This is a genomic window from Nitrospinota bacterium (genome assembly GCA_029881495.1).
In the GTDB taxonomy this organism is placed as follows: Bacteria; Nitrospinota_A; UBA7883; order JACRGQ01; family JACRGQ01; genus JAOUMJ01.
The window spans coordinates 1-57671 of the sequence record JAOUMJ010000012.1 but is presented as its reverse complement, the minus strand read 5'-3'; the positions used below and the strand labels follow the sequence as shown (position 1 = coordinate 57671).

Annotated in this window: 57 protein-coding genes and 2 tRNA genes (1 of these 59 running past the window's edge); 22 read left to right on the top strand and 37 right to left on the bottom strand. The window is 51.0% G+C overall.

Going from position 1 to position 57671, the window contains the following annotated elements:
• Nucleotides 1-1271: the 3' portion of a nicotinate phosphoribosyltransferase gene (locus OEY64_07035; protein MDH5542702.1), read on the top strand. Its footprint begins 175 nt before the window's first position; the window shows 1271 of its 1446 coding nt (coding positions 176-1446); its start codon lies off the left edge, out of view; its stop codon occupies nucleotides 1269-1271.
• 182 nt (nucleotides 1272-1453) lie between these two features.
• On the top strand, nucleotides 1454-2515 hold the full coding sequence (locus tag OEY64_07030; GenBank protein MDH5542701.1) for a pentapeptide repeat-containing protein: 1062 nt from the start codon (nucleotides 1454-1456) through the stop codon (nucleotides 2513-2515).
• 74 nt (nucleotides 2516-2589) lie between these two features.
• Here OEY64_07030 and kdsA read toward each other — a convergent pair whose 3' ends face one another.
• The 11 genes from kdsA to OEY64_06975 all read right to left on the bottom strand — a co-directional run bounded on the left by kdsA (nucleotide 2590) and on the right by OEY64_06975 (nucleotide 12387).
• Nucleotides 2590-3420, bottom strand: a complete 831-nt coding sequence (gene kdsA / locus OEY64_07025; protein MDH5542700.1) for a 3-deoxy-8-phosphooctulonate synthase — start codon at nucleotides 3418-3420, stop codon at nucleotides 2590-2592.
• Between the two features lie 2 nt (nucleotides 3421-3422).
• Nucleotides 3423-5024, bottom strand: a complete 1602-nt coding sequence (locus OEY64_07020; GenBank protein ID MDH5542699.1) for a CTP synthase — start codon at nucleotides 5022-5024, stop codon at nucleotides 3423-3425.
• Nucleotides 5017-5742 (bottom strand): 3-deoxy-manno-octulosonate cytidylyltransferase, encoded by a 726-nt coding sequence (gene kdsB / locus OEY64_07015; protein MDH5542698.1) that lies wholly within the window; start codon nucleotides 5740-5742, stop codon nucleotides 5017-5019. The genes OEY64_07020 and kdsB overlap by 8 nt, the downstream gene beginning before the upstream one ends.
• A gap of 37 nt (nucleotides 5743-5779) precedes the next feature.
• Nucleotides 5780-7417: a peptide-binding protein gene (locus OEY64_07010; protein ID MDH5542697.1), complete on the bottom strand. Its 1638-nt coding sequence runs from the start codon at nucleotides 7415-7417 to the stop codon at nucleotides 5780-5782.
• Nucleotides 7418-7422: 5 nt separating this feature from the next.
• Entirely contained in the window at nucleotides 7423-7803 is a 381-nt protein-coding gene (gene secG, locus OEY64_07005) for a preprotein translocase subunit SecG (GenBank protein MDH5542696.1), read from the bottom strand.
• Nucleotides 7804-7836: 33 nt separating this feature from the next.
• Nucleotides 7837-8589 (bottom strand): triose-phosphate isomerase, encoded by a 753-nt coding sequence (gene tpiA / locus OEY64_07000; GenBank protein MDH5542695.1) that lies wholly within the window; start codon nucleotides 8587-8589, stop codon nucleotides 7837-7839.
• 237 nt (nucleotides 8590-8826) lie between these two features.
• Nucleotides 8827-9039, bottom strand: coding sequence for an Hsp20/alpha crystallin family protein (locus tag OEY64_06995; protein MDH5542694.1), 213 nt, complete (start codon nucleotides 9037-9039; stop codon nucleotides 8827-8829).
• A 139-nt stretch (nucleotides 9040-9178) separates the two neighbouring features.
• Entirely contained in the window at nucleotides 9179-9583 is a 405-nt protein-coding gene (locus tag OEY64_06990; protein ID MDH5542693.1) for a hypothetical protein, read from the bottom strand.
• Between the two features lie 137 nt (nucleotides 9584-9720).
• Nucleotides 9721-10533, bottom strand: a complete 813-nt coding sequence (locus OEY64_06985) for an ABC-2 family transporter protein (protein MDH5542692.1) — start codon at nucleotides 10531-10533, stop codon at nucleotides 9721-9723.
• Nucleotides 10526-11326 carry an ABC-2 family transporter protein gene (locus OEY64_06980; GenBank protein MDH5542691.1) on the bottom strand — a complete coding sequence of 267 codons (801 nt, stop codon included), beginning with the start codon at nucleotides 11324-11326 and terminating at the stop codon, nucleotides 10526-10528. Before OEY64_06980 ends, OEY64_06985 begins: the two co-directional genes overlap by 8 nt.
• Nucleotides 11323-12387, bottom strand: coding sequence for an ATP-binding cassette domain-containing protein (locus tag OEY64_06975; protein ID MDH5542690.1), 1065 nt, complete (start codon nucleotides 12385-12387; stop codon nucleotides 11323-11325). Before OEY64_06975 ends, OEY64_06980 begins: the two co-directional genes overlap by 4 nt.
• Before the next feature lie 181 nt (nucleotides 12388-12568).
• On the opposite strand from OEY64_06975, the gene OEY64_06970 reads away from it, so the two are divergent.
• Together OEY64_06970 and OEY64_06965 are read left to right on the top strand one after the other, a co-directional pair.
• Nucleotides 12569-12919 carry a cupin domain-containing protein gene (locus tag OEY64_06970; protein MDH5542689.1) on the top strand — a complete coding sequence of 117 codons (351 nt, stop codon included), beginning with the start codon at nucleotides 12569-12571 and terminating at the stop codon, nucleotides 12917-12919.
• A gap of 181 nt (nucleotides 12920-13100) precedes the next feature.
• Nucleotides 13101-14030: a patatin-like phospholipase family protein gene (locus tag OEY64_06965; protein ID MDH5542688.1), complete on the top strand. Its 930-nt coding sequence runs from the start codon at nucleotides 13101-13103 to the stop codon at nucleotides 14028-14030.
• A 192-nt stretch (nucleotides 14031-14222) separates the two neighbouring features.
• Here OEY64_06965 and OEY64_06960 read toward each other — a convergent pair whose 3' ends face one another.
• Complete coding sequence (locus OEY64_06960; GenBank protein ID MDH5542687.1) at nucleotides 14223-15134, bottom strand: pentapeptide repeat-containing protein; 912 nt, start codon at nucleotides 15132-15134, stop codon at nucleotides 14223-14225.
• A 642-nt stretch (nucleotides 15135-15776) separates the two neighbouring features.
• On the opposite strand from OEY64_06960, the gene OEY64_06955 reads away from it, so the two are divergent.
• Both OEY64_06955 and argB read left to right on the top strand, forming a co-directional pair.
• Entirely contained in the window at nucleotides 15777-16709 is a 933-nt protein-coding gene (locus OEY64_06955) for a tyrosine recombinase XerC (GenBank protein ID MDH5542686.1), read from the top strand.
• 57 nt (nucleotides 16710-16766) lie between these two features.
• Entirely contained in the window at nucleotides 16767-17699 is a 933-nt protein-coding gene (gene argB / locus OEY64_06950) for an acetylglutamate kinase (GenBank protein MDH5542685.1), read from the top strand.
• Nucleotides 17700-17723: 24 nt separating this feature from the next.
• On the opposite strand, the gene OEY64_06945 is transcribed toward argB, so the two are convergent.
• Both OEY64_06945 and OEY64_06940 read right to left on the bottom strand, forming a co-directional pair.
• Nucleotides 17724-18368 carry a flagellar basal body-associated FliL family protein gene (locus tag OEY64_06945; GenBank protein MDH5542684.1) on the bottom strand — a complete coding sequence of 215 codons (645 nt, stop codon included), beginning with the start codon at nucleotides 18366-18368 and terminating at the stop codon, nucleotides 17724-17726.
• Nucleotides 18369-18465: 97 nt separating this feature from the next.
• Nucleotides 18466-19440: a HEAT repeat domain-containing protein gene (locus OEY64_06940; GenBank protein ID MDH5542683.1), complete on the bottom strand. Its 975-nt coding sequence runs from the start codon at nucleotides 19438-19440 to the stop codon at nucleotides 18466-18468.
• A gap of 195 nt (nucleotides 19441-19635) precedes the next feature.
• Here OEY64_06940 and OEY64_06935 point away from each other — a divergent pair.
• The 9 genes from OEY64_06935 to OEY64_06895 all read left to right on the top strand — a co-directional run bounded on the left by OEY64_06935 (nucleotide 19636) and on the right by OEY64_06895 (nucleotide 26767).
• Nucleotides 19636-19710: transfer RNA gene (locus OEY64_06935), tRNA-Gln, on the top strand.
• A 35-nt stretch (nucleotides 19711-19745) separates the two neighbouring features.
• Nucleotides 19746-20696 (top strand): ribose-phosphate pyrophosphokinase, encoded by a 951-nt coding sequence (locus OEY64_06930; protein MDH5542682.1) that lies wholly within the window; start codon nucleotides 19746-19748, stop codon nucleotides 20694-20696.
• A 26-nt stretch (nucleotides 20697-20722) separates the two neighbouring features.
• Entirely contained in the window at nucleotides 20723-21385 is a 663-nt protein-coding gene (locus OEY64_06925; GenBank protein MDH5542681.1) for a 50S ribosomal protein L25, read from the top strand.
• Nucleotides 21386-21429: 44 nt separating this feature from the next.
• Nucleotides 21430-21942 (top strand): aminoacyl-tRNA hydrolase, encoded by a 513-nt coding sequence (gene pth / locus OEY64_06920; GenBank protein ID MDH5542680.1) that lies wholly within the window; start codon nucleotides 21430-21432, stop codon nucleotides 21940-21942.
• Nucleotides 21943-21962: 20 nt separating this feature from the next.
• Nucleotides 21963-23930 (top strand): sodium-translocating pyrophosphatase, encoded by a 1968-nt coding sequence (locus tag OEY64_06915; protein ID MDH5542679.1) that lies wholly within the window; start codon nucleotides 21963-21965, stop codon nucleotides 23928-23930.
• 17 nt (nucleotides 23931-23947) lie between these two features.
• Nucleotides 23948-24505 (top strand): DUF177 domain-containing protein, encoded by a 558-nt coding sequence (locus tag OEY64_06910; GenBank protein ID MDH5542678.1) that lies wholly within the window; start codon nucleotides 23948-23950, stop codon nucleotides 24503-24505.
• A gap of 12 nt (nucleotides 24506-24517) precedes the next feature.
• Nucleotides 24518-24700 (top strand): 50S ribosomal protein L32, encoded by a 183-nt coding sequence (gene rpmF / locus OEY64_06905; protein MDH5542677.1) that lies wholly within the window; start codon nucleotides 24518-24520, stop codon nucleotides 24698-24700.
• Nucleotides 24701-25780: a phosphate acyltransferase PlsX gene (gene plsX, locus OEY64_06900; GenBank protein ID MDH5542676.1), complete on the top strand. Its 1080-nt coding sequence runs from the start codon at nucleotides 24701-24703 to the stop codon at nucleotides 25778-25780.
• Between the two features lie 3 nt (nucleotides 25781-25783).
• Nucleotides 25784-26767 carry a ketoacyl-ACP synthase III gene (locus OEY64_06895; protein ID MDH5542675.1) on the top strand — a complete coding sequence of 328 codons (984 nt, stop codon included), beginning with the start codon at nucleotides 25784-25786 and terminating at the stop codon, nucleotides 26765-26767.
• A gap of 82 nt (nucleotides 26768-26849) precedes the next feature.
• Here OEY64_06895 and OEY64_06890 read toward each other — a convergent pair whose 3' ends face one another.
• Nucleotides 26850-27014, bottom strand: coding sequence for a hypothetical protein (locus OEY64_06890; protein MDH5542674.1), 165 nt, complete (start codon nucleotides 27012-27014; stop codon nucleotides 26850-26852).
• A gap of 166 nt (nucleotides 27015-27180) precedes the next feature.
• Between OEY64_06890 and OEY64_06885 the strand changes: the two genes are divergently transcribed.
• A complete protein-coding gene (locus tag OEY64_06885; protein MDH5542673.1) occupies nucleotides 27181-27420 on the top strand; it encodes a CDGSH iron-sulfur domain-containing protein in 240 nt (79 codons plus the stop codon).
• Between the two features lie 130 nt (nucleotides 27421-27550).
• Here OEY64_06885 and OEY64_06880 read toward each other — a convergent pair whose 3' ends face one another.
• The 16 genes from OEY64_06880 to OEY64_06805 form a co-directional block, all read right to left on the bottom strand.
• Nucleotides 27551-28273 (bottom strand): energy-coupling factor ABC transporter ATP-binding protein, encoded by a 723-nt coding sequence (locus tag OEY64_06880; protein ID MDH5542672.1) that lies wholly within the window; start codon nucleotides 28271-28273, stop codon nucleotides 27551-27553.
• Nucleotides 28270-28995: a cobalt ECF transporter T component CbiQ gene (gene cbiQ, locus OEY64_06875; GenBank protein ID MDH5542671.1), complete on the bottom strand. Its 726-nt coding sequence runs from the start codon at nucleotides 28993-28995 to the stop codon at nucleotides 28270-28272. Before cbiQ ends, OEY64_06880 begins: the two co-directional genes overlap by 4 nt.
• Nucleotides 28992-29249: a hypothetical protein gene (locus tag OEY64_06870; GenBank protein MDH5542670.1), complete on the bottom strand. Its 258-nt coding sequence runs from the start codon at nucleotides 29247-29249 to the stop codon at nucleotides 28992-28994. The genes cbiQ and OEY64_06870 overlap by 4 nt, the downstream gene beginning before the upstream one ends.
• A complete protein-coding gene (locus OEY64_06865; GenBank protein MDH5542669.1) occupies nucleotides 29246-29932 on the bottom strand; it encodes an energy-coupling factor ABC transporter permease in 687 nt (228 codons plus the stop codon). The genes OEY64_06870 and OEY64_06865 overlap by 4 nt, the downstream gene beginning before the upstream one ends.
• 13 nt (nucleotides 29933-29945) lie before the next feature.
• On the bottom strand, nucleotides 29946-30362 hold the full coding sequence (gene nikR / locus OEY64_06860) for a nickel-responsive transcriptional regulator NikR (protein ID MDH5542668.1): 417 nt from the start codon (nucleotides 30360-30362) through the stop codon (nucleotides 29946-29948).
• Between the two features lie 161 nt (nucleotides 30363-30523).
• Nucleotides 30524-31048 carry a thioredoxin family protein gene (locus OEY64_06855; GenBank protein ID MDH5542667.1) on the bottom strand — a complete coding sequence of 175 codons (525 nt, stop codon included), beginning with the start codon at nucleotides 31046-31048 and terminating at the stop codon, nucleotides 30524-30526.
• A gap of 106 nt (nucleotides 31049-31154) precedes the next feature.
• Nucleotides 31155-31409, bottom strand: a complete 255-nt coding sequence (locus OEY64_06850; protein MDH5542666.1) for a hypothetical protein — start codon at nucleotides 31407-31409, stop codon at nucleotides 31155-31157.
• The gene (locus tag OEY64_06845; protein ID MDH5542665.1) at nucleotides 31409-32263 is read right to left on the bottom strand and encodes a MinD/ParA family protein; all 855 of its coding nucleotides are present in this window, start codon (nucleotides 32261-32263) and stop codon (nucleotides 31409-31411) included. The genes OEY64_06850 and OEY64_06845 overlap by 1 nt, the downstream gene beginning before the upstream one ends.
• A gap of 36 nt (nucleotides 32264-32299) precedes the next feature.
• Complete coding sequence (gene flhF / locus OEY64_06840) at nucleotides 32300-33598, bottom strand: flagellar biosynthesis protein FlhF (protein MDH5542664.1); 1299 nt, start codon at nucleotides 33596-33598, stop codon at nucleotides 32300-32302.
• Nucleotides 33595-35667 carry a flagellar biosynthesis protein FlhA gene (flhA, locus tag OEY64_06835; protein MDH5542663.1) on the bottom strand — a complete coding sequence of 691 codons (2073 nt, stop codon included), beginning with the start codon at nucleotides 35665-35667 and terminating at the stop codon, nucleotides 33595-33597. Before flhA ends, flhF begins: the two co-directional genes overlap by 4 nt.
• 88 nt (nucleotides 35668-35755) lie before the next feature.
• The gene (flhB, locus tag OEY64_06830; GenBank protein ID MDH5542662.1) at nucleotides 35756-36829 is read right to left on the bottom strand and encodes a flagellar biosynthesis protein FlhB; all 1074 of its coding nucleotides are present in this window, start codon (nucleotides 36827-36829) and stop codon (nucleotides 35756-35758) included.
• A gap of 19 nt (nucleotides 36830-36848) precedes the next feature.
• Nucleotides 36849-37628, bottom strand: a complete 780-nt coding sequence (gene fliR, locus OEY64_06825; protein MDH5542661.1) for a flagellar biosynthetic protein FliR — start codon at nucleotides 37626-37628, stop codon at nucleotides 36849-36851.
• Nucleotides 37625-37894 (bottom strand): flagellar biosynthesis protein FliQ, encoded by a 270-nt coding sequence (gene fliQ, locus OEY64_06820; protein MDH5542660.1) that lies wholly within the window; start codon nucleotides 37892-37894, stop codon nucleotides 37625-37627. The genes fliR and fliQ overlap by 4 nt, the downstream gene beginning before the upstream one ends.
• A gap of 12 nt (nucleotides 37895-37906) precedes the next feature.
• Nucleotides 37907-38659, bottom strand: a complete 753-nt coding sequence (fliP, locus tag OEY64_06815) for a flagellar type III secretion system pore protein FliP (protein MDH5542659.1) — start codon at nucleotides 38657-38659, stop codon at nucleotides 37907-37909.
• A gap of 5 nt (nucleotides 38660-38664) precedes the next feature.
• Nucleotides 38665-39927 carry a flagellar biosynthetic protein FliO gene (gene fliO, locus OEY64_06810; protein MDH5542658.1) on the bottom strand — a complete coding sequence of 421 codons (1263 nt, stop codon included), beginning with the start codon at nucleotides 39925-39927 and terminating at the stop codon, nucleotides 38665-38667.
• Nucleotides 39928-40068: 141 nt separating this feature from the next.
• Nucleotides 40069-40572: a DUF2867 domain-containing protein gene (locus OEY64_06805; GenBank protein ID MDH5542657.1), complete on the bottom strand. Its 504-nt coding sequence runs from the start codon at nucleotides 40570-40572 to the stop codon at nucleotides 40069-40071.
• Nucleotides 40573-40799: 227 nt separating this feature from the next.
• On the opposite strand from OEY64_06805, the gene rpsU reads away from it, so the two are divergent.
• The 5 genes from rpsU to OEY64_06780 all read left to right on the top strand — a co-directional run bounded on the left by rpsU (nucleotide 40800) and on the right by OEY64_06780 (nucleotide 45236).
• Nucleotides 40800-40982, top strand: coding sequence for a 30S ribosomal protein S21 (gene rpsU / locus OEY64_06800; GenBank protein ID MDH5542656.1), 183 nt, complete (start codon nucleotides 40800-40802; stop codon nucleotides 40980-40982).
• A 12-nt stretch (nucleotides 40983-40994) separates the two neighbouring features.
• A complete protein-coding gene (locus OEY64_06795) occupies nucleotides 40995-41447 on the top strand; it encodes a GatB/YqeY domain-containing protein (GenBank protein ID MDH5542655.1) in 453 nt (150 codons plus the stop codon).
• Between the two features lie 167 nt (nucleotides 41448-41614).
• Entirely contained in the window at nucleotides 41615-43354 is a 1740-nt protein-coding gene (dnaG, locus tag OEY64_06790; GenBank protein MDH5542654.1) for a DNA primase, read from the top strand.
• 84 nt (nucleotides 43355-43438) lie between these two features.
• A complete protein-coding gene (rpoD, locus tag OEY64_06785; GenBank protein ID MDH5542653.1) occupies nucleotides 43439-45136 on the top strand; it encodes an RNA polymerase sigma factor RpoD in 1698 nt (565 codons plus the stop codon).
• A gap of 23 nt (nucleotides 45137-45159) precedes the next feature.
• A tRNA-Ile gene (locus OEY64_06780) sits at nucleotides 45160-45236 on the top strand.
• A 218-nt stretch (nucleotides 45237-45454) separates the two neighbouring features.
• Here the strand turns inward: OEY64_06780 and OEY64_06775 are convergent.
• The 6 genes from OEY64_06775 to OEY64_06750 all read right to left on the bottom strand — a co-directional run bounded on the left by OEY64_06775 (nucleotide 45455) and on the right by OEY64_06750 (nucleotide 53594).
• A complete protein-coding gene (locus OEY64_06775; protein ID MDH5542652.1) occupies nucleotides 45455-46504 on the bottom strand; it encodes a porin in 1050 nt (349 codons plus the stop codon).
• A 226-nt stretch (nucleotides 46505-46730) separates the two neighbouring features.
• Nucleotides 46731-49556, bottom strand: coding sequence for a methyl-accepting chemotaxis protein (locus tag OEY64_06770; GenBank protein ID MDH5542651.1), 2826 nt, complete (start codon nucleotides 49554-49556; stop codon nucleotides 46731-46733).
• A 438-nt stretch (nucleotides 49557-49994) separates the two neighbouring features.
• Complete coding sequence (gene nusA / locus OEY64_06765) at nucleotides 49995-51035, bottom strand: transcription termination factor NusA (GenBank protein ID MDH5542650.1); 1041 nt, start codon at nucleotides 51033-51035, stop codon at nucleotides 49995-49997.
• On the bottom strand, nucleotides 51032-51490 hold the full coding sequence (locus tag OEY64_06760; GenBank protein ID MDH5542649.1) for a ribosome maturation factor RimP: 459 nt from the start codon (nucleotides 51488-51490) through the stop codon (nucleotides 51032-51034). Before OEY64_06760 ends, nusA begins: the two co-directional genes overlap by 4 nt.
• A gap of 20 nt (nucleotides 51491-51510) precedes the next feature.
• The gene (locus OEY64_06755) at nucleotides 51511-52170 is read right to left on the bottom strand and encodes a type II secretion system protein M (GenBank protein ID MDH5542648.1); all 660 of its coding nucleotides are present in this window, start codon (nucleotides 52168-52170) and stop codon (nucleotides 51511-51513) included.
• Nucleotides 52167-53594: a PilN domain-containing protein gene (locus OEY64_06750; protein MDH5542647.1), complete on the bottom strand. Its 1428-nt coding sequence runs from the start codon at nucleotides 53592-53594 to the stop codon at nucleotides 52167-52169. The genes OEY64_06755 and OEY64_06750 overlap by 4 nt, the downstream gene beginning before the upstream one ends.
• Before the next feature lie 170 nt (nucleotides 53595-53764).
• On the opposite strand from OEY64_06750, the gene OEY64_06745 reads away from it, so the two are divergent.
• Nucleotides 53765-57671, top strand: a 3907-nt coding sequence (locus OEY64_06745) for a hypothetical protein (protein MDH5542646.1), incomplete at its 3' end; no start/stop codon positions are given.

Sequence of the window (57671 nt, the reverse complement as noted above, 5' to 3'; positions counted from 1 at the left end):
TGGAAGGGCTGAAATTCACCGATGAGGATATTGAATATATCGGGAGCATCGGTTTTTTCGAAAAAGGTTTCCTGGAGTACCTGAAAAGTTTCAAGTTCACCGGCGACATTCACGCGATACCGGAAGGGAGTGTCGTCTTTCCGCGAGAGCCTCTGCTACGCGTGGAAGCGCCCCTCCCTGAATGTCAGCTTGTCGAATCTGCGCTTTTGAATATTTTCAATTTCCAGTCGCTCATCGCCACAAAAGCGGCGCGCGTATCGCTTGAAGCGGGGAAGGATAACGTAATGGAGTTCGGCCTCCGCCGCGCGCAGGGTGTGGACGGCGCCTTGACCGCCTCCCGCTCCGCGTATATCGGAGGGTGTGCCGGGACTTCAAACGTAGAAGCCGGAAAGATGTACGGCATTCCTGTGGCCGGGACGCAGGCGCACTCTTGGATAATGGCGTTCGACAGCGAACTTGAGGCTTTCAGAAGTTTCGTAAAGATCTATCCGAAGAATTCTATCCTGCTGGTGGATACGTACGACACGCTGAAAAGCGGTGTGCCGAACGCCATCAAGGTCGCGCTTGAGATGAAGGGTGAGGGGGGACGCCTTCGCGGAGTGAGGATAGACAGCGGCGACCTGGCGTACCTCAGCGCGGAAGCGCGCAGGATGTTCGACGACGCGGGATTGAAGGATGTGATCATCGTCGGCTCCAGCGACCTGGACGAGTACATCATTCACGACCTCAAGATACAGGGGGCGAAAATCGATTCCTACGGCGTTGGGACAAAACTGGTGACCGGCGACGGCACCTCCGCGCTCTCCATCGTTTATAAACTTACAGCCTTGCAGGATGCCGATGGCAAGTGGGACATGAAGCTGAAAGTGAGCGACAATATAAACAAGTCTACGCTACCGGGGATTAAACAGGTCTGGAGGCTTTACGGTACGGAAAACGAGATGATGGCCGACATCGTGGAGCTGGAAGGTGTCGCGCACGATTTCTCGAAAGGAGTTACGGGGTATCATCCGGTGATGGAGTATCAGAACAAGTTTTACGATTCAATTGCTGAAGCGGAACCGCTTCTCAGACAGGTGATGAAAGGGGGTAGGGTGACGGTACAGTTTCCGGCGTTGAAGGATATCCGTGCCCGCGCATCGCTGCAGTTGGAGAGGTTGCATCCTACGATGCGACGACTGATGAATCCTCACGTCTACAAGGTGAGCCTCGGCCCGAAGCTGAAAGAGGAGACCGACAAACTCCTCAAGCAGAACCGTGCGGACAGCTGATTATTTTTCCTAACTATAGAGAATCAATCTTCCTCCTCTGTCATCCCCGTGAAGGCATGCGCAATCAAGCAGTATGAAAAGATGTGCGATACGCTACAAAAATGTATAATTCTTCCATGAATCCAGGAAAGTTCATTCGGGATAAATGGGGTGCTATTTGGCAGAGAATATCAGTCCCTTTCTTGTTTGTAAGAGACCATTATCGGTTTTTTCTCATTACGGCAATCGGTCTCATCGAGCTGCTTCTTATACATTTCGAGAGGGATTTTCTAGTTAAGCTTTTTGCGGAACCTTTCAACGTTGTCATCCCTTTGTTTGCCGCCGCGCCAATAGCACTTTTTATCTGGTACTGGCGCGACCAGAATAAAAAGGCCGATATACAGAACGCAAAGGAAGAACTCATCCAGAAAGATTTTCACGAGATCCAGAAATGGGCAATAGGTATAGAAGGCGATAAGGAGAGGACCTTGCAGATAGCCGCAATTCACCAGTTGAAGCCATTTGCCATAGGCAAGCATGGCGAAAGATTCAGAAGACCTGCATATGAAATATATTTCTCTCTTCTCCAGACATGGCAACCGGAAGAGGTAGACGAAGATACCGTAGTCCAAAATTACATAAAGGCTATCCACACAGTCTTCCGTGAAGAGGGGGGAGAGATAACCAAAAAAATGGTAGGCATAAGTCTGGCAAAAGCTGATCTGAGTAAAGCAAATTTAAACGGTGTCAATCTTGACTGGGCCGTACTGAAATCAGCCCACCTTTCTAAAGTAGATCTGAAATCGGCACACCTTAGAGGAACCAAGCTGAAATCGGCAAATCTTTACGAAGCAAACCTGCAATCGGCATTTCTCGAAGATGCTGCCCTGCAATCGGCATCTCTAATAAGAGCCAACCTGCAATCGGCAACCCTAGTAAGAGCCAACCTGCAATTCGCAGACCTTAGAGAAGCCAACCTGAAATCGACAAATTTTCTGGGAGCCAACCTGGAATCCACAAACCTTGAAGGAGTCAACCTGCAATCGGTATTTATTGCTTTAGCCAACCTGAAATCGGCAAAACTTATTGGAGCCAAATTTAATAATAGGCACGTAGTGGAAGCCGAAAACTGGGACAAGGCAATTTACGGTAAGGGAGCACTAGAAGAATTGCGCAAGGTTTACGAAGAAGCAAAGAGAACCGGCGAAGGCGGCTATTGGGATCCAGAAATTGGAGATTATGTATCTAAAGTTGTAATAAAGTAGTCGCTTCCTATGTGCTACCAATGCAAAAAAGAGAACCGTTGTTAATGAATGGACGGTCTTGTTAAACTTTTCTGCTATTTCTTTTTAGCGATCGTGTCGATGGCGAGGAGGTCGGCGAGGAGCCTTGGCATATCCTTGAGCTTGAGCATGTTCGGGCCGTCGCACGGGGCGTTGTCGGGATCGGGGTGAACCTCCATGAAAACTCCTGCCGCGCCGACAGCAAGCGCGGCGCGCGCGAGCGGGGCTACGAATCTTCTCTCGCCGCCGGAGCTTGTGCCCTGTCCGCCGGGCAACTGCACGGAGTGTGTCGCGTCGAATATCACCGGGTATCCTGTCTCCGCCATTATCGGAAGAGCCCTGAAGTCTGATACAAGATTGTTGTAGCCGAAGGTCGTCCCGCGTTCCGTAATGAGCACGCGGTCGTTGCCCGACTTCACAACCTTGTCGACGACGTTCCCCATATCCCCCGGCGCGAGGAACTGCCCTTTTTTCACGTTTATCACTCTGCCGGTCTTTGCGGCGGCTATGAGGATGTCGGTCTGACGGCAGAGGTAGGCGGGTATCTGAATGATGTCGAGAACTTCCGCCGCCTGAGGTATCTCCATTTCATTATGTATGTCGGAGAGGACAGGTATGCCGAATTTCTGTTTTACTTTTTGAAGTATTGTGAGGCCCCGCTTCATGCCGAGCCCTCTGAACGATTCTATGGATGAGCGGTTCCCCTTGTCGTATGACGATTTGTATATGAACCCGATCTTCAGCTCGTCGGTCATCTTTTTCAGTTTTTCGGCGGCGGAGAGCGCCCCCTTTTCGTCCTCTATCACGCACGGCCCCGCAATAAGGGTGAACGGGAGGTTGTTCGCTATGGAAAGTTCGCCTACTTTTACTGTTTTTTGCTGTGCCATGATTATAAAAGGTACTCCATCTCGCTTGCCGCCGCAATGAAGGATGTAAAGAGCGGGTGCGGTTTTAAGGGTGATGATTTGAATTCAGGGTGGAACTGCCCCGCGATGAACCAAGGGTGATCCTCTATCTCGACGATCTCCACCAGCTTGCCGTCCGGCGACATTCCGCTGAAGACAAGACCGGCCTTTTCAAGCTTCTCCTTGTACTTGTTGTTGAATTCGTATCTGTGCCTGTGCCGTTCGTTAATCTTTGTGCTGTTCCCGTAGGCGCGGTAGGAGTGGCTTCCTTTTTTAACAGCGCATGGATAGTTGCCGAGCCGCATGGTTCCCCCCATGTCCTTCCCTACCTGATCCGGCATGATATCGATAACGTTGTTTTTGCCGTTCTGGCCGAATTCACTGCTGTTGGCATCCTTAATGCCGCAGACGTTCCGGGCGTATTCGATAACGACGCAGTGCATTCCGAGGCAGATGCCGAAGAACGGTATCTTTCTCTCTCTCGCGATCTTTACAGCGGTGATTTTTCCTTCAGCTCCCCGCTCGCCGAATCCACCCGGCACAAGGATTCCGGCACAGCCGCTCAGGTTCTCCTCGATATTCTTTTCGGTAAGAGCCTCGGAATCTATCCATCTCAGGTTTACCTTTACATCGTTTGCTATCCCTCCGTGCGAAAGGGCCTCCGCAAGGCTTTTGTATGATTCCTGCAGGCCGACATATTTGCCGACGATAGCGATCGTCACTTCCTTGGAAGGCTTCAGGGCTTTTCTCACCACTTCCCGCCACACGTCAGGCTCTTTTCGTTCGATATTTATTTCGAGCGATTCGAGAATTATTTTGTCCAGTTCCTCCTCGAAGAACACAAGAGGGAGTTCGTATATAGAGTCGACATCCTTGGCGTTGATTACGTTTCTCGAATCGACATTGCAAAAGAGCGATATCTTTTCTTTCATCTCTTCCGGGAGCGGAACCTCCGTGCGGCATAGGAGGATATCGGGCTGAACGCCTATCTCGCGAAGCTCCTTCACGGAGTGCTGGGTAGGTTTGCTTTTAAGTTCCCTCGCGGTTTTTATGTAAGGTATCAGCGTGACATGTATGAAGAGTGTGTTTTTTCTCCCGACATCGAGGCGAAACTGGCGCATAGCTTCAAGGAAGGGGAGGGATTCGATGTCGCCGACCGTACCCCCTATCTCCGCGATGGTGATATCGAATCCGTTGGATGCCTCATGCACCCGTTCCTTTATCTCGTTAGTTATATGCGGTATCACCTGCACTGTTTTGCCGAGGTAGTAACCCTCGCGTTCTTTTCTGATGACCGAATCGTATATCCTGCCGGTCGTGACGTTGTTCTTCTGACTCATCGGCGTGGAGACGAAACGCTCGTAATGACCGAGGTCGAGGTCGGTTTCCGCGCCGTCATCGGTGACGAAAACCTCGCCATGCTGGTACGGGCTCATTGTGCCGGGATCCACGTTTATGTAAGGGTCGAGTTTTATGAAGGTGACCTTCTGCCCGTGCAGTTCCAGAAGCGCCCCTATCGACGCGGCGGAAAGTCCCTTCCCGAGCGAGGAGAGGACGCCGCCGGTGACGAATATGAATTTAGACATTACCGGTGTTCTCCGCCCTTATAAGGTCTTCCGGCGTATCGATGCCTATGCTGTCCTTGGAAGCAGTAATGACCTTTATCCTCGTCCCATTCTGAAGTATTCTCAGTTGTTCCAGTTTTTCCACTCTCTCCAATTCCGAAGGCTGGATATCGGCGTATTTTATCAGAAAGTCGCGCCGGTATACATAAAGACCGATATGTTTCTTCATCGGCGTTGGAAGTCCCGATTCCCTGTTGTAGGGGATGGGGGAGCGTGAAAAGTAGAGGGCGTTTCCGTCGTTGTCCATAACGACCTTCACAACGTTAGGGTTTTTGAAATCCTCTTGCGTTATCGGCACGCAGAGCGTGGAGACATTCAGGGATTTATCGTCTATTAGCGCTTTCACCGCTTTATCAACCGAGTCGGTGTCTATTAGAGGTTCGTCCCCCTGGATGTTCACGACTATGTCGTCATTTATGTATTTCGCCACCTCCGCAATTCTGTCGGTTCCCGATTGGTGTGTCTCCGATGTCATCCTGGCGATGAAACCGGATGAGGTAACGGCGTTATGGATCTCTTCGCTGTCGGTAGCGACGATAACATGGTCGATGTTTCTGCAAGCCGCCGCCTTTCGGGCGACATGGATGATGACCGGCTCCCCTTTAAGGAGCGCGAGCGGTTTTCCCGGAAACCTTTCCGACTGGTATCGCGCGGGAATTATGGCGACTACTCCACCCATATGATATTTCCAATGGAGGAGCGGTTCATCATATGCGTTACGGCTGATACCTTTGCAGTGATTTGGGTATCCACCAGAGGTTCGGCCAGCGGTATCCGATACCTGTCGGGTAGGCGGTGATCCCTTTCACCCGCGCGCTTACCACGGGGAGCGATTCGGAGTTAAAGAGGAAACAGTATGGCTGTTCTTCCGCCAGTATCTCCTGTATCCGGTAGTAGGCCTTTTTTCTCTCTTCCTGGTCGAATGAGCGCCGCCCCTTTTCGAGGAGCGCGTCAACCTCGTCGTTCTTGTACGATATGAAATTGAACTCGGCCTCTTTTGTTTTGGACGAGTGCCAGATGTCGTAATTGTCAGGGTCGGGCGAAAGTGACCATCCGAGGATAGTGGCGTCGAACTCCCTTTTGTTGATGAACTCCTTTATGAAGGATGCCCACTCAATGATCCGTATGTTCACCGCTATCCCGACCTCCTTCAGCCTTCTCTGGATTATCTCAGCGGTCTTTTTTCTCTGGTCGTTCCCCTGATTTGTGACTATGGTGAATTCGAATTTTTTTCCGTCCTTGTCGAGGATCCCGTCGCCGTCAGTATCTTTCCACCCCGCTTCGGCCAGGATGCTCTTCGCCTTTTCGGGATCGTACCCAAGTTTTTTCACGTTCGGGTTGTAGGCCCATATGCCGGGCTTGTACGGCCCTTCGGCAGGTTTGCCGAGCCCAAGGAGCGCCCCTTCAATGATCTCGTCCTTGTCTATGGCGTGGGTGATAGCCCTTCGCACGCGGACATCCTGGAAAAGTTTTCTTTTAAGGTTGTACCCCATGTAGACATATCCGTTGGCAAGATAGCTGTACTTCTGGAAGTTTTCATTGAAGAAGCTGGTGTTTGCCTGTTTCTTGTACTGGATCGGGGTGAGCCCCATCATGTCTATGCCGTTTGATTTCAGCTCAAGGAACTGCGTTGCCGTATCCGGGATGATGCGGAAGACATACCGTTTTATGAACGGCTCCCCTTCGAAATATTCGGGATTCGCTTCGAGGACTATCTTCTCCTGCGTTTTCCATTCGATGAATTTATAGGGGCCTACGCCTATCGGCTTGCGGGTCAATTCCGATTTCGTAATATCCTTCCCTTCAAGAAGGTGCTTGGGGAGAACGGTAAGGCTCCCCCATGAACCGAGGGCCGGAGCGAAAGGCTTGTCGTAATGCACTATGAAAGTGTGATCATCCGGCGCTTCAGCCTTTGATACCTGGAGATAGTCCTCGGAGTAGGCGGTAGGTGTGTTCTCATTAATTATTGTTTTATAGCCGAACATGACGTCGGCAGATGTGAACGGATGGCCGTCGTGCCATTTAACCCCCTTGCGGAGATGGAAAGTGATAGTCTTTCCGCCGTTCGATATCTCGAATGATTCGGCAAGCTCCCCTTCTATCTCCCATGATGGGGTGTAGCGTACGAGGCCCGCGTTTACCAGGCCGGAAATGGAGTGGGATGCCGCGTCCCCCGCGAGCATCGCAATGAGGTTGCTTGCGTCGCCGATGCTTGCCTCAACGAGCATTCCCCCATGTTCGGGTGTAGTAGATATCTCGGCAGGTTTTTGGGAAGAGCTTTTCCCGTTGCCAACAGGTTTAGGCTGACAGGCCGACGTCAGAAAGAGCGCCAACGCAACGGCCAAGATCCGCATGGCTGTTATTGAGGACCTTCCTGTCCCTTCTCGTCCGATTCCCCGGCGGGCAGATTTTTGTCAATTCCCTCTTTGCCGGCCTCAAATGGGTCGAAACCCCCTTCTTCCTCGATTGGCGCGACAGGTTTTTCAATCTGGTCGACAACGGATGTGCTCTTGGAGCTCGAAGCTAAAACGGATAGCGTGAGCGAAGTGATCATGAATACTGTAGCGGCGAAGGTCGTCACTTTGGCGAGAAAACTCGCGGGGCCGCGGCTTCCGAAAACCGTCTGTGAAGAGCCGCCAAAACCGGCACCCATACTGGCCCCCTTGCCGGACTGGAGAAGGACTATCAATATCATAAACAGCGCCGCGAATACATGTACTACCAACAATGCAGTGGTCATATCAAATCATATCCTCATTAAAGTGTAGAAATATTACGAAGCGCGAATGATAGCACTGAAATCGCCAGCTTTCAAGCTTGCTCCTCCTACCAGTGCCCCGTCTATGTCCGGCTGGGACATCAGCTCCGCCGCATTGTCCGGTTTTACCGATCCGCCGTAAAGTATCCTCATTTTATCGGCTGTTGCGGCCGAGTAATGGTCGGATATCCATTTCCTGATGAAGGAGTGGACCTCCTCCGCCTGGGCGGGCGAGGCTGTCTTCCCTGTGCCGATTGCCCAAACCGGCTCGTAGGCAATTACCATGTCGCCGAGGCTCTCCTCCGGTATTCCCGAAAGCCCGCCTGCAAGCTGGGTCTCTATCACACTGTCTGTTTTATCGCTTTCCCGCTCTTCCAGCGTCTCGCCTACGCATACGATAGGTTTCAACCCCGCCGAGATGGCGGTCTTGATCTTCTTGTTCACGGTCTCGTCGGTTTCGCCGAAATACTGCCTCCGCTCCGAATGGCCGATTATCACCCATTCGCACCCTGTGTCGAGAAGCATAGGGGCGGATATCTCTCCGGTGAACGCCCCTTTTTCTTCCCAGAAGATATTCTGGGCGGAGAGGCCGATATTGGCCGAGCCGATCGTCTCCCTCGCCGCTTCAAGCGCCGTGAAGGGGGGGGCGACAACAACGTCGACCCCGTCAACATCCTTTATGTTTTCAATGATCTCCTCTATGAGGTCGCCCGTTTCAACGGTCGTCATATGCATTTTCCAGTTTCCGGCTATCAGTTTTTTTCTCATCGGGGAATTATACACCTTTCCGCGCAACAGGTTCGGCTCCTTTTTGAGGATTTTTTTGATTTATTCAATAGTGTACATCTGCCGGAAAAAAGGGAGAGAGGGTTTCAGGCCCGGGGAAGGCATGTATCCCGGTATGGGGGGGCGGGATACTGGCTGAAAAAGCTCTCTCCCAATTTCAAGTATCGGTCACTCCTTCCTTATCTCGCCTCGCTTTAATCTGCTCTCGGCCTCTTTCAATCACGGGATCGCGACTTTCAGGAGACCCTTGCCGAAAGTAGCTTCCGCTTTTTCGGTTTCAGCAGTTTCCGGAAGCGGAACCACTCGGCAGAAGGATCCGCAGGCTCTTTCCATGCGGTAATAATCGCCGTTTTTATCCTCCTTTTCGATCTTCTTCTCCCCTTTTATTGTAAGCCTGTCGCCGGAAATCTGCAATTCGACATCCTTTTTAATAAATAAAATCGCCCTGAATGCGCGTCAAGTTTTCACCCTGTTCCGGGGTTGATCCTGCCCAGGATATGGATATTCAAGGCCTTTGGAGGGTAAAAAAAAGGGGAGCGGAGTTCACCGCTCCCCCGGATTAGAAAAGCTTTTATGGCGCGGCTGTGAATGTCCCGCCTTCCGTGCCTGTGCAGATGGTTTCCGCCACGGCGGCGGTGTATTCGGGAAAATAGAAAGTTATATGTTCGGTGCTGGTACCGCTATCAACCAGGCATTTCCCAACGAAACCAGAGGTAGGGCAGGTGATACCGACGGTCCCTTCGGTACAGGAGGCGGTGATATTTACAGAGTTCCAATATGTACCTGTGTACTCGGTGCAAGTGGATAGAGTCGAGGTGAGATCGCACGATTCAGTGACGTTCACAATGGTGTTTCCGCCGCCGTTGTCATCGTCATCATCATCGTCGTCCTCAAGGCCGCAACCTGCCAAGGATATGGACGCGCATAGCGCCAAGATGGCCAGCATGCTGTAATTAGGATATATTTTTTTCTTCAATGATTTATGCCTCCTGATGTGAATCCGTCGTTTCTCCTTCAAGGGAGCTAGGATAAACTTTTCGCAAAGTACGATTCAATACTTTAGTTTTACTTATTTTGCCCAGGAAAGGAGTAGCTCTGCTGCAAGGAGCCGCTTCAACTCCCCGATGACTGGTAGTGGTTTATCCCTGTTTTCCAGATAAGAAGCGAGATCGAGAAGAGAATTACCCCCACAAGCGGCGTTCCCATCTGCAGGGCGGGATGAAGCAGATCGTCGCCGGCGCGGTCGAGAAAATAGTGGGCCGGGTAGAAGTTTATGAATGCCAGCGGGAATACGAATGTCAGGAAGAACTGCACTCCAAAGTTGTAGATCGATACCGGGTAGATAACGAACTCCCTGGATGAGAAAACTATCGTATGCACCAGTGACTGGTTGCGAAGGGTCCAGAAGGCGACGGCGGTGACCGAAAGGCGTATCGCCCCGGATATCATCACCCCGCCTATCACAACCAGTGGAAAGAAGGCGGCCTTCCTTGCGGTCCAGTCGAGGTCCACCATCGTGGAACCTGCGTAAAGCGCGGCAATGCCAATGAGCAGGTGCGAAAGGGTAGAGGCCTCGAATTTCGACGCCATCACCTGGCCCAGCGGACTCAACGGGCGGACAAGGTACCTGTCGAAGTCGCCGTTTATTATCATCTGATCGAAGTTTATAAGAGAGCTGAAAAAGAAGTTTGACATTCCGAGCGCGAAGGTGAGAAGCCCGAAGAGGAAAGCCATTTCTCCGAGGCTCCATCCGTGGATAGTCTGGAATTTTGCCAGCAGGACAAGGAGGAGACCTACCTGACCAAGGTAATAGAATATTATCGCCACGAGATAAAATATAAAACTCGACTTGTATTCCATCCTCGCGCGAATTGATGTCATTACGAGGGAAAGGTATACGCGGAAATTTTCCATCGGGCTACCCACCCTGTATCACCAGCTTGTTTTGCCCCGCTCTCCACATCGTCCGGCAAACGGCGGCAAGGGTGAATATCCATACAAACTGCGTTGCGATCATCGGAAGGAGTTCACTTGCCTCCGCGTGCCCTATAAGAATTGTAGTCGGGACGTATAGCACCTGCTGAAAAGGGAGAAAGTCCGCTACCACCTTCAGCGGCTCGGGGAAAAAGTCTATAGGGACGATCCCCCCTCCGAAAAGGGTGAGCATTCCGTACTTGAAAAGGAGGAACGGGAATATCTCCACGAACCAGAAGGCAAGGAGACCGAACGCGAAGTTGACCATGAAAAGAATGAGGTAGCCGAGGATGGCGGAGAGGAGGAAGGTCAGCAGACGCAGGGCCTCAGCCGGTATCTCGATGTCGAAGATCAGCGATGAAATGAGAATGATAGGTACCGATCTCGCGCAGAGGTGGAACAGGGAGTGTCCCGACGACTCCGCGAGGTGCATGAAGAAAAAGGATACCGGACGGATGAGGTCGATGGCGACGGAGCCGTCCTGTACTTTTTTATAGATAACCGTATCGTCCTGCGTGAACGATATCCTCACCGCCATAGCCATCACGGCGAACGTGATTATTCCGGTGAGGGAAAAGCCGTTGTGCGCGGTCGCGTCCGACTGGCTGTAGAGGGCTTTCCATACGGATGTGAATATGAATACATAGAGGAATCCGTTCAGTATCCCCATGAAGTAGTCAAAGCGGTATGTGATCTCCTTTTGGAACGAGACAGAAACGAATTTCAGGAAGAGCGACGGATTCAAGAGCGCGCCCCCTTTACAGGTTCGGTTCCCGCGTCCTGCGTCTCGGTTTCGACATGTTCGGGAAGCGCCACGCGCTTTTCGTAAATGTTCCTGATTATGCTTTCAACGGACGGTTCGCGCACCGAAATGTCCCGCAGTCTGTACTGTTGCGCCAGCTTGCCTATGATCTCGCCTATATGGTCGGGCCCGTTTTCAAACTTGAGCCATTTCTTGTTCCCTTCCTCCCTGATGATGGAGAGTTCCGGTATGCGGGAGAGATCCTTTTCCGTTTCGTGAAAATCGACTTCAAGAACCTTTTCATGCGCGAACTTCTTTTTCAGTGCGTCCGTCTCTCCGTCGTAGATCACTTTCCCCTGATCGAGGATGATGATCCTTCGGCAAAGTTTTTCAATGTCGTTCATGTCGTGCGTAGTAAGGATTATGGTTGTGCCGTTCTCCCTGTTCGTTTCGGCGAGGAAGGTGCGTATGTTCTCCTTCGCTACCACGTCAAGGCCGATAGTCGGCTCGTCGAGAAAAAGTATCTCCGGTTTGTGAATTAATGCGGCGGCAATGTCGCATCTCATCCTCTGCCCGAGGCTCAGTTTCCTTACCGGCATCTGGAGTAGCGGATCGAGGTCGAGCGCGGTGTTTAGCCTTTTCATCGTTGTCTTGAAATCTTCGGGCGTAACCCGGTAGATGTTCCTGAGCATTTCAAACGATTCCCTGACCGGGAGATCCCACCAGAGCTGTGTGCGCTGTCCGAACACCACCCCGATGCGGAAGGCGTTTTGTCTCCTGTTCTCGTACGGGATAATTCCGTTCACATGGGCCGAGCCTGATGTCGGAACGAGTATCCCCGTCAGCATTTTTATGGTCGTCGATTTTCCGGCGCCGTTCTCGCCGACGTATCCGACGAACTCCCCCCGGTTTATGGAGAAGGTGACGTTTTCAACCGCGTGTATTATTTTCTTCCGTCTGTTGAAAAGGGCTTTGACGCTGCCAAGGAATCCCTGGCCCGATTCGTCTACCGAGAAATCCTTCCTCAGGTTTTGCGCCTTTATTGCTACTCGACTTTCTGACATCCAGACAGTTTACTCCAACCGGGCGGCGCATCGAAAAAATTCAGCTATAAGAGGAGGGGTTTCGCACGGCAAGAAGTTTTTGTATCCGGCCTTTTGGCGGTATAATGAAACATGAAAAAGAATTAACCGGAGAAGAGTAAAATCGTTTAACCACAAATTTTCTATTGGAGGCTTTTTAATAATGGCAATTCAGCAAAACGATATCAACGAAAAAAAGGCATTTACAGACGGAGCGGTCTCGAAGGTGAACCTTATCACCACCGACGCGCTTACACTTGATGTCTACTATTACAAGGCCGGACAGGCGCTTGGATATCACAGGCACCCGACCGGAGATCAGATATTCACCGTCATTGCGGGAACGGGAACGTTCAAGCTCGATGACGGCAAGGAAGAGACCCTTAAGGTAAAGGCAGGGAGCACCTTCCTTGCTCCGAAGAACGTATGGCACGATCTCATCGATTCCGGCGACGGCAAGCTGATAGCCCAGCAGGTCACCAAACAGCCGGCGGGAATGGAAAAACGAGCGTAACGCTTTGCAAAACGGGCCGGCGTCAGCCGGCCCGTTATTATTCACGCAGTCGGATACCTCGATTTTTACGGGATCAGTTTTACAGAGTAACTATGTTGAGTCCACGCCCGGAAGGATCATCTTCCGCCATTGAGGGCAGTTATTTTTCAGGTTCACGCGCAAATAGAATATATTGGTAGTTATGGGAGGCATATTTCGCGGCGTTAAAGTAGGCCTTGCTCTGGGAGGCGGCGCGGCAAGAGGTCTTTCGCATCTTGGGGTCCTCAGCGAACTCGAAAAGGCAAAGATCCCTATCCATCTCATCGCCGGAACAAGCATCGGCGCGGTTATCGGCGGGATGTACGCTCTCGATCCGGTCGCGGAGCAGATCGAAAAAAGATTCATAGATTTCCTCAAAAGCGACGATTACGAAGACGCAAAGATGGATTTCCTCAGCTCCACGAAGGTAGGTGAACAGGGTGTGCTGAACGGACTTCTCGGAAAGATATCGAGAAAGCTGAGAAGGTCGTACTTCTACGGCGTTTCGCTCACAAACGTATCGTATCTCCCGGCGGGGGTGCTTGAGAGGAACATCGCGGACATCGTGCCGGACCTCGAGTTCCGCCACTGCAAGATACCTTTCTCATGTTGCGCCACGGACCTTGTATCCAGGAAGAATTTTTATTTTGAAAAGGGGTCGGTGCAGAAGGCGATACTCGCATCATGTTCTATTCCGGGGATATTCCCCCCCGTAAAGATGGCGGGGATGGTGCTGATAGACGGGAGCTGGGCAGAACAGAACCCGGTAAGGCGCGCGCGCATCATGGGGGCGGATATAGTGATAGCGGTCGATATCATGCAGGACGACGAGCCGGAGCCGGAGCCGACGAACTCCCTCGAAGTGATAACTGGGGGGAGCGTGGTCACGAGGCGCGTATTGGCGAACCTTCAGCTGGAAGGGGCGGACTATATAATCACGCCGAAGACGAAAGGTATTCACTGGGCCGATTTTTCGAAAGCGGAAGAGGCGGTGCAGGCGGGGCGCGATGCGGCGTCCGAAGCTGTTAAGAAAATAAGATCCTGCATCAGAAGAGGTAGAGTAAGGAACTTCTTCACAGGCCGTTGCCGCTAGCTTTCTTCTGGCGTCACCCCCTTCCCCTTGTCATACCCAACATCGCGAGAGCGAACTCCTGCACGGTTTGTCATAAAATTTATATGAATATTTGTTTCCAGTCCTCTTGTCATCCCCGCGGAGGCGGGGATCCAGCGCGGTTTGTCATGCTTGCGGTAGGGTGGCTGTTTGTGGATGGAGTGGGGATGATCGTCAGTCCCTGCTGTCGTGGATGGGAGGAGGGAAGATGTAATTCTCGCTTTCAGGGTCCCAATAATTCTTCTCATCTTTTCCCTTTAATTCCTTGTAGAGTTTTTGCAGGTTTTCCAATTTTCCTTTACTGTACTCTGCCTTATTCCAGTTTTCACCCCTGATGATCTCTCTATCTTCGAATTCGGCTCCTTCAAGCTCTGCCGATTGCAGGTTGGCTCCAGATAGGTCTGTCGATTGCAGGTTGGTAAGTAAAAGGTATGCCGATTGCAGGTTGGCATAGCGAAGGTTTGCCGATTGCAGGTTGGCTCCAGATAGGTCTGCCGATTGCAGGTTGGCATGAGCAAGATTAACCGATTGCAGGTTGGCAAGCATAAGGTTTGCCGATTGCAGGTTGGCTCTGAATAGTTCTGCCGATTGCAGATTGGCTTCTGCGAGGTTGACACCGCTGAGATCCGCACCTGAAAGATCTGCCTTTGCCAGGTTTATTCTGTTCATCTTTTTTGTGATTTTGCTCCCCTCTTCGCGGAAGACGGTGTGGATGGCCAGTATATGGTTTGGAACCACTGTCTCGTCATTCACCTCTTCCTCCGGCCATGACTGGAGAAGGGAGAAATATATTTCATATGCTGGCCTCTGGAATCTCTCCCCATGTATGCCGACGGCAAACGGTTTCAGTTGATGAATGGCGGCAATCTGCAAGGTTTCATTTTTGTCGCCACCCAATCCAACTGCCCACTTCTGTATTTCGTGAAAATCCTTCTGGATAAGGTCCTCTCTGGCGTTCTGTATATCGGCCTTCTTGTTCTGATCCCGCCAGTACCAGATAGGGAGCGCTATCGGCGCGGCAAGGATAAGAGGCAGGATGTTCTTGAAAATGTCGGAGAAGGCAGGGTTTTTTTCTATAAATTCCAAAGGCGACGTAGCCGCCATAAAAATTGATAATAAAAAGATTTCAGATAAACCTATCACTACTAAAATGAATAGGCGAAGGTCACTCCTGGAAACTTCCTCCGGTTTCCACTGTCTGTTCAGCTTTTCTGTGTCGATTTCAGCCATTGCTGAGAATTATACAATTTTGTACCGTATTGCACATTTAATTCCTCTTCTCCCGATAGCATCGGAATTATTTTCGCAGTGTGTACGCCGCCAATGCTAGAAATCTGGATCCCCGCATACGCGGGGATGACAAGAAGGGAACCAAGAGCGACGGGATAGTGATATCTGGATCCCCGCATACGCGGGGGTGACAAGAAGGGAACCAAGAGCGACGGGATAGTGATATCTGGATCCCCGCATACGCGGGGATGACAAGAAGGGAACCAAGAGCGACGGGATAGTGATATCTGGATCCCCGCTTCCGTGGGGATGACAAGAAGGGAACCAAGAGCGACGGGATAGTGATATCTGGATCCCCGCATACGCGGGGGTGACAAGAAGGGAACCAAGAGCGGCGGGATAGTGATATCTGGATCCCCGCATACGCGGGGGTGGCAGGTATGAGCATGAAGACCGATCACTCTTGATAGTTGCCGGGTCTGGTCCTAAACTGTTCCTGTGGAACAGGTAAAAATTCCAAAAGAGATTGAAAAATTCCTGACGCATATCTCCATAGAGAAAGGGTTCTCCCCGAAAACTTCCAAGGCGTACGGAAAGGATCTCGCGCAGTTCGCCGAGTTCGCTTTCAAAAGTCCGCTGGTTGAAAAAAAGGGGACTTCCGGCGCGATAGATTTCGAGAAGATGGAGGTTATCGCGGTACGCTCTTTCGTGGCGGAGCTTCATAGAAAAAAACTCGCGCCGTCGTCCATAGAGAGAAAGCTCTCCGCTCTCCGCGCCTTCTTCCGCTATCTCGCGCGCGAAGGGATGGTGGAGAAGAACATCGCGGAGGCTGTCCCGCTCCCGAAGAAACCGAAGAAGATGCCGAAGTTCCTCTCTGTGGATGAAGCGTTCGCGCTAATGGATAGCGCCGACAAAGGATCGCCGACGATGCTCCGCGACCGCGCGATGCTTGAGCTCTTCTATTCGAGCGGGCTACGCATCGCCGAACTGCAGGGATTGAATGCCGAGGATGTGGACCTCACCGGCAATCTTGTCCGGGTGATGGGTAAGGGGAGCAAGGAGCGGATCATCCCGGTCGGCAAAAAGGCGGCTGTTGCGATAAGGGAGCTGATGAAAAGCAACGGGAAGGATAGCGGCCCGCTCTTTTACTCCAGACTGAAAAAGAGGCTCTCGATGAGGCAGACCTACGAGGTGGTGGTGAAGCACGGCATCAGGGCGGGTATAATAAAGCGCCTCACCCCCCACATGATACGCCACACATTCGCGACGCATATGCTGAACGGAGGGGCCGATCTCCGCGCCATTCAGGAACTGCTCGGTCACTCATCGCTTGGCACCACGGAGAAGTACACGCATGTAGGGATAGAGAGGCTCATGAACGTATACGACAGCGCCCACCCGCACGCAAGGAAGAGGAGGGGGGGAGGATAGCCCCCGCGAGATGTTGGCGAAGAGGCATGGGGAAGTGGGAGATGTTCACTCTTCCGGATGCAAGACGAACTGTTTGCGGTGTATACTGCGCTGATGAGTGAACTGAATCTGAATGAATTGATAGGGAAGGCGGCTGTCCTTATAGAGGCGCTTCCATATATACGGCAGTACAGCGGGAAGACGGTAGTCATAAAGTACGGCGGATCCGCGATGGTGGAAGAGGGGCTGAAAGAGGGCTTCGCCCGCGACGTGGCTCTTCTCAAACTTGTTGGAATAAATCCGGTGGTCGTTCATGGCGGCGGTCCGCAGATAGGGAAGACCCTCGAAAAGATGGGGATACCGACGCGGTTCGTGGACGGGCACAGGGTGTCGGACGGCGAGACTATCGACGTGGTTGAGATGGTTCTCGTCGGGAAGGTGAACAAGGAGATAGTTTCGCTGTTGTCGAGCGAAGGTGGGCGCGCCGTCGGATTGAGCGGGAAGGACGGCCGCCTGATAGAAGCCGAAAAGATGCTTATTGAAAAGCGGACGGCGGACGTCGACAGGCCGGAGATAATCGACATCGGAATGGTCGGCAAGGTGACGAAGATAAACAAGGAGATACTTGAGACCATCGACAAGGACAATTTCATCCCGGTCATAGCGCCGGTAGGGGTAGGCTCGAAAGGGGAGACCTACAATATCAACGCCGATACGGTAGCGGGGGAGATAGCCGCCGCGCTGAAGGCGGAAAAGCTTGTCCTTCTTACGGACGAAAGGGGGATACTCGGCTCCGACAAGGAGCTGTTGAGCCATCTGAATGAAAGCCGAGTGGAAGAGCTTATCGAAAAGGGGGTTATCAAGGGGGGGATGCTGCCCAAGGTGAAAAGCTGTTTTAGGGCGCTTGATGCCGGCGTAAAGAAAACCCATATCATCGACGGAAGGGTGAAGCACTCCGTATTGCTTGAGATATTTACCGACAAGGGTATCGGAACGGAGATAGTGAGATAAGCGGTTTCGGAGCCTTCCCCGAAACTACATGATATTGAATTCGGTTATCGTTATGCTTTTCACTCTCCCTGACTGCAGGGACCTGTCGAGAAGGATCTCCATATCGTAGATGGTGCGTGGCCTTTTCTTCAGGTCTGAGAAGTCCTCTATGTTATGCGTCGTGAGAAACAGGAATATAGCTTCGCGTATGATGGAGGAGTTCTCCTCAATCTCGTCGATAGTCTCTTCGTTGCTAAGCTGTATGGAGAATGCTATGCGCCATAAACGTTTTTCCCCATTTTTTTCAATAGGGATTATGAACGGTTCAAGGCTGAGATTGATCATCTTTTCGAATGTGACTGGAGTTTTCTGCACAGGCTCGGGCTTTGCGGGTTCCTCGATCTGCTGTATAACGGGTTCCTCTTCCTTTGAAAAGTAGAAATATCCCGCCACGATCGTTGCTATCAGGGAGAGAAATCCGCTGATGCCGACAGCAAGAATGATGATCGCCTTTCTGGTAAGTTTTCTTTTCGGTTTTACCTCGTCTTCTTCTTCTTCTTCTCCTCCTCCTCCTCCTCCGGCCTCAAATTTGACAGGAGAGGGTTTGGGGGCCTCCTCGACTTTTTCTTCTTCTGTGACCGGTATGGAAGTGGGGTCGACGTCAAGTTCGGTTTTATGTTTCTTTGCCATTGGATATTATCCCTGCCAGGCAGGGTCTTTCCCGTCCGGAAGAAAGCCGGACTTTCTAATATTTACTCCGCCGTTTAAAAATGGAGATGGTCTCATCTTACATTGAGGATTCCAGGGCGGCGGCGACCTTCGGGTAGGCGAGAGCCGCCACATGGCTCACTTCCTCGTTTTCATCGGTTAGCGCGACGACCAGCGGATCAAGGACTTGCGGGAACTTTAGCGAAGCCAGCGCGGTGACAGCCGCCTTCCTTACCTGCCACGCGGGATCTGAACATGCCTGTGTCAGCGACGGTATGGCGTACTCCGTCTGAAGGTTGCCAAGCGCGATCACCGCGGTCCGTTTTACGTCCACGTTGTCGTCTTCGCTAATTACGTTTGAGAGGGGTCCCAGGATATCGAGCGTTTTAAAGTGGTTAAGCGCGATTATTGCTTCAATTCTTACCGCGAAGCGCGAATCTTTAAGCAGTTCAACGATCGAATCAATGGCCGGTTCGTATTTGATCTTGCCAAGCGCCGTTGCCACTGCCTTGCGCACCTCCCACGCTTCGCTCTTTATCAGTTCGAGAAGTTTCGGCCCCGCGACCTGCGATTCCATGTTTCCAAGCCCGGTTATTGAGGCTATTTTCACGTTGATATTTTCGTGGGCAAGGGCCGCAATCAACGGCGAAACGGCAATATCCGGGTTGAGCTTGCAAAGAGCAAGCGCCGCGGCCCTCTTCACCTTCCATTGTTCAAGTAGTTTTTCAGGTGTAAGCCCCATCGCGGCCTCTTCTTCGCTTTTCTGGTCCTGTGGAGGGGTCTTGGAGGAGACGGTCTGCAGGATGGCTTTTCTGACATCGCCGTCTTCCGGGTTGAGAATCGCTGTGAGATGTTCCACTACCTCCACTGCGTTCAGCTTCGAAAGAGCGTAGATGGCGGCTTCCTTGACCACCGGGAATTTATCCTTTAAAAGAGCGGCCAAAGGTCCTTTTGCCTGTGTAATTCCCATATTTCCAAGGGCTACTGCCGAGGCCCTGCGAACGTTTGGGTCCTCGTTCTTGCAGCTTTTTATGATCCGGTCATGAATTTCCATTCTCTCATTCTCTTCGGCATACAGGATAAATATAATAAGTGTTCTTAAAACAATAATTTAGCAGATTTTTGTCTATTGTCCAAACCGCAAAATTACGCCTGAACCGGGTTTTGTCAATTTAATTTGACACTGTTTGCAAGTCTGTTATTATTTAAGGCTTTTATAGCGTTATTATTAAGGGCGATTGTTAGCTCTTGGGGTGTCGTCAAGCGGTAAGACACAGGTTTTTGGTACCTGCATTCGTAGGTTCGAATCCTACCACCCCAGCCAAAATTGATGTTTTTTATAGCGGGATACCAGATTTTATGAATGTCGACGGGCCAAAACTAATAGCCGGCAGGTCCAATATCAAGTTGGCAGAAGGAATTGCCGCTGGAATTGGTGTGCCGCTCATTGAATGTGAGATCTCCAATTTCTCGGATGGCGAGATTTTTTGTCAGATAAAAGAAAATATACGCGGCGGGGATGTGTTCATAATCCAGTCGACAAATACACCCGTTAACGACAACCTGATGGAGCTTCTCCTCCTGATAGATGCAGTGAAGCGGGCCTCCGGGAGGAGGATAACCGCGGTTATGCCCTATTTCGGATACGCCAGGCAGGATCGAAAGGTTCAGAGCCGAACGCCGATAAGCGCGCGCCTCGTTGCCGACATCATATGCCAGGCGGGTATGGATCGCGCCCTGTTCATGGATCTCCATGCCGGGCAGATACAGGGATTCTTTGATAAGCCGGTTGACCATCTGTACGGTTCCCCGGTTCTTATAGAATATATAAACAGCATCGATTTCAAGAATGAGAGGGTCGTGTTTTCGCCGGACGCCGGAGGCGTCGAACGCGCGAGGGCTTTTGCCAAAAAGCTTGATTGCGGGCTCGGTATCATCGACAAACGCCGTGAAGGGAAGAATGTGGCGAAGGCGATGAATATAATAGGAAATGTTAAAGGGATGGATGCGATAATCGTGGACGATATGGTGGATACCGCCGGAACCCTCACCGAAGGGGTGAACGCTCTTCTGGATGCCGGAGCGGCGTCCGTAAGGGCATGCTGTTCGCACGCTGTGCTTTCGGGGAAGGCGATTGAGAGGATCAACGGATCGCCGATAACGGAACTGATAACGACCAACACTATCGGGCAGGAAGCCCATGTTGAGAAATGTAAAAAACTAAAAGTGCTGGATATATCGGAAGTTTTTGCCGAGGCGATAAAAAGAATCCACCTGGCAAAATCGGTAAGCAGTCTTTTTGAATATTAAAATTTGATCATTTAAGGGAGATCACAATGGATATTGTTGAATTGAAAGTTGAAAAAAGAACCGATAAAGGAAAGAAGGCTTCCAGGACCCTCAGGAAGAAAGGGCTTATGCCGGCGATAATCTATGGCGGCGGCTTGAAGGAAAAACTCGCCGTAAGTTCCAAGGAAGTATTTCGCGCCCTATCGGGAGCGAGCGGGAAAAGCGTTATCCTCAAGCTTGGTCTCGACGGCGGAACATCATGGCATGCGCTGCTCCAGGAACTGCAGTATCATCCGCTTAACGACACGATCTTCCATGCCGATTTCCTTCAGATAGATATTAAAAAACCGCTGGTCAAATCGGTGCCGGTTATCTTCAAGGGTGTAGCAATGGGGGTAAAGATCAAAGGTGGTATTCTCCGCGTGCATCACGACAAGATAACGCTCGAAGGGATCCCGGAGTCGATGCCGGTTTCCGTTGAAGTAAACATCTCCGAACTTGATATCGATCAGAAGCTTACGATCTCGACCATTTCGCTGCCTGAAGGGATCAAGGCGCTTGACAGCGGAGATACCCCGCTTGTTTCGATCGCTCCTCCAAAACAGGGACCGGGCGGTAAAGAGGGCGATACAGCAAACGCAGAGGGCGCAAAAGCGGCGGCTCCGGCGGCTGGCGCCAAAGCGGCTGGCGGAGAAGAGAAGAAGAAGTAACGGCCCTGAGAGAAAAATAACTCTGCTGAAACAGGAATGTGAAATTGTTTGTTGGTCTAGGCAATCCGGGTGCGAACTACTCGTCAACGAGGCATAACGTCGGCTTCATGGCGGTAGATTATATCGGACGCGAGAACGGCGCCGAGCTGAGGAGCAAGATCAAGAATTCCCTTGTCGGGGTTTTTAAAAGGGATGGCGAGGAAATTGTTCTGGCTAAACCCCAGGGATATATGAACAGAAGCGGCATAGCGGTGCGCGGCCTAATGGGGCATTTTTCACTGAAGCCGGAGGATATAACCGTTGTTCATGACGACGTTGATATCCCGCTCGGCAAGGTTAAGGAGAAGAAAACAGGCGGAACCGGAGGGCATAACGGCATCGCCTCCATAATTGACGAAATCGGGACGCGAGATTTTAGGCGTCTCCGCATTGGCGTTGGAAGACCGCCGAAAGGGGTCGACACCGCCGATTATGTGCTGTCGCCGTTTGGAAATGATGAAAAGGTTTTGGTTACTCAATCTATAGAAGATTGTTATCAGATGATTTTTAACTTTTAGGGAGATTACAGGGAGATTATATGGAAAGCTGGGCAAATTACGCGCCACTATTTGGTGTACTGGGACTTTTTGTAGCGTTGGCTCTTTTCATGATGATTAACAGGCAATCGCCTGGCAATCAGAAGATGATAGACATTTCGGATGCCATCCACGAAGGCGCGATGGTATTTCTTAAAAGCGAGTACATCCGGATAGCCGTATTCATAGTTATAGTATTCGGTCTTCTCTTTGTTTTCATCGCGGATAAGACCGCATACGCCTTTCTGGCGGGAGCGCTTAGCTCGATGCTTGCCGGTTTTATCGGCATGCAGGCGGCAACAAGGGCAAACGTAAGAACGTGCGAAGCGGCAAACAAAAAGGGGGCGGAGAAAGCGTTCGAGATAGCTTTCTCGGGCGGTGCTGTCATGGGTCTTACCGTTGCCAGCCTCGGTCTTCTTGGAGTCGGAACATTCCTTATCCTGTACGGCGATTTTGAGAATATCTCCCACTTGAGCGGATTCGCTATGGGTGGTAGCTCCATCGCGCTGTTTGCCCGTATCGGCGGCGGTATTTACACAAAGGCGGCGGACGTAGGGAGCGACCTTGTCGGCAAGGTAGAGGCAGGTATCCCTGAGGACGACCCAAGAAATCCCGGCGTTATTGCGGACAACGTAGGCGACTGCGTGGGCGATACCGCGGGCATGGGCGCTGATATCTTCGAATCGTATGTCGGTTCCGTTATCGCAACCATCGCTCTCGGAGCGGCGATGCAGTCCATGCCGCATGTAATGCTACCGATGCTGGTAGTAATGGCGGGACTTCTTGCATCCATAATCGGTCTTGCAAGCATGAAGGTTTTTGAAAAAGCGGGTGCAGAGAGCGTGTTGCGCTATACCACCATACTGGCGGCCATACTCCTTCTCATAGTTTCGAGATTCATTGTCGTCGGGCTGAACCTTCCGATAGGTATTTTCTGGGCGCTTGTTCTCGGAACGGTTGCCGGCGTTTCCATAGGGCTTATCACCGAATACTATACCGGCATGTTCGGGCCGGTTAAGAGGATCGCGAATTCAAGCATGACCGGAGCGGCGACGACGATCATCACAGGTTTTGCCATCGGCCTTGAAAGCACGGCAATGCCGATAGTGATAATAGCGCTCGCTACATTCGGCGCGGCTTCTCTTGCGGGTCTTTACGGCATAGGCCTTGCCGCTGTTGGAATGCTCGCGACGGTCGGCATTACGATGAGCGTGGACGCCTACGGGCCGATTGCCGACAACGCAGGTGGTATTTCGGAAATGTCCGGACTGGGAGCCGATACAAGGAAGATCACCGATTCGCTCGACGCTATCGGCAACACGACCGCCGCTATCGGAAAGGGATTCGCCATCGGTTCCGCGGCGTTGACAGCATTGGCCCTCTTCTCAGCCTACGCGAAAGTCGTCGGACTGGAATCGATCAACCTCCTCTCCCCGACTGTTGTTGTTGGAATGTTCCTCGGCGGAATAGTGCCGTTCCTTATTGCCGCGCTTACCATGACATCAGTCGGCAAAGCGGCGATGGCGATGGTTGAAGAGATCCGAAGGCAGTTCCGCGAGATACCGGGTCTAATGGAAGGTACAGGAAAACCTGACTCAGCAAGGTGCGTTGAGATATCCACCAAGGCGGCTTTACGTGAGATGGTGCTTCCGGGCGTTATCGGCGTATCTACTCCGCTCTTGATCGGTTTGGTTTTTGGTAAGGAAGCTCTTGGCGGAATGCTGGCCGGTTCGACGATTACGGGCGTATTCCTTGCTCTCCTTATGGCAAATGCCGGAGGTGCATGGGATAACGCGAAAAAGTATATCGAAAAAGGGAACCACGGCGGAAAGGGATCCGAAGCGCACAAGGCCGCAGTTATCGGGGATACCGTTGGAGATCCTTTCAAGGATACATCCGGCCCGGCTATGAACATCATTATCAAGCTGATGGCGATTGTTTCGCTGGTCATTGCGCCGGTTCTTATTTAAACTGGAAGAGCAGATAATTGTTGATCGCATCAGTCAGGCAGGCAGGAGCTATGGAAATTATCGTTGAATTGCGCGATATTGACCCGGTTACGGGACTGGATCTCGACGTCAAGCGCGCATTCGCAGATTTTTTCGAGCCGAGCGACGGAATAGACGCAGTTGGCGATATGGAGGCGAATCTCCATATCAGCCAGACTGGCGAGAGCTATTTCGTCACCGGAAAAACTTCTGGAACAGTCAGGCTGGAGTGCGGCAGATGTCTGAAAGAGTATGAGTACACACTGGACGTAAAATTGGGCGCGACCTTCCTGCCGGTTGGCGAAGGGGGCGCGGGCGATGAAATAATAGACGTCGATTCGTATGTTTACGAAAACGACAAGTTGGAAGTTTCGACGCTTATTCGTGATAACATGATTTTTGCGATACCATTGAAGCAGTTATGCAAGGAAGAGTGCAAGGGTCTCTGCCCGAAGTGCGGGATTGACAGGAACGAGTCAAGTTGCGAATGTCCCGAAAGGGAAGTAGACGCAAGGCTCTCCGTTTTGCAGAAGTTGAAAGATAAACTGGAAAATTGAAAGGATAGGAAAATGCCGGTACCAAAAAAGAAAACCAGCAGGAGCAAACGCGGAATGCGGCGTTCGCATGACAAGGTAAGTCAGCCGAATTATTCGGTCTGCCCGAACTGTCAGGAGACGAAGATGCCGCACCATGTATGCCCTCGTTGCGGAATGTATGGCGATAAGGAAGTAATCGCGGTAGAAGACGTATAAATGAAAATCGCCGTCGATGCCATGGGCGGCGACAACGCCCCTGGAGAGATTGTTGAAGGTTCTGTCCTGGCGGCGCGTGAATACGGCACGAAGATCACACTTGTCGGCCCGAAGGATGTTATAGAGGCGGAACTGAAAAAGCATGATACCGCCTCGCTTCCCATAGAGATAGTCCACGCTTCCGAAGTAGTGGGGATGAGCGAATCCCCATCTGTCGCCTACCGCAAGAAAAAGGATTCCTCCATAATGGTCGGGGTAAAACTCGTCAAGGAGGGGAAGGTGGCCGCCTTCGTAAGCGCGGGAAACACAGGCGCCGTCATGGCGCATGGAACCCTTGTCCTCAGGCTGATACCGGGAATAAGCAGGGCCGCGATTACCGTGCTTCTCCCTACCCAGAAGGGGTGGTCGGTACTTCTTGACGCGGGGGCAAACGTGGACTGTAAACCGCAGGCCCTGTTCGAGTTCGGCATTATGGGCTCCGTTTACGCTTCGCACGTGCTTGAGAAAAAATCCCCGATAACCGGCCTGCTGAATATCGGCGAGGAGGAAGGGAAGGGGAACGAGATATCGAAACTTACCGGCGAGATGTTGCGGCAGAGTTCCATAAATTTCATGGGCAACGTGGAAGCAAAGGAAGTCTATCGCGGCACTGCCGATGTTATAGTCTGCGACGGGTTCGTAGGGAACATCACCCTGAAGGTGAGCGAATCGGTGGCCGAGATGTTTACCAAGGCGCTGAAAAATCTTTTCGCAACCAACTGGCGAAGCAAGCTGGGATACCTCCTCGTGAAGCCCTATGTTGAGGAGTTCAAAAGGAGGATAGATTATCACGAATACGGCGGAGCGCCCCTTCTCGGGCTAAACGGCACGGTCTTTATCTGTCACGGCTCCTCAAAGGCGAAGTCGATTAAAAACGCGATCAAGCACGCGGAGGCGTTCGTGAAGAATGGCGTGAACGACAAGATACGCGAAGGGATGGAGAGGAATATCGCGATAGAAAAGGCGATGGAGAACCACGAAGGCATTTTTGCAAATCTTGACATTGCGGCTGCTGCCGATGAACTGGAAAAAAAGGAATAACTCTTGAAACCGTATATTGCCGGCACCGGGCGGTTCCTCCCCGAACGGGTGATGACGAATCACGACCTCGCGAAGATCGTTGATACTTCCGACGAGTGGATCGTCGAGCGCACCGGGATAAAAGAGCGGAGGATCGCCGAAAAGGAGGTCTGCGCTTCGGATCTGGCGGCGCCCGCGGCAAGGGACGCCATCAAGGCGGCAGGGCTGAAGGCAAAGGATATTGAACTGATAATCGTCGGTACATCCACCCCCGACATGCTCTTCCCCTCCACGGCCTGCTTCGTGCAAGCAAAGATAAACGCTACAAACGCGGTTGCATTCGATCTCCTCGCAGCCTGTTCGGGATTCACATTCTCGCTAGCGACGGCTGTCCAGTATTTAAAATCGGGACTTTTCAAAAACGCCCTCGTGATAGGCTCGGAGATATATTCAAGCATTCTCGACTGGGAGGACAGAACGACCTGTGTTCTTTTCGGCGACGGCGCCGGCGCGGTCGTGCTGAAAGCGGACGGCAAAGGGGGGAAGTCCGGCATACTTTCAACGCACATCTATTCCGACGGCAGTAAATCCGATTTCCTCAGCGCGGTCGGCGGCGGGAGCGCGAGGAGATTTACGCCGGACCTGATAAGCGAAAAGAAATACTGCCTTACGATGAACGGGCAGGGGACATTCAAGGTCGCGGTAAAGAGCATGATAAGCGCCGCGCAGGCGACGCTCCAAGAAGCAGGCCTTTCGGTTTCCGATATCGATCTTGTAATACCTCATCAGGCAAATACCAGGATCATCGCGCAGGTCGCGAAACAGCTAGGTATAGAAGAGTCGAAATGTTTCGTGAACATCCAGAAGTACGGAAACACTGCGGCGGCATCTATCCCGATCGCGCTTGATGAAGCCATCGAGGAGGGGAGGGTAAAGAAGGGGGACCTCGTCCTTTTCGTCACCTTCGGCGGCGGCTTCACCTGGGGCTCTATACTCCTCCGCCTTTAAGCTGGGGGGATTTGCACCTGTCCCACCCGCCGCGCATGACCGCTTCTTTAATCCGGCAGTAAGCAAGGATAAAACGGTAAATCTATTTTCCCCGCAACGCTCTCGGTATGAGAGGATTCCGGGCGATTCTCAATTTACCTTTCAACCCTTCCGGGTGAAGATGCATCACCTTGTGCACCCTTCTCTTAGGGATCGATCTTGAACGTCCGGATATCATTTCGGGGGAGAGGTGTTCGACTTTTTTCATGCTCTTTTTCCTCTTTCTGTACTGATTATAACATTTTCACTGGGCGGATATGGAGGCGAAACGGAGATTGAAACGGCAACAACCATTCCCGCAATACTAACGATGTGCTATATTGAATATTGAAATCAATTCATCAACGAAATATTAGTTCAAAAGGAGAAGAGCAATGGGTGAACCGACTATAGCTGGAAGATCGCCAAAGGTAATCGAATTGGAAGCGGGCAAACACTACTGGTGCGCGTGCGGAAAGTCGAAGAATCAGCCGTTCTGCGATGGCTCGCATAAGGGGACGGGATTTTCGCCGGTCGAATTCAATGTGCCGGAGAAGCGCACAGCCGCCCTCTGCATGTGCAAACATACGAAGACCCCACCCTTCTGCGACGGTACGCACAAGAGCCTTAAGTAGAACCGCAGGATACACCATAAGGGCAAGGCTAGATCCTCCAGATAAGGAGGTGCTACAAGCCGTTTATGTTTGTAGATGGTTCAATTCCCTCTTTGCGCTTATGCGCAAAAGTGGAGGGAAGGGTTGCTTATCATGCCAGGCCGGTTTCAATTAGGAGCTGACGGTCCTTTAAAACATCTTCAGTGGGGCCGTCCAACTTCACACGCCCCTTGTAGAGGATGATTGTCCGCTGGCAACTCTTTCGCGCGAGATCAAGATCGTGCGTTACGAAGACTTGCGTCCCTCCTATCTTTTCCAGAAGCGCGGATATCTCCCTCTTTCCCCGCGGGTCAAGCGAGGCGGTAGGTTCATCGAGCGCGAGGATTTTCGGTTTCATCGCCAGGAGTGTGGCGATAGCCGCCCGCTTTTTCTCCCCGAGGCTCAGATGGAAAGGGGGATGCGCCCCCGCGCCGTTCAACCCCACTGATGCCAGGCTCTCCCTGACAAGTTCAGCGATATCCTCCTCATTGACGCCGCTGTTCCTAGGCCCAAACGCCACATCTTCGTAGACCGTCGGGCAAAAGAGCTGATCGTCCGGATTCTGGAAAAGGTAGCCGACCTGCCGACGGATTGCCGGGAGATTCTTCTTTACAACAGGGACGCCGAAAACGGAAACGTTGCCTTCGCTCTTAATGAGGCCGTTCATATGGAGAAGGAGGGTAGATTTTCCCGCTCCGTTGGCACCGAGTATGGCGACCCGCTCATCCTGATAAATGGTCAGCGATATTTCAGACAGCGCCATCGCTCCGTCGGGGTAGGAGTAGCTTACGTTATTGAACTCTACCGCGGGGATGTAGTTTCTATCTCCGTTCATCCGTATATCCTCAGGAGCGAACCATACGCGATCACGAACAGGGGGAAGAGGTAGTCGCTGGCGCGCATCCCCTGTTTTGTGTTTCCGCTGGGCGTTGCGCCCGAATATCCCCTCGCCAGCATGGCGAGGAAAATTCTTTCCGCCCTTTCGAAACTCCGTATCAGAAGGCTTGCCACCGCGTGACCGATACCCTTCAATCGGGCGATCCTTTTTCCGCTGAAGCCCCCCCTCGCTGTTGATGCGCTTTTCATTCTCCCGGCCTCCTCGGCGATGAGGAAAACATAGCGATAGGTAAAGGAGGTGATGGAGATAAAGAGCCGAGGGATGCCGAGCCGCTCAAGCGCTCCAAGTATTTCCGAAAACGGGGTGGTGGAGATAAGGAGTATCGCACAAAAAACCGCGGTCCCGGATTTCAGGAGAAGGGCGGTAAAGAGTTCGATACCCGGCACACTGTTTTCAGAGAAGGGGAGGAAAACTCCGGCCATGAGAATGAGCGGTGCGATGACGATCATGCGTGAAGCAAGGAATAGTGCAGGGATGTTGGAGATATACGCAAGCGCCAGCAGGAGAGCGATATAACCGGCAAACGCGATATGGAGCTGACCGGGAGTATTTGCGCAGAGAGCGAGAAGCGGTATGAAAGCGAGTATCTTTGATCGGGGATCGAGACGGTGAAGTCTGCTGTCTATGCCGGAATATTTTTCAAAGAAGTGGTGGCTCAATTTCTTTTCCCCCTCTTTCCGTTTCGCCGGAATCCGAGGATAAGCCTTCCGAGTGTGAATGTAATTGCAAGGACGGCTAGTGTCCCGGCAACCGCTCCCCCTGCTGTCGTTTTTTCGTCCTGCTCTTCGCTGACGGCGGACATTTCGCCGTAGAGATATTTTTCCAGGCCGTCGGGGGAGGTGGATGCAAAGTAGGTTGCCGTGAATGCTATCAGGAGCGACACGGCAATCGCGGCGAAATAAAATCTTTTCAATGCGCTTCGACCCCCTTTTCATGCATGACCTGTACGTTGCCGTAATGGAGCCTCCACCCCCTCACGATATCGGGTCTTGAAGCAATGATCGCCGAGAGAACGGTAGTGGTGATGATCCCTTCGGCGATGCCGATGATCGCGTGAACACCCGTGATGGCTGGGAAGGCGGAGTCGAATGGAAGCACGCCGGATAGCGAAAGCTCCACGGCGCAGAGCGAGGCGCCGCCGACGACGGAAAACCACGACGCTATCCCGGCAGAGAGGTAGAAGCCCCTCGAGGTTTTCGGAAGGATGAGCGAAAAGATGCGGAACACGAGATAGGCCGCTGCGCCTCCGACAATGCCGAGATTGAAGATGTTGATACCGAGCGCCGTCACGCCGCCGTCGGCAAATAACAGCGACTGGATAGTGAGGACGACCGCCATTACCAGAACGGCGTTGAGCGGGCCGAGAAGAAGAGCGGCAAGGAGCGCGCCGAGAAAGTGTCCCGATATGCCTATCGCGACCGGGAAGTTGAAGAGCTGAGAAGCGAAGACGAACGAAGCGCAGACCCCCAGTAGGGGAAGGTCCTTTTCCTCCATCTCCCTGTTTGCCTTAGCGATAGCAACGCCGCAGACAGCCGCCGTAACCGCGAAGCCGCCTAGAGTGATCGGCCCGTTAATAAATCCGTCGGGGATATGCATCTCTCTCTCCCGCTCAGGCCAGTTTTTTTCCGGTGGAGCTCAATGAGAGCGAGGCGTGGTACACCCCTTTCTGGCTTGCCAGCATATTCCTTATCTCCCTTATCGTGTCCGCCTTGCTTTTCACGATGATAGTTTCGGCGCAGAGATGACTGTCGAGGTGAAGATGCGTTGAGACCATGATTGCGGAGTGGTATTTGTGCTGAAGCGAGGTGAGCTTTTTGCTGAGCGTATTGCCGTGGTGGGAGTATACGAGGGTGATGGTTCCGAGCGCCTCTTCGTTTTTCTCCCACTCTTCGCTGACGATTTTTTCCCGGATCATGTCCCTTATGAATTCGGAGCGGTTTTCGTACCCGCTCTGTTTGAAAAGTTTTTCGAACCTGCCGAGAAGTTTTTTTTCTATCGAGAAGCTGAGTCTTTCGAGTTTGTCCACGTTTTCTCCCGTCAGTATTATTTCCGTCTAAATCGTAATACTATCGGGGAGGATAGTCAATGGCGCCAGCGGGCTTTTCGCAATTGCAACCACGGGACGGCGAGATCAGGGAAGAAGGGGATGCTGTCAGCTTCCTGGGGAGGAGATGATTTGCCCCAGGCTCAGGGCCACTTGATGGTGCATCCGATGGGGGTGGTGGATTTTACCCCAACCTCGCGGTTCGCGATGAGATCGTCGAGCGCGTGGATCAGGTCGTGCTTCCGAACACCTTTCTGGCTGTGCCAGCAGTCGTCGATCCTCCCCTTGTAGCGCAGTACCCGGCTCTTATCGAAGAGGTATACTTCAGGCGTTACTTTTGCCTCGAACTGCCGGGCGACGCCGGCGGTTTCGTCGCGGAGATACCGGAATTTGAAATCTTTTTCCTTCGCAAGGGCCTTCATGTTTTCAAAGGAGTCTGCGGGATAAGTCTCTTCATTATTCGGATTTATCATCAGTATTTCAAGGCCATTGTCGCGGTAGTTCTGTTCGATCTGTATGATACGGTCGAGGTATGCCTTGACGTAAGGGCAGTGATTACAGCCGAATATGACGGCAAGCAGTTCCCTGCCAGCCAGGTCGTCTGTCGATACAGTTTCGCCGCTTACGTCCGGCAAACTGAACGCAGTTAGTTTCTCTTCGATTTTCATATAGTTAGACCTCTGTTTCCCCATAACTTTTATACCAAATTTTTCAGGCAATTAAAACGATTATCGGTGCGGGGGAATGGGGAGGTGAGACTGGGATTCTGGAACGCTATTCGGGATATTCTTTCCTTTTGAATTTTTCGGCGAGCTTTTCAAGTCCTTCCGGGGGTGTCGGTTCAGGTATTTTCTCTTCAAAAAGGACGTATGCGAGCGGTACTGCGAATATAAATGAGATCACAGACGCTATGAACCCCTTGTAGAGCGCAGCTCCGATATCGGAACCGAACAGGAGCGCGGTGAACGCGGCAACCGAGAAGAATATCATCGATACCGCGACAGGGATTTTTTTGATATATCCGGTCATTATTCACTACCGTTAAAAACGTTTGCCCAGCTTATTTCGCCGCCGGTCAAGGTCTTCTCAAGCGTATCGGCGATGTTTATGATGCATTTGCTAGATTCCGAGTTCGGGAAGGTGTTGCAGACCAGCTGCTGTTTCCTTACGGCCTTGCTGACTGAATCATCGTCTATGATATGGCCGAGAAAATCGATCTTGATGCCGAGTCCGAATTTGTCGGCGACCATAACGAGCCTCTGGAAGATGCTTATAGCCTCTTTTCGCGAGTAGCACATGTTCACGAGGAGCTTGAATTTCTTTACGAGGTAGTCCCGCGAAAGAACCTTCATGATTGCGTACGCATCGGAGAATGATGTCGGCTCCGGAGTGGCGATAACCACGACATCTTCAACGGCAGAGCAGAAGAACATGACGTTTGCCGATATCCCCGCGCCGATGTCGAAGATTATGTAGTCAAACTCCTTCTGCAGGATCTCGAGCTCTGTTTTAAGTACGAGTTTTTCTTCAGTTGTTATTTCGCTGTATTTCTTATTTCCCGTGGATGCGGGAAGGATAGCGATCCCGCCCGGCCCCTCAACGAGGATGTCGCGCAGTTTTTTCGAGCCTGTAAGGACGTGGCCGATGTTATATTTGGGCGCGAGGCCGAGGAGGATATGGATATTGCCGAGTCCCATATCGGCGTCGAACACGAGCACCTTTTTCCCCTTGCGGCAAAGTTCGAAGGCGGTGTTTGCCACTATGTTGGTTTTCCCCACGCCACCTTTACCGCTGGCAACAGCAATCCCTTTGATATGCTGTTTTTCAGTTCCGGCTTCTTCGGCGCTGGTTGCCATTTTTCTTAACGTTCCCGCCTGATCCATACTGTTATTCTCCCAAAATTATCATGTTAATGTAAATCAATCTTTAGAAAAAATTGAGTCGGCAATGCTTCCGGCAGTAGCTTTTTCAATGTCTTCCGGAACTTTTTGTCCATTCGTTAAATAGGTTATCGGCAACCCTGTTTTGAAGTTCTGCGAAATTACCACCCCCGGCTTGAGGGTCTCGTCCATTTTCGTGAAGATCAGCCCAGTGATGGGGATAGTGCCGAAATTGTTTATCGACTGGTCGAGCACCGCGCTGTCGGACGACGCGCTCAGCACCAGGTAGTTTTCGATGAGGTCGCTTACTGAGAGGAACGAAGAGAGTTCGTCGAGCTTTTCGCTGTCGCGCTGGCTCCGCCCCGCTGTATCGATAATGATGACATCCTTTGACGAGAAGTCCGAAATGGCGGTAGCGAGTTCATCCGGCGTCAGAACCACTTCTAGAGGTATGTTCAGTATCCCCGCGTAAATTTTAAGCTGTTCAACCGCCGCGATCCTGTAAGTGTCTATCGTGATAAGGCCGACCTTCTTCCCTTCGAGAGTGAGGTCTGCGGCTATTTTTGCAACGGTGGTCGTTTTCCCCACGCCTGTCGGTCCGATAAGGGAGACGACTCTTGGCCCGCCAACATACGGTTTGATAGGTTCGCCAATCAGGAGAGATTCGGCCAGGTTTTTCTTCACCTCGGAATAGATGCTTTTGATATCTATCTCCCTCCCGCCGGGAACGTTATCCCGCACCTTTTGAACGAGGCGGAGAGCGTATTGAGGCTCAATGCCGAGCTCAAGCATTTTCCGGTAGCAGAGGAGGTAGTTCGTATCGAGGTTCAGCCCTTTTACAAACGCCGAATCTTCCAGCATGATCCCGAACATCGATTTCATTTCCTGAAGCTCATCAGAAAGTCTTGCGGCTTTCTTCAGGTCGGTTCGCCCGATAGCCTCCGCCTGCGAGGTGGAGGAGACCATGCTTTTCAGCTCGGTGATCTCCGTGAATATCGGCTCCAGAACGCTTAGCATCGATTCGATATCGTTCTTGCTCTCTTCTCTGGCTGGCTCGCTTTTTCTTCTGTATGACGAGTTCCTTCTGGGGGAGCTTTCTCTAAGGCTCTCTCCGTTATAGGTGTCGTCTCCGTAATTCTTTTCTTCTCTCTTTTTGGTTTTCCCTTCGGGGTCGAGCGCGGCGGTGATCTCGATGAGCGGTCTGGCAAAAATGCCGAACGCCCCGTTGGTATTGGTCACCTGTTTGGTGCTGAGTATCACTGCGTCCGGGCCCATGTCCGCCTTTATCCTGGCGATGGCCGATTTCATGTCTACGGCGCGGTATTTTCTTATGTTCATCCGCTCACCACCGATAAGGTCTCAACCTCGGCTGAGGGGAGTATTTCGTTATGAGAGAGCACTACCAGATTCGGGATGAACCTCTCGGTAAGACGTTTCAGATGCAGTCTTATGCCGGGGGAGGTAAGGAGTATCGGCTGGTAGTTGAGGAGTGAGAATTTCTCCATCTCCTTTTTTATTTTATCGATCAGTTTTTGCGCCATGTCAGGTTCAAGAGCAAGATATGTGCCATGAGCAGTCTGTTTTACGGCATCGGCTACGTTGTCTTCGATATGTTTGTTTAGCGCGATGACCGGTATTTTCCCTTCGCTTGTCTGGAACTGTTTGGTGATAGGTCTTGCGAGATTCTGCCTTACATATTCGGCGAGTATGTCGCTGTCCTTTATTATCGGCGCCCATTCGGAAAGGGTTTCCAGAATGGTTCCAAGATCGCGCACGGAAATTTCCTCAGAAAGAAGCGATTGAAGAACCTTTTGCACCTGTCCGAGTGAAAGGACATTCGGAACAAGATCCTCGACGACCTTCGGTGAGTGTTCCTTGAAGGTCTCGATGAGGTTGTACACTTCCTGTCTGCCGAGAAGCTCGGAGGCATGTTTCTTAATCGTCTCTTTAATGTGGGTCGTGAGCACAGTGGCAACGTCGACAACGGTATATCCGGCCGATTTCGCCCGCTCCTTGTTCCCTTCGGATATCCAAAGCGCCGGGAGTCCGAATGTAGGCTCGGTGGTCCTGGTGCCCGGTATAGGCTCAACGCCGGTGCCCGGATCCATTGCGAGATAGTGGTTCATCCAAAGCTCGCCTTTGGCTATTTCTACACCCTTTATCAGGATGGAGTATTCATTCGGTTTCAACTGGAGGTTATCGCGTATATGGAGCGGCGGAACCACAAATCCCATCTCAAGGGCAAACTGCCTGCGGATAGATTTTATCCTGTCGAGAAGTTCCCCGTCCTGCGATGCGTCGACAAGCGGAATAAGTTCATATCCTATCTCAAGTTCCATCGCGTCAAGAGGGAGGAGCGATTCCACCTTCTCCTGAACGGGGGCTTCGGTTCTCTCTTTCTCTTCTATCTCCTTTGCCTTCATCATGTCGAGCTCGGCCTGGTGGGTAAGGTAGGCGATAAGGCCTGCGAGGAAGGCCAGGAAGAAGAACGCTGTATGCGGAAGGCCCGGTACCACGCCGAAACATCCAAGTACGCCGGATGCAATGGCGAACGCTTTCGGATGAAGGAGGAACTGCCCCGCGATATCGGAACCCATATCCTTGTCTGATGTAGCACGGGTGACGATAAGACCGGATGACGTGGAAACTATCAAGGCCGGTATCTGGGTAACGAGGCCGTCTCCGATGGTCAGGATCGTATATACGCCGATAGCGTCCATTACGGTCATGTCCTGCTGGAACACGCCGATGGCGAATCCGCCGAGTATGTTTATTATGGTGATGATTATCCCCGCAACCGCGTCTCCGCGTACGAAGCGGATCGCGCCGTCCATGCTTCCGTAGAAGTCGGCTTCTTCTTCAAGAGTTCTCCGTCTTTTTCTTGCCTGCTCTTCGTTGATTAGCCCGGCGTTGAGATCGGCATCTATCGACATCTGTTTGCCGGGGATGGCATCGAGGGTGAATCTCGCGGCAACTTCCGAGGTACGGACGGAGCCTTTAGTGATAACTATGAAATTGATGAGGACGAGGATTATGAATATAACCGCGCCGACAACGTAGTTGCCCCCCACGACAAAACTTCCGAAACTTTCGATGACTTTTCCCGCGGCGGCAGTCCCCTCGTTTCCATGCGTAAGGATCAGGCGCGTGGAGGCAACGTTCAGGGAGAGGCGGAAAAGGGTGATTATCAGGAGTATCGAAGGAAAAGCTCTCAGTTCAAGAGCCGATTTCATGTATATCGATATCATGAGGATGATCATCGCCAGGGTAATCGAGAAGGCGAGGAAAATATCGAGCATCAGCGATGGCAGTGGTATGACCATTAAGGTCACTACCGTCACCAGAGTCAGGGCCAGGCCAATGTCGCTATATTTGGCGAAAGCCGGCATTCCGTCCTTAGGCGTCATAATTACCCCCTGAAAACGTCAAAATACCTGCGTGCGATTTCATTCTCTTTTCCCCAATTTTCATGTCGTTTATGTTTCTAAGCCTTTGTTATTTAAATACTTTCTTCTTTAATCTGTATACATACGCCAATATTTCCGCGATCGACTTGAAGAGTTCTTCAGGTATCGCATGTCCTATGTCTATAGTCTTAAACAAGATTCGGGCCAAAGGCTTGTCTTCGACCACCGGAATGTTATTTTCTTTTGCAATTTCCTTTATTTTCTCAGCAACGAGCCCTGCCCCCTTGGCCACGATGACAGGCGCGATCATTGTTTCGCGGTTGTACGCGATGGCTATGGCAAGGTGGGTAGGGTTTGTGATGACGACTTCGGCTTTTGGCACATCGGCCATCATCCTCCTTCTCGCCATGCTTATCTGGGTCGACCGGATCTTCGCCTTTACCTGCGGATTTCCTTCTGAATCCTTTCTTTCATCCTTCACCTGCTGTTTTGTCATTTTCAGCGATTCTTCGAAGGTATGTTTTTGAAAAATGAAATCTGCGCCCGCCAGAAAGATCATTATCAGAAGGGTGTAAAAGATAAGTTTTATGCAGAGCATGGAGATAAACAGGATCGTCTGCTCTATATCCTGTCCCGAAAGATTCGGGATGCGCTCCCATTCGCTTTGAACGACCATATAACATGTGGAGCCGACTATCCCTATCTTGGCAAACGATTTGAAAAGCTCCATAAAAGCCTGTTTGCTCACGAACCGCCCAAAACCTTTCAACGGGTTCAGCTTGTTGAATTTCGGTGAAATCGGATTTAGCGAGAGGATAAACCCTCCGTTCTGCAAAACGCTTGAAGCGATACCCGCCACCATGATGGCGAGCATCATCGGCGCGAGGGTGGAGCCTATGATCCCCAGGTAGTAAAGGAGCATCGGTTGGAGTGAAGAGAGAGTCAGTTCGTTCTCCGTGGCTGTTCGAAGGCCGTTTGCCATCATCTCAGAAAGGTTTTCCCTTATGCTTCCGCCCGTTGCGTACAGGAGCGAGGCGGCGGCAAAGAGAACAATGGTGGAGTTAAGCTCCTTCGAGGACGCGGTCTGCCCCTTTTTAAACGTGTCTCCACGTTTTTTTTCAGTGGGTTCTTCGGTACGCTGGTCCTTGTCATCATCAGCCACTTAAACCCTCACCCCCTTCCTATGCTAAAAGCCTAAAGATCGCGTGCAGGCTGTGTTCCAGCTCCATGAAATCGTTCTTAAAAAGCAATCCGAATATCGGCGCGGTAGCCCCTATCATGAAAAGACCGACCGCAATCTGTAGAGGGAAGCCGATGATAAACACGTTCATCTGCGGAACGGTTCTAGCCACCAGGCCGAGAGCAACGTTGAGAAGGAATAGCGCCGCCATTATCGGAGCGGCAATTTTAATGGCAGAGATAAATACGTTTTTTGTAAGGAGAAGCATTATCTCTACTATCCCGGAGGAGGGATTGAAACCGAGTAACGGGATCATCTCGAAGCTTCTTACGGACGCGTTAATAAGCATGTGGTGGCCGTCTATAGCGAGGAATATGAGGAGAGCCATGATGTTCTGGAACTGCGCGGTGATAGATACCTGCTCCTGGGTGGCGGGGTCCATAACGTTAACGATCGCGAAGCCCATCTGAAAACCTATCACGGAACCTGCGAGCTGAACGGCGGTAAATATGAGCTGTGCCGCGAATCCTATGGTCAGGCCGATGGCTACTTCGCCAAGAAGCATTAGTATGAGTTTCATAATCGGCATTGAAAGGTCTACCGGCTGAAGTTTTATGGAGCTGAATGCGATGAACGCAATTGCGGCGGCGAGGCCGATCTTCGCTGTTTTAGGGACCGTTTGAGAGCCGATGATCGGGATCGAATATACAACGGCGCTTATCCTGACGAATACCATTACGAACTGCAGGAAAGCCGGTATATCGAAATTGAAGAGGTTCATCTGATAGCTGTCGGTATGCTGAGGAATATCCCGGATGTGAACGAGATCATTATCTGCATCATCCAGGGGAGGAATACGATAATGGCTATCATGACGCCGATGATTTTTGGGATGAATGTAAGCGTCATCTCCTGAATGGAGGTGACCGCCTGGAATATGGACACGGCGAGCCCTATGATAAGACCGAATCCGAGCATAGGCGCCGATACCATTATGGTGACTTCCATCGCTCTTCTGGCAAAATCAACTACATATTCAGGGGTCATTTCCTTTTTCTCCTATCCGAAGCTTCTTACAAGTGACCCGACAACCAGATACCATCCGTCCACGAGGACGAACAGCATAAGCTTGAACGGGAGTGAGATCATTACAGGCGGCAACATCATCATACCCATGCTCATAAGCACCGAGGCGATTACCATGTCCAGCACAAGGAACGGGACATAGATCATGAATCCGATGGTGAATGCCGTTTTAAGTTCGCTCAAAATGAACGCGGGAACCACTAGGTGTGTGCCTACATCGTTTATCGTTCTCGGTCTCTCCTCCTTGGAAAGGTTTACGAACATCGCAAGGTCTTTCTCCCTCGTCTGGGAGAGCATGAACTTTCTAAGCGGGGCGGAGCCGAGCCTTATCGCTTCGTCCTGGCTTATCTGGTTGCTGAAGTAGGGCTGGATCGCCTCGTTGTTTATCTTGGTGAATACAGGCGCCATGATGAAGAAGGTGAGGAAGAGCGCAAGCCCTATCAGGAGCTGGTTCGGGGGCATTTGCTGGGTTCCCATAGCCTGCCTCAGAAATGAGAGCACGATGACTATCCTTGCGAACGAGGTGACCATGATAAGTATTGCGGGCGCAAGGGAGAGTATGGTGAGAAGAAATAGTATCTTCATCGAAGTTGCCACCTGCCCAGGCTCGTTGGAATCCGAGACGCCAATATTTATCGTCGGCATGCCGGCCGCTTCCGCCGCCATACTCGACAGGAGTATGAGGGGGAGAAGGATAAGCAAAAATCGGATTATCTTCGTTTTCATTTTCGTTATGCCATCGCCTCTGTCATCGATCCGGCGCTTCTGTTCTTTTTCATCTCTTTCATCTTCGCGGCGATCTCCTCGGCAACGCTTGAGATGAGCTTGTCCTTGCTGTTTATCGCCCTTGTGATCTCGTCCTCGTCCATCTTCTTGCTTACGTTCTCTATCTCCTGGTCGAATTTCCTGGCGGGCTTTTTCTTGGAGCCTACCCCCCAGTTCATGCCGGGTATCTTCTTCGCCACTCCGATCGGCTTTTTCGGCAACCGGTTTTCAAGCTTTATCTGCTCTATCTTTTCAGGGTCGTTGTAGCGTGCCAGGATGCTGATGCTCTGGCTGGTGACACCGAGGACAAGTATCTCTCCGGCAACCTCAACCATTGTTACCTGCTTTTTAACGCCGATATACTGGCTGGAAATTATCTTAATATCCCGCTTTCCGCCAAGCTTCCCTTCAGCGACGTTCAGGTACTTTTTTGCCAGGAAAGCTATGATGAAAATGAGCGACAGCACTATGAGTAGCGCGCTGCCGACCTTCAGAAGCGCGTTCCCCATTGAGGGAACATCCTCAGGCGCGGCAGGATCCTTGTAGTTCAGGAAATCAAGGCTCTGGTCATCCGAGATCCTCGCATCACCCTTTACCTTCGAAAAGAGTCCGTCTGCGGGTGATGAAGGGTCGGCAGTTTGTTTGTCAGAGATTGCCTCTTTTGCAGGTTCCTCTATTACAGGTTCGGGCAATCCATCTCCTATTAATGCCGCAGAATTATCCTTGAGAAGCGGGACAGGGGCCTTTGCGACCGCGTCGGGTATTTTGACGCTTTTCCCGGTTGTTGACGCTGTTATCTCTTTATATGTTTCGCTTATAGGTTTTATCCCGGCGACGTTTGTATTGATATTTGCGGTGATCTTCCCCTTTTCAGTTACGAATGAGATCGCCTTTTTCAGGATATCCATCGACTCCTGGGGGAATATGCGGATGCGCATTGTCTCCCTGTCGTACTGGTAAATGAAAACCTCTTTGACCCCGGCCTTATTCAGCTCATAAGTCATCTTTGCGGGCATTACATAGGCCCCTTTAAGCTCTATTTGCGCCGATTTGTCCATTATTTTGATCTGTGAAGCAGGTGTATTCTCAAAGGTGAATTCGAGGCGGAAATCATCTCCAACGGCGTTGGCTGAGAAGTTTTCAAATTTGTTCCCCTCTATCGCCTCAGCGCTGTTTCCGATGACCATGAAAAGGAAGCCCAACAAAATCGAAACTAATACTTTTTTCATCTTAACCTCAAAAATAACCGTCAAAAAATCTCTTCACTCACTACTTAAAGCAAAATGAATGCCAATGCGGAAATGTTATATGCGAGGAAGAGCGGAATCAGTTAATGATGTAGTAAAGCTATAGTGGCAGATTCTACAAAACTAGGGATTGTTCTTAATACCCGCGCGGGCCATGGCGGAGACAACAAGATGGTGGAACGGGCGGATTATGTTGAAATAGACCGGCCCGGTCCAATGCCTGTAATGCACGATTGTAATAACGTGAAAGCGTTTATTTTCTCCGCCGAGCGGTTCGGCTACAGCGCCGAGATAGGCGGTGAGATGTTTGTCTGTAGCTTCTGCGAACCACCATGAATCCTCTTTCGCTTCTTTAACGGTGAAAAAGAATGCCTTCTTCCCTTTTTTGAAGGAAATGTCTTCGGGCTGAAGCGCTTTTTCGAATTCTATTTTCCCCTGTCTCATTCCAAGTAGCCTGACAAGGTACGCACGAAGACGGTATAGAAATCTCAGCCACCAAGGCATATAGCTGAGCATTGAAGCGATAAAATGGTCCAAGGAGACTGTTCCCTCGATTTTTTTTATGTCAATATGATCTGCATTATTGAATAATGGTTTTAAATCGCTAATTCTTTCGCTGTATTCCATATTTCCAACTCTCTTCTGCGCTCAAGATAAAGAAATATCTGCTGTTTTTTTGTAAAATTTGCGTCCCTTTTTGTCGGGTTTTAGCCCTTTAAATGAGAGAATATTTCACATATTATATGGTTGACCGGGAAAGTTTAACAATGTTAGACTCTGCGAAGTTAGTGTTTTTATACGAAAAGTGTAAATAGTTGAAAAATATATAAATATACGGGAAGAGGTGAATTTTTTTGCCAGGAATCAAGGTAAGGTCTGAAGAGCCGTTTGAAATCGCGCTGAAACGTTTTAAAAAACAGTGTGAGAAGATCGGAATTCTATCGGAAATACGCAAGAGGGAAAGATATGAAAAGCCTTCTGTTCGCAAGAAGAAAAAGATACTTGCGGCCAGAAAGAAAAAGCTTGGACAATTTTAAGGTTTTGCAGATTTGTCGCTAAGAAGCACGCTGGACGAAGATTTAAAAAAGGCCATGAAGGGAGGGGACAGGCTTGTCTCCGACGCGATACGAATGGTCAAATCCGAGATGAAAACCCGCGAAGTTGCCAAGGGCGCCAGCGGTGAACTGGACGACAACGCGATAATTGATGTCATAAGCACCCTCATTAAAAAGGGGAAAGAGTCGGTTCGCCTATATGAAGAGGGTGGACGTCAGGAATTGGCCGACAAGGAGAAGGCCGAAATAGCGGCATTGTCCAGATATCTTCCGGCTCAGTTATCGGAAGATGAGGTCCGGGAGAAGGTAAAATCGGTTATCGCAAAACTTGGCAATGTCGATATCAAGGCGATGGGGCAGGTAATGAAATCGGTGATGGCGGAGGTCGGCAAAAGCGCGGACGGATCGCTCGTCAGCAGGCTCGTTAAAGAAACTTTAAGCAAGTAAGCGCCGCGTGGAAGGCGTTTTTCCGTTGAGGCATTTATAAATTAATTGTCGTCATTTTTTTGTGAGTGGTGTCTTCTGAAGTGTGTTGTCTTTCCATCCGGATCGGGAAGCGGATTTTCTGTGGTTAAGGCTATTTTTCTTTTTAATCTGCAAGTAAAGAGGGTGCCGTGGCGCTGAATTATTCGCGTGATGTTATTGACCGTGTCAGGGAGAGCAATGACATCGTTGAGGTCATATCTTCGCACCTGTCATTAAGGAAAAGCGGGGCGAATTTCGTGGCCCTCTGTCCGTTCCATCAGGAGAAAAGCCCCTCATTCAGCGTAAACAGGTCGAAGCAGATATTTCACTGTTTCGGCTGCGGAGAAGGGGGAAACGTGATCTCCTTCGTAATGAAATTCGAGAATCTCACTTTCGTTGAAGCATTAAAAGAGCTTGCCGAAAGGGGCGGGGTTCAGCTCCCTTCGGCATCGACCGGACCTTCGGAAGATTATTCCCGTCTGTACGATGTCAACCGCGAGGCCGCCGCCTTTTTCCACCAACAGCTGAAAGAGGCATCAGGCAGCAGTACCGTGCGGGAATATGTAAAGCGACGCTCCATATCGGACGAAATGTTGGAAAAATTTGGCATCGGCTACGCCCCCGACAGCTGGGATTCCCTCCTTCACCATCTAGAGTCGAAAAGGTTTTCCCCTGCCGAGATAGAAAAAGGGGGGCTGGCCAAAAGAAGTTCAAAGGGGAACCTTATAGATACTTTCCGACAACGCCTTATATTTCCGATACTTGATGAAAAGGGGAGGGTGGTAGCCTTTGGGGGGCGTTCACTTGGAGATGACGGAAAAGGGCCGAAATATCTCAATTCCCCGGAATCCCCAATTTACCGAAAAGGGAGGCTTCTGTTCGGTCTTAGCAGGTCGGCTGAATTTATCAGAAAGAGCAAACGGGTATTAATAGTCGAGGGATACATGGATCTCCTTGCCCTGGCGCAGGGGGGTATTCTGGAAGTGGTTGCCACTGCTGGAACCGCTTTTACGGGCTACCATTGCCGTCTGCTAAAGAGGTACGCGGAAGAGATGATAATGGTCTTCGACGGCGACGAAGCGGGCAAAAAGGCGGCGGAGCGTTCAACCATAACCGCGATGGAAAACGATATCAGGCCGAAGGTAGTTCTTCTGCCGGAGGGAAAGGACCCGGACGATATCATCAGGGATGGCGGAGCGGAAAGCTTTAATAAGACCCTGGCCGAGGCGAAGCCGTATCTCAGCTACATTATCGATCTGGCATGCAGGAAACATGATATTTCAACACCCGAAGGGAAGGCGGATGCGATCCGCTCCCTCATACCGGAGTTGTCCAAGATCAGCGATCCGATAGTAAGGGCTGGCGCTGTGGAAGCGCTTTCGTCAAAGACAAAGATTCCGGTTTCAAGGATCGAGCTGAGCCTTCCGAGAATGGGGAAGGAGTACACCAAGAGCGAAAAAAAATCTTCAAAAGGGGAGGAAGATATTCGGTCGGCTCCCCCTCTTGAAAAGATCATCATCAGGATAATGCTCGACCATCCCGAGATAATCGGTGGTCTAGCCGAGAAGTTAAAGCCGGAGGACTTCAATTCGGCCGCTTGCCGGGGGGTTTTTGGCGCCTTGTCGGATTTGGCCCTAAAAGGGGGGGTGGAAGTCGGGGACCTGGCTGAACAGGCAGGTGACGGGCAGTTTTCAAGCCATATCAGATCCCTGTTGCTTGAAGATTCGCTCTATGAGGAAGGTTCATGGGGGAAAAACGTAGAGGATTTCATGAAGTATCTAGAAAGGAAAAACAGGGGAAAACATGTAACAAGGATGGTGGAAGCGGCCAAAAAACAGAGTCGTGAAGAATATTTGAATCGTGAAAAAGATTTACGGAATCTACATTAGTATGATATCCTCTAAAGTCATTTTCTGCCTTTACGACGGAAGATTTAAATTGGTTTACATTTTTGATAGGAGTGCAGGAAACCTATGAAACATAAGAGAATACGAGAGATGGCCGAGGTTGCCCAGCTTTTGAAAATCGGCAGGGAAAAGGGGAATGTTTCCCAAAAGGAGCTTGATAATGCCCTTTCCGATGAGAAACGTTTTCCTGCTGAGAAAAAAGAGAAGATAATGGCCATCTTTGAGGAGGACAGCATCAAGGTGGATAATGCCTCTCCGAGGGCCTCGGCAACACTGAAAAAGAAGAAAGCGCTCGCAGCCAAGAAATCGGTAGATTCATCCGTTTCTCTTTCATCCGAGGATCCGGTAAGGATGTATTTGAAAGAGATGGGGAGCATTTCCCTTCTCAGCCGCGAAGGGGAAGTCGCGATCGCGAAAAGGATCGAATCCGCGCAGAAGGATATATTAGTCGACCTTATCCGATGTCCCGTGACCATGGATGAAATCGTCAGATTGCAGGAACTCCTGAAAAAAGGTGAGATTCCTATTCAGTCAATGGTTGTTTGGGGTGATGTTGAAGACGTTTCTGAAAATTCATCCTCTTCAAAGGTTCAGAATGAAACAGTCAGGGTTACAAAATCCATAGTTAAGCTTCAGCAGGCATTCAAAGCGTGGCAGGAGTGCGATAAAAAGGCAAACCTGAAAAAGCTGAAAGTTTCCGAAAGGGATAAACTTGTCAAAAAGGCGGAGAAAAGTTTCGAAGTTCTGTATGAAAAGTTCATGGAAGTCAATCTGAACCAGCTAACGATAGACGCGATCATCGATCTGATAGGCGCGTATAACAAGCAAGGGATCAAGATCAAAGCTGAAGTGAAAAAAATCGAAAAGAAGATGGAAGGCGATTCATGGAAGAAAATGACCCCTGCGGCGAAGCAGGAGTTGAAGAAGATCATGGCTTCCTGCAATTCGAGCATGAAACAGATAGAGAAAAAGGTCGGCATGGATTCCAACAGCCTTTCTGTTTTGAAAAGAAATATTGACGTCAGCCGCATCAATGACCGCAGGGCGAAAAAGGAGCTGGCTGAGGCAAATCTCAGGCTGGTTGTTTCAATAGCGAAGAAGTATACGAACCGCGGATTGCAGTTCCTGGACCTGATACAGGAAGGTAATATCGGCCTGATGAAGGCGGTAGAGAAGTTCGAGTACAAGCGCGGATACAAATTCTCGACATACGCCACATGGTGGATACGGCAGGCGATAACCCGCGCAATAGCGGACCAGGCTCGCACCATCAGGATCCCGGTGCACATGATAGAGACCATCAACAAGCTGATTCGCACATCAAGGCACCTCGTCCAGGAACTCGGGCGCGAGCCGAAGCCGGAAGAGATAGCCGAAAAGATGTCACTGCCGGTCGACAAGGTAAGGAACGTGTTGAAGATAGCAAAGGAGCCAATATCGCTCGAAACCCCGATAGGGGAGGAAGAAGATTCCCACCTGGGGGATTTCATCGAGGACAAAAAGATGATCTCACCCGTGGAAGCGATCATAAAGATGAATCTCAAGGAGCAGACAGCGAAGGTGCTTCAGTCGCTCGCGCCGCGCGAGGAGATGGTCTTGAGGAAGAGGTTCGGTATAGGTCTCAACTCGGAGTATACGCTCGAAGAGGTCGGCCAGGATTTCGAGGTCACCAGGGAGAGGATACGGCAGATAGAGGCGAAAGCGTTGCGCAAGCTTCGCCATCCGAGCAGAAGCAAAAGGTTGAAGAGCTTTATCGAAACCTGATAAAAAGAAGCCAAGTTTCCGGCGGGCCCATAGCTCAGTTGGTTAGAGCCCTCGGCTCATAACCGAGTTGTCCGAGGTTCGAGTCCTCGTGGGCCCACCATTTTTTCACCACCCCGCAATTTTCATCAAAGAGATTCTGGATAACCGCGCAGTTTTGCCGAGGAGTCGAAAGTGAGCCACCGGCGCGACCGGAGAGGGAGCTTTATGCTTTTAAGATCTTGCAACAAGTTGAGATTTTGAATCATTTCCAGGGGACGGATATTTTCAATTTAGGCTACTTCAGCCTGAGCTTTGAATGACAGGATTTGGAGACTTATTTCAGAACGAATAGGTGAGTTCGGCGGCGTATGTCTCCATATCCTTTTCAGGATTTCCCCTTGTGTCCGGGAATACATCGTGGTCGGAATAGAACTGCCTGAATTCCACAACCGCGTTCAGGTTCTTTGTGATATGGAAAGTCGGGGCAATGGTCCAGCTTCTGCGGGATTCATCGACCGGGTCGCCGAGACGCCATTTTGTAAATCGTTCGCCATCTTCGTCGTCGAATACGTCATATCTAAATGTCAGGCCGTAGGTGTCGTTGAAATAATAATGCATCATCACCATCCACCCATTCCAGTTTGAATCCGGTGTCCCCTTCCAGTCCGACATCAATGATTGATCTTTGTATGTCCCTATGCTGTATTCCCCCCCCAGTGTTAGGTTTTCGCCTTGCCATGTAATAACGGCATCGGTAATATTGAGAAGGTCCGGTTCCTTAGGGGGTATCGAACCTTCATCCAACGCCCCTTCCTTGCCGGAAATATAGCTGATCCCAAAGTTGAAGGATTCGGTCGGATGTATTCTGAGGCGGGTTCCAAAACTCTTGTCATTATTATCGTCGATATTTTCGTCCCATCCGTTTACATAATAGATTTTCAGGTCGGCAAAAGGCCTGTTGAACGAGATCATGACGCCCGAAAGATTTGTCGGGAGCCCGTAATCGAACAGCATGGAATGCGAATATTGATACATGTCGGGAGCATCCTGCTTTTCGAGCCCGATTGGAGCGTTGAATCTGCCGAATCTGAAGGAGATCATATCAGTATAAGGGATGTCGAGGTATCCCTGTTCCATGGATGAGATGCCTGTGCCGTGAAACTGGAGGTCAACACGAACCTTGCCGTTTATGTCGGGGAGATTTCCGACAAAATTGAGCTCGAACTCATCCACCGAAAATGTGTTTACATTGGTGTCATCTATAACGGAAAAACTCATATCGACGAAACCGCTGACATCAAGGTTGATACCAGCCGCGCCGGCCGGACGGATTCCAACTGTTAAGAAAAGTACAGTTACTGCGATTAAAAATATTGTTCTGTATGACAATGGTTGCCTCATAATTTCCATCGTTGCTTATTATACTAAAAAAACGCGACTTAAAAGTTAATAAAATCACCCCCGGAAATATGGTTATGCGATTTTCTCTATATTCATCGGCAGGTTTTGCCTGAAGTATACAGAGGCGTCAAGATGGCGGAAGGTGAATATGGGAAAGGGATAAAACCCGGCGCCCATATAAGGGCGCCGGGCGTATGGAACAAAATATCAGTCGTTAAAAATCCTTAAAGTCGTCGTCATCCAGCGGGATTACATCTTCGGGATTGACCGCATCCTTAGCCCCCTGGCCGGCAGGTTTTGGCGCCGGCGCTTTCCGAACCGCAGGAGCAGGTTTTGGCAGTCCCTGTATGTTATGAACTGTTCTAGGCTCTGCTCTGAAAGCCGGTTTTTTCACTGGCGCTGCCGCTGGTTTATTGCCGTTCCCTTTTTTCGGAAGAAGTGCTTTTGGCTGGTCGTGACCCATCACCTGTCCGTTCACCAGCGAGTAGAGCTCGCCTACGGAGTCATCCATGCTGGATGCCTGGGCGTTTAGTTCCTCGCTTGCCGATGCGGACTCTTCGGCCACAGCCGCGTTCTTCTGTGTTACCTGATCCATCTGGCTGACCGCGCTGTTCACCTGGTCGATGCCGGACGACTGCTCCTTCGACGCGGCGGCTATCTCGCCTACCAGGTCGCCGACCTTCTTTGAGCTTTCGGCGATGGAGTCGAGCGCGGCGGCGGCTTTCTTGACTATCTCTCCACCCTGATTCGCCTTTGTCACGGCGTTTTCGATAAGGGTGGCTGTATCCTTGGATGCGGTTGCCGAGCGTTGCGCCAGGTTCCGAACCTCTTCGGCTACGACGGCGAACCCTTTTCCGTGCTCACCGGCGCGCGCCGCTTCGACCGCGGCGTTAAGCGCGAGAAGGTTGGTCTGGAACGCAATCTCTTCGATTACCTTGATGATCTTCGATATCTCGCCCGAGGATTCCTTGATGGAATCCATCGCGGTGACCATCTCTTTCATCGATGATACCCCTTCGGAAACGCGGATCCGCGACTCGCTCATCATGGTATTCGCCGTCAGCGCGTTGTCCGCGTTCTGTTTCGTCATGGAGGCTATCTGCTCAAGGGACGCGGATGTCTCCTCGAGCGACGACGCCTGTTCCGTGGCCCCTTCGGCCAGAGACTGGCTGGCGGATGAAATTTCGCCGGAGGCGGAGGCGACCTGCTCGCTCCCTATTCTCAATGATTCCACGATCTTGTTTATCGGGTTGGAGATGGAGCGGGCGATCATCACTGCCGTTATGATTATCGCGATAACGCCTATGACTGCTATGATGGCGATAAGTACCTCCATGGCAGTTACCGCCTCAAACGCTTCCGACTTGTCTATTTCGGCGAGCAGAGCCCATGTAACGTCGCCGACCTTAAGAGGTGTATAGGCAGAAAGTACCGGGTTCCCGTTGTAGTCGATAATTATATTTTCATCGGTATTCCCGGCAAGTGCGTCCCTAGCCGCTTCGGTATCCACGCTCCCCTTCGTAGGGTTCGCGAATGATGCTTTAACGCTATGGAATTCGGGATCAAGGAATGAATCGGAGCGCATCCGCTTGTTCGGGCCGACCAGGTATGTCTCTCCGGTCTGTCCCAGCCCTTCGCGCTGCTGCATGATCGCGTTGATCGCTTCAAGCGAAAGCTGGAGCGAGACGATCAATTCAAGCTCATTATCCCTTTTGTCCACAATGGGAATAGCTATGAATGAAGCAGGTTCGTCATTGCTTGGAGCATACGGCTCGAAATCCTGTATTTCGTATTTCTTGCTTTCGAGCACTTTCCTGGTCAGTTTTCCAAGGCCGGAACTGCTGTATTTGCCGTTCACCATATTTGTCTGGTAGTCGGCTTCCTTGGCCGCGGAGTAAAAGACGTAACCGTCAGGGTTTATCAGGAAGAGGTCGTAATAGCCGTAACTCTTCACATACTTCGCATAGTACTCGGAGCCACTCTCATCTATGGGGTTGAAGGCCTCGGCTACGTCGATTTCCGCGATCGCTACCCATTTAATGCCGGGGATATTGAGCGGCTGCCATACGGACAATACCGGGTTTCCATTGTAGTCGATAATTACATCTGAGCCGGATTTGCCGGAAAAGGCAATTTTCGTAGCTTCCGTATCGACTTTTCCCTTCGCAGGATCGGCAAAGGAAGCCTTTACAGAGTGGAATTTCGGATCGAGGAAAGAGTCGGAGCGCATCAGTAGATCAGAACCGACAAGGTATGTTTCACCCGTTTTTCCAAGTCCGGTGCGCTCCTGCATGATTTCGTTTATCTGCTTTAGTGACATTTGGAACGCGGCGACGCCCAGGATGTTTCCGCTGTCGTCCTTGAGCGGTGTGGCTATGAAGCCGGCTGGCTCATTTGAGATCTCATACCAGCTGAAGTCTATTATCGCAGTGTCTCTCTTCCCTTCCTGGAACGCTTTTCCAAGTCCCGAGTTCTTCAGGGAGCCGGTTACAACATTTCCACCCCAGTCCCCCTCCTTTTCAACAGTGAAAACGACGTTCCCCTTCATATCTATCAGGAATACGTCATAGAAGCCGAAGATCTGCTGGAATGTTTTGAGGCCTGGAAAACGCTTGTCGAATACGGCCTTGTATTCAGGGCTTTGAAGCCCTTTTGCAAAGGCATTTGAAAATTCGGTAACCCCCCCTGTGAAACGGAGGTTTTTCTGGACGTCTTGCATGAGGTTGATCCGGTCATTGAAGTAGCCTTCAATTTGCTTTCCTTTAATACTGCCAACCGCTTCAAGCTTTCTGAATGCCTCTCCCCTGAGAGTATTAACGGTTTCAGCGAGGACATTGAGGTCCCCCTCGCGCTCCTTGAAGAACTGCTCTATCTGGGCGCGTTTTATCTCGCGAACCCCTTTCAGCTGGTTAAATGATGCACTGCTAAGGGCGCTACTCGATTTCATAACGGAGAGCATCCCGATAACCGCAAAGGGAGCTATCCCGACAATCAGGAACGATAAGAGCAGTTTAGTGCCTAGGGTCATTTTTTTAAACATGTTTCTTCCTCTCTCCAAATTTCCAGTTGTGTTTCACGGTCTTATTTTATCGGTATAAAAAAGGTAAAGTTGAATTTTGAGTTTTCGCATTTTGCTTGCGGTGACGAATGCTGTAAATATTTCATAAAGAGTTAATAAACCATTCCGTTACCTGTTCATCAGTTTCTTTTCCTTTAATGGAGGAACGCAGTCTTATACCTGACATTCTACACAAATTTCCGTACTTTTTAAAAGGCGCCCAAATATGACGAAATCTTCAGGCAAGCCTGTTTTTCCAATCTCCTATATGTATTATAGTATACCATTATTTTAATGAAACCAATTATGCTTTGTTTTGAAAATTTGCATAATGCGGCCTCTTGCCGAGCTTTTCCAGGGAGAGCTCTATTCTCCTGCAGGAATGGGGAAAATTATAATTACAGATATGGAAGATTATAACTACCTGCCAAAGGTTTTTTCCTTTTCAATATTGATCGACCAATGAGTGAGACGGCATGCGAGCCGAATATTCAGCCCACCTTTACCCACCGCGATCTTATGCTGTTCAGGCTCGGTTTTTACCAGCGCTTCGCCGGTCTTCCTGTCGCATAATACTTCCGTCACCTTGGCGGGGGTGAGCGCCGCCGCGATATACTCTTCAGGGGTTTCGGACCATTTGATGATGTCGATCTTTTCCCCTTTCAACTCCTTAATTATTCTTTGAACCCTTTCGCCTGCAGGTCCCACGCAGGAGCCTATCGCGTCGATATCATCCCTTTTGCTGAATACGGCGATCTTGGAACGTCCCGCGGTGTCTCGCGCAAGCCCCTTTATCACCACGTATCCATCGCTTATTTCCGGAATTTCGCGCCGGAACAGCCCGCCGAGGAGGAGAGGGTGAGTACGGGAGACAACGAACAGCGGATCGTTGGCAAGTCTGATTACGTCTATGATAACGGTTTGCAGTACCTCGCCTATCTCGACCTCTTCCCTGAAAGCCTGTTCCTGTCTGGGCAATAGCGCCGGCTTCTGTCCAATGCTCAGGATGAGGTCATCCTTTTCGTTCCGTCCTATCACTGTCGCCGCCACCATTTTCCATCTGGAGAGTTCCATCTCTTCCTGGAGGCTGTCTCTTTTTATTTCATCTATCTTTTTTTTCAATATTCGCCGGACGGTCATCGCGGTGAGGCGGTCAATGTCCGGGTAGTTGAACGGTATCCTTACCTCTTTGCCGGTTTCGCACTCAGGGTCCGTTACCAGCGCATCCGCAAGGGAGATTTCCGCTTCAGGATCGTTTACCAGTTCCTGGGCCCTTTTGATCTTATACATGCCAAAGGATCCGGTCTTTTCATTAAAGAGCGCTTCGAGGTTTTCCAATCCCTCCTTCTTTCGCGCCGCCAGGGAGAGGCCAAGCTCTATCGCCTTTACAATGAAATCCTTGGAAACGCCCCGCCCCGTTGCGGCTTCTTCAAGCAGAGGGGTGATATTTTTTTCAGTCATTCTTCGAACTCCAATCTTGCCTTTGCCACGTCGTCATATTTGAATTTGTAAATACGGTTTCCCGGTATCTCTTCCGCCGTGAATATCCCGTCTTCCTCGCTGATAAGTTTTGCCACGATGCTTTTTGCCCCTTCGTATGTGTTGCGGAAATTTATTTTCATCAGTTTGCCGATGCTTTTGCTGAAGTGTTCCGGCTTTTTCAGCGCCCTTGTAAGCCCGGGAGATGAGACCTCAAGGAGATACTCCCCGGGGACTACCTCTTCCACTTCCATAAGCGTGGAGAGATGCCGCGAAACCTTTGAACATGTTTCATGCGTGATCCCTGAAGGGCTGTCAATGTACACCCGTATGATCGCCTTTGTTGCCCCGCCGACTATCTCTATGTCGTACAGGGAGAGCTTTTCCCGTTCAAGCAGAGGCGTCAGCAGTGCGGCAATTGATTTTACAATATCCATTTTCTATTCCTTTTGGCCCGTTACTGAACGTACTGCAGACCGGAGAGGATCAGCTCCACGGAGAGTATCTCTTCCTGGTTGCTTGGGTAGGTTTCTCTCAGTGAATGTATTTTAGCGTCTTTTATCATTATCTTTCTTCCGCTCTCCCCGATCTTCTGCGTGAAGCGGAGTAGGGAAGGGAATGAAGCGTCGAAGGAGATCGCCACATTGAGCGTTCTGAATCCCGGAACGATAACGCTGTTCTCAACCTTTGTGGATTTCAGTACCAGGCCGATCTCAGAGGCGATATCTCTTGCTGTTTCGGCCAGTTTTCCAGCCGCTATGCTTTCGGTCTCGCCTTCAAAGCAGAGTCTTAATGCCGATTCAAACTCCCTTGTGTACTCTTCACGCTTCCCCTGATTTTCTTCGGTAGTTTCAAGTACTGATCTGAACCTCTCTACCTTTTCGGTTGTGCGAATGACTTCGTTTTTTATCTCCCCATAGCGGATGTATAAGGGGTCTATCAGAAAGGAGTATAGAAGTATCAGCGCGGAGATCGCTCCACCCAGGACGATAACCTTTTTATCCCTTTCCGGAAGCTTGTCCAGCCTCTCGGTCAGCGGAGCAAGTATTGCGCGCAGTCTGCTGCTGATTCCCTGCAATCCGCCACCGCCGAGATCGGCGCTTCCGTATCTGCTCATTCAAGCTCCATCGCAATCTTGAATTTTTCCACGCCGCCGATAGCGGTATTTACCGCACCGACCATCCGTACATTTTTAAAGGCCGCCGAGTTTTCCAGCATCTTGATAAGGGAGGAGGAATCGCCCGATAATCCCGCGATGGTAAGTTTTCCGCGTCGAAGGTCGATATCCGTCAGGTGAGTGTTCATTGGGAGCGCGGAATTTATCGCGTCAAAAACCCCAATGGTCAATGCGGGGCTCTTGGCAAAGTTGATGAAGCTCCCAAGGTATGTGACTATTTCGTCAACCTTCAACAGCATTTTTTCTGATTTGGTTGCCTCTGATCTTAATCTTGCAAGCTCCGTCTCAAGAGTTGTTATCCGATAGTACTGGATCCCCCAGGCGGTGGAAATCCAGATCAATAGAGCAGTTCCCAAAACTCCGCCGGTGAGGAGAAGCCTTTTTCTTAGACGATCGAACATCGATCTGCGCTGTTTTTTCGGAATAAGGTTGAACCTTACCCCCTCGTCTATCCCCAGCATCCCCTGAGCGACTGCCGTATAGTCGAAACCGCTTTTGCTGTCGTTGCCCGGCAGTTTTGTAATGTCGGATTTCGTGAATTCAGGGATACCCCCCAGCTTGTAGGCGATCTTCCCCCTTAGCATCCCGCCGCCAGAGATGAAAATTCTTTGGAGATAATCATCTATCCCCTCTATTCCCGATACAAGGCGAACGCGCTGAAACTCTTCCTGTACCTGTTTTGCGGCGGAGGTTGCGCTTGAGTCATCCCACGGCTCTTCGGAAAAAAAGTATTTTTCGTCTATCGGCGGTTTGAAACGGGTGAACCTGGAATACATTATCCGTTCTTTTTTCACCAAGCTTAACTCAAACCCTTCAGCGGATATGGAGATAAAAACTCTTTTGGATGGCATTTCCGCCCCTCCCGGGATGCCGTTTGCGTAGCCGGTTGGCACAGGTAGGGATGCGGCGGATGAAAGCGAAACTCCATCGGGGTATAGTCCCGCGTCATTCGATAGAGTCATCCATTTTTCGAAATCTTCCCGTTTCATCCCCGCAAGGTTTATTTCGAAGCTATCCTCATTTCGGGATGCGATGTAATAATCCGCGATCAACTCCTCCTTTTTCAGGGGGAAATGTCTGGGAAATTCAAATTCCATCATTTTCCCGATGATATCCGGAGATTTTGCCGGGATCGCGACAGAAGTCACCAGCCCGAGATGCCGGGGAATGAGGAGGATGAGGGAGAATCCTTCAGGGCAGAGGCGTTCAAGCTCCCCCTTCAGTTTGGCCGCGGTCTCACCTTTATCCAGAAAATTGCCGTTCACCTGTCCAGTGTTCTCAAGGGCAACCCCTTGGAAACTTTCGGAAAAAACGGCGAATGAAGAGAACTTCTCATTAGGATCCACAACCGCGATTTTATGCATAACGCTAGTGATTCTATCACGCCGCTGGTGCAAAATGAATTTATCGGGAAAATAATAATCTGCTCAGGATTTGATGCTTTTTGCCGATAAGCAGAATAACGGGTTTGCTTACATTTAACGGAAGAGGGATGATGTCCAGGCTATTGATAATTGCTCTATTAGCGTGTTTTTTGCCTGTCGAACACGCATATGCCAACGGCTATGGGAAGATTTCCGTGCCGATCCCTTCCGATCCCCGCGAGCTGGCTCTTCTGGAGAGATCGGCAAATGCCGGAGATTCCGAGGCCCGGTACCTGATGGGGAATTTCTACAGTAGCGATAAAAACCCGGAAATGGATATGCAAACTGCGATCGAATGGTACAAAAAAGCCGGCATATCCGGTCATATCCTCGCACAGTATACACTGGGTGAAATATATGAGCAGGGGAGAGGGGTTCCCCAGGATCATGTTGAGGCCTTTCAATGGTTCAAGAGATCGGCCGATTGGGGGAAGCCGGAGGCTCAATACCGTGTCGGGATTTTCTATGAAAAGGGACAGGGGGTAGAAAAGAACGACGTTCAAGCTTTCAAGTGGCTTCTCAAGGCGGCAAAGCATGGCATTACCGATGCCGAGTATAAAGTCGCGGTCATGTATGACAAGGGGACAGGGACAGCCACGAACCATGAAGAGGCTGTTAAGTGGTATCGCAAATCGTCGGAAAAGGGAATTGCAGACGCGCAAGCAAGGCTCGCGTTAATGCTGGATAGCGGCGACGGTGTGAGACCCGACTCCGTGGGCGCTGAAGAGTGGTACCGCAAGGCCGCGGAGCAGGGTGTGGTGGAAGCACAATACAGGCTCGGTTTCATTTACTTCAACAGGCTGGGTGATGACAACGCGCAAGAGGCTAAGCTTTGGCTTGGCAAGGCGGCAGAAAGCGGTCACCCGGAAGCTCAATATCGATTGGCCCAGATTTACTACGGCGACGGAAACCAACCGGCGGCCCGAAGCTGGTATGAAAAGGCCGCCATGCAGGGGCATATGGAATCCCAGTTCCTCATTGCCGACATGCTTGCAAGGGGTGAGGGTGGAGCGCAGGACTCTCTGAACGCCGCGTACTGGTATATGAAGGCGGGCGACAAGGGACACGTCGAATCGCAGTTCAGGCTTGGCACTATTTTTACGGAGGGGCTAGGTCTAGACAAGGATCCGGTTTCCGCCTCTAGCTGGTATGAAAAAGCCGCCACGCAGGGACATATCGAAGCACAGATGGAAACAGGCAGGGCATATGAAAAAGGGATAGGCGTTATAAGGGATTTCGGCAAGGCGGAAGAGTGGTACAAAAGTGCGGCTCTCGCCGGCAATGCCGAGTCCGCTTTCCGTTTGGCGATGCTGTACGACCTCGGATTGCTGGAACCGCGGGATGATTCTAACGCCGTTACATGGTACCGGCATGCGTCCGACTTGGGACATGCCGGGGCGAAGAACAGGCTTGCCAAGATAATGGAGAGTAGCGAAGGGGGCGAAAAGAATTACGACAAGGTTATAGCGCTTTATCTCGAATCGGCAAAGGCCGGCCTGATGGACGCGCAGTATAACCTAGGAAAGGCGTATTACAGCCGAGGCGGAAAGAATGACAGAGTAGAAGCAAAGCTCTGGCTTGAAAAAGCGGCAGAGCAGGGTTCGGGCGACGCGGAGTATTACCTGGGGAAACTCAGTTTGGAGGATGGCGCTACTTTCCACGCGGTCGATTTGTTCAGAAAAGCGGCGGAACATGAAAACGCTGACGCACAGTTCGCTCTCGCAGATCTTCTCGACAAGGGGGAAGGGACAAAACGCGATCCGCTGGAGAACATCTTCTGGTACCAAAAGGCCGCCGAGCTGGGGCATGCCGAGGCGCAGTTCAGGCTCGGGATGAAATACATGGATGGCGACGATGTCGACAGGGATCCGGTCGCGGCGATAGGGTGGCTTGAGAAGGCGGGACTGCAGAATCATGTAGAAGCACAGCGTACGCTCGGTGCCGTATATGAAATGGGTTACGAGGTCGGCGACGAATTCGTAAAGATGGTCATGGACAGCGGCGAGGCGATACCGGAAGAGGCAGACCTTGATGATGAAGATAAAAGAGGGAAAGAAAAAAAAGTAAAGATATACAGGGATTACCTGAGGGCCGCAAGCTGGTATCGGAAGGCCGCCGCGCAGGGGGATCCCGAAGCGGAGTATCGACTGGCGAAGTTTATCGATCTGGGGCGCACAAAAGCGGAAAAAGGGGAGAGCGCCATCGGCTGGTATAAGAAATCGGTGGCGCACGGCTATGTAGAAGCGGAATACATGCTCGGCAGGAAGATGCGCGAAGGGGACGGAATAGCGGTAGACGAAAGAGCCGCCGCCGTCCTTATAAGGAAAGCGGCCGTAAAGGGTCATACCGAAGCGCAGTTCACGCTTGGATTGATGCTTGAAACAGGTAGCGGTGTGAACAAGGATATTTTTGAAGCGGTTTCATGGTATGAGAAGGCGGGGGAGAAGGGGCACAACATGGCTCTCCTCAACGCTGGAAGAATATATATGACGGGCAAAGGGGTGGCAAGGGATCCAAAGACAGCCTACATTTATTTCAAGTCCGCGGCGGACGGCGGTGAGATGGGTGGCGCGTATGAGATAGGAAAGCTGTTCGAGACCGGAGACGGAGTACCCTTAAGCTACGAGAACGCCTTGAAGTGGTATCAGACGGCATTGAGCGGTTACAAGGATGCCCCTTCGTATCCCGGGGACAAGGATGCGGAAAAAGAGCTGAGGGCCGACAAGGATTTAAAGAAGAAAACCGATACGGTGAACGGTTCGAGGTATTTCAAGATAGAGCACAGCCTTGCGGAGTTCTGGGCGGAGGATCGCGGGTCGATCCCCAAAAACCTTACGAGATCTTCCTGGTGGTACAGGCAGGCCGCACTGATGGGCGACCCCGCCGCGCAGGTAAAACTAGGCGACATCTATTACACGGGTAAAGGGGTCAATCGTGATTACACGAGCGCCATAAAGTGGTATCAGCGCGCTTCCGACCAGGGGAACCTCGACGGAGCTTATCTCCTCGCAAGGATGTACGAGCTTGGCGAAGGTACAAAAAAGCCGGAGATGGAGATGGCGATCAAGTGGTACACAAAGGTCGGTGAGCAGGGGAACATAGACGCACAGCTGAGGCTTGCCAAAATATTCGAAGAAGGTATCGGCGTTTCACCTGATCTTTCGCTTTCGGCGAAGTGGTACGAGATGGCGGCTGGCGCGGGTGATCTGGGCGCGCAGATGTGGGTTGCCTTGATGTACGAAAAGGGTGAAATAAGAAAGAGGGATATGAAAGAGGCGGCGAAATGGTATTTCATGGCGGCGAAGCAGAAGAATCTCGACGCGCAGATGAAAATGGCAGCTCTCTACGAAACCGGAAACGGTGTCGACAGGAACATCATTGAAGCGATCAAGTGGTACGAAGTTGTCGCGCTTGAGAATGTCTCCGCCGCCTCACGAAGACTCGGCGAGATATTTGAAGATGGAAAACTGATAGAGCCGGACGACGCGAAGGCGGCGTTCTGGTACGAGAGGGCCGCCATTCTTGGCGATATCGTGGCTTCGTACAAGATAGCCGGGATGTATTTTGACGGCAGAGGGGTGAAGAGGAGTTACACCAGGGCGGCAAAGTATTTTCTCCCTGTCGCCGAGAGCGGAGTGGTGGAGGCGCAGTACCGTCTTGCCGGAATATACGCAAACGTGCCGGAGGTTCCCGACGGCGGATACGAGCAGGCGATAAAATATTACAAAATGGCTGCGGAGAAAGGGCACAGGGCCGCCGCCTATGAGCTTGGCGAGATATATTTCATGGGGCGAGACCCGATGAGGGAGTTCGGCAAGGCGGTGCCGTGGTATACGATGGCGGCGGCGCAGGATCATTCAAAGGCGATGTTCCGGCTCGGCCACATCTATCTGACCGGTAGAGGGCTGAAGAAGAAAGACAGCAGGGAAGCGGCGAAATATTTCCAAATGGCGGCGGAGAAGGGTTATCCCCGCGCGCAGTATCTCCTCGCGCTGATGCTCGCTAACGGCAAAGGTG

What these genes read in the sequence shown, in the direction of transcription:
- kdsA (MDH5542700.1), bottom strand. Translation starts at nt 3,420, where the DNA reads ATGGCACAGCAAAAAACAGTAAAAGTAGGCGAACTTTCCATAGCGAAC.
- OEY64_07020 (MDH5542699.1), bottom strand. Translation starts at nt 5,024, where the DNA reads ATGTCTAAATTCATATTCGTCACCGGCGGCGTCCTCTCCTCGCTCGGG.
- kdsB (MDH5542698.1), bottom strand. Translation starts at nt 5,742, where the DNA reads ATGGGTGGAGTAGTCGCCATAATTCCCGCGCGATACCAGTCGGAAAGG.
- OEY64_07010 (MDH5542697.1), bottom strand. Translation starts at nt 7,417, where the DNA reads ATGCGGATCTTGGCCGTTGCGTTGGCGCTCTTTCTGACGTCGGCCTGT.
- secG (MDH5542696.1), bottom strand. Translation starts at nt 7,803, where the DNA reads ATGACCACTGCATTGTTGGTAGTACATGTATTCGCGGCGCTGTTTATG.
- tpiA (MDH5542695.1), bottom strand. Translation starts at nt 8,589, where the DNA reads ATGAGAAAAAAACTGATAGCCGGAAACTGGAAAATGCATATGACGACC.
- OEY64_06975 (MDH5542690.1), bottom strand. Translation starts at nt 12,387, where the DNA reads ATGTCAGAAAGTCGAGTAGCAATAAAGGCGCAAAACCTGAGGAAGGAT.
- OEY64_06970 (MDH5542689.1), top strand. Translation starts at nt 12,569, where the DNA reads ATGGCAATTCAGCAAAACGATATCAACGAAAAAAAGGCATTTACAGAC.
- OEY64_06965 (MDH5542688.1), top strand. Translation starts at nt 13,101, where the DNA reads ATGGGAGGCATATTTCGCGGCGTTAAAGTAGGCCTTGCTCTGGGAGGC.
- argB (MDH5542685.1), top strand. Translation starts at nt 16,767, where the DNA reads ATGCAAGACGAACTGTTTGCGGTGTATACTGCGCTGATGAGTGAACTG.
- OEY64_06945 (MDH5542684.1), bottom strand. Translation starts at nt 18,368, where the DNA reads ATGGCAAAGAAACATAAAACCGAACTTGACGTCGACCCCACTTCCATA.
- OEY64_06940 (MDH5542683.1), bottom strand. Translation starts at nt 19,440, where the DNA reads ATGGAAATTCATGACCGGATCATAAAAAGCTGCAAGAACGAGGACCCA.
- OEY64_06930 (MDH5542682.1), top strand. Translation starts at nt 19,746, where the DNA reads ATGAATGTCGACGGGCCAAAACTAATAGCCGGCAGGTCCAATATCAAG.
- OEY64_06925 (MDH5542681.1), top strand. Translation starts at nt 20,723, where the DNA reads ATGGATATTGTTGAATTGAAAGTTGAAAAAAGAACCGATAAAGGAAAG.
- OEY64_06915 (MDH5542679.1), top strand. Translation starts at nt 21,963, where the DNA reads ATGGAAAGCTGGGCAAATTACGCGCCACTATTTGGTGTACTGGGACTT.
- rpmF (MDH5542677.1), top strand. Translation starts at nt 24,518, where the DNA reads ATGCCGGTACCAAAAAAGAAAACCAGCAGGAGCAAACGCGGAATGCGG.
- plsX (MDH5542676.1), top strand. Translation starts at nt 24,701, where the DNA reads ATGAAAATCGCCGTCGATGCCATGGGCGGCGACAACGCCCCTGGAGAG.
- OEY64_06890 (MDH5542674.1), bottom strand. Translation starts at nt 27,014, where the DNA reads ATGAAAAAAGTCGAACACCTCTCCCCCGAAATGATATCCGGACGTTCA.
- OEY64_06885 (MDH5542673.1), top strand. Translation starts at nt 27,181, where the DNA reads ATGGGTGAACCGACTATAGCTGGAAGATCGCCAAAGGTAATCGAATTG.
- OEY64_06880 (MDH5542672.1), bottom strand. Translation starts at nt 28,273, where the DNA reads ATGAACGGAGATAGAAACTACATCCCCGCGGTAGAGTTCAATAACGTA.
- OEY64_06865 (MDH5542669.1), bottom strand. Translation starts at nt 29,932, where the DNA reads ATGCATATCCCCGACGGATTTATTAACGGGCCGATCACTCTAGGCGGC.
- OEY64_06855 (MDH5542667.1), bottom strand. Translation starts at nt 31,048, where the DNA reads ATGAAAATCGAAGAGAAACTAACTGCGTTCAGTTTGCCGGACGTAAGC.
- OEY64_06850 (MDH5542666.1), bottom strand. Translation starts at nt 31,409, where the DNA reads ATGACCGGATATATCAAAAAAATCCCTGTCGCGGTATCGATGATATTC.
- OEY64_06845 (MDH5542665.1), bottom strand. Translation starts at nt 32,263, where the DNA reads ATGGATCAGGCGGGAACGTTAAGAAAAATGGCAACCAGCGCCGAAGAA.
- flhF (MDH5542664.1), bottom strand. Translation starts at nt 33,598, where the DNA reads ATGAACATAAGAAAATACCGCGCCGTAGACATGAAATCGGCCATCGCC.
- flhA (MDH5542663.1), bottom strand. Translation starts at nt 35,667, where the DNA reads ATGACGCCTAAGGACGGAATGCCGGCTTTCGCCAAATATAGCGACATT.
- fliR (MDH5542661.1), bottom strand. Translation starts at nt 37,628, where the DNA reads ATGAACCTCTTCAATTTCGATATACCGGCTTTCCTGCAGTTCGTAATG.
- fliQ (MDH5542660.1), bottom strand. Translation starts at nt 37,894, where the DNA reads ATGACCCCTGAATATGTAGTTGATTTTGCCAGAAGAGCGATGGAAGTC.
- fliP (MDH5542659.1), bottom strand. Translation starts at nt 38,659, where the DNA reads ATGAAAACGAAGATAATCCGATTTTTGCTTATCCTTCTCCCCCTCATA.
- fliO (MDH5542658.1), bottom strand. Translation starts at nt 39,927, where the DNA reads ATGAAAAAAGTATTAGTTTCGATTTTGTTGGGCTTCCTTTTCATGGTC.
- OEY64_06805 (MDH5542657.1), bottom strand. Translation starts at nt 40,572, where the DNA reads ATGGAATACAGCGAAAGAATTAGCGATTTAAAACCATTATTCAATAAT.
- rpoD (MDH5542653.1), top strand. Translation starts at nt 43,439, where the DNA reads ATGAAACATAAGAGAATACGAGAGATGGCCGAGGTTGCCCAGCTTTTG.
- OEY64_06770 (MDH5542651.1), bottom strand. Translation starts at nt 49,556, where the DNA reads ATGTTTAAAAAAATGACCCTAGGCACTAAACTGCTCTTATCGTTCCTG.
- nusA (MDH5542650.1), bottom strand. Translation starts at nt 51,035, where the DNA reads ATGACTGAAAAAAATATCACCCCTCTGCTTGAAGAAGCCGCAACGGGG.
- OEY64_06760 (MDH5542649.1), bottom strand. Translation starts at nt 51,490, where the DNA reads ATGGATATTGTAAAATCAATTGCCGCACTGCTGACGCCTCTGCTTGAA.
- OEY64_06755 (MDH5542648.1), bottom strand. Translation starts at nt 52,170, where the DNA reads ATGAGCAGATACGGAAGCGCCGATCTCGGCGGTGGCGGATTGCAGGGA.
- OEY64_06750 (MDH5542647.1), bottom strand. Translation starts at nt 53,594, where the DNA reads ATGCATAAAATCGCGGTTGTGGATCCTAATGAGAAGTTCTCTTCATTC.